Origin of the sequence: Streptacidiphilus pinicola, from assembly GCF_003258295.1 — a bacterium.
Classification (GTDB): domain Bacteria; phylum Actinomycetota; class Actinomycetes; order Streptomycetales; family Streptomycetaceae; genus Streptacidiphilus; species Streptacidiphilus pinicola.
Map to the genome: position 1 here is coordinate 56,972 of NZ_QKYN01000008.1, position 55,171 is coordinate 112,142.

Here is a 55,171-nt window from a genome sequence, read left to right on the forward strand (position 1 = left end):
CGACTTCCTCGACGCGTGCGTCGCGGCGACCGGCGACAAGGCGGAGCTCACCTACGTCGACGACGAGCTCTTCGTCGAGCACGAGGTCGAGCCCTGGACGGAGCTCCCGCTGTGGCTCCCGGCGGGCCGCGACGAGTTCGCCGCCACCTGGGACGCCTCCTGCGCCAAGGCCCTCGCGGCCGGCCTGCGCTGCCGCCCGGTCACCGACTCCGTCCGCGAGACCGCGGCGTGGCTCTTCGGCCCGGGCGGGGAGCAGGTCGCCTTCGAGGACTACCGCCAATTCGGCACCTGGACGCCGTTCTTGTCGGCGGAGAAGGAGCAGGCGATCCTGGCGGAGCACGACGCCCGTGGGCAGGCCTCGTGACGCTCCGAGCTCGGCGCGGACCTCGCCGCTGAGGTCCGCGGGCGGGGCTACGCGGTGAAGACGCCGGCCTTGGCCCGGTTCAGCTCGTTCGCTATCGCGACGAACGCCCGGCGTTCCGCGCGCGACAGCGAGACCTGCTCGGCCGGGTCGAGGCCCACCCCGCTGCCGCCGACCGCCCAGGGGCGGAAGGTGGCGAGCCAGACGGCGCGCACGCCCATCAAGGTCCACAGGCCCGCGAGGGCGAGCAGCGTGTACAGGGCGACCGCGTGGATGGGCGTCAGTTGCTGATGCATACCCGGGACCGTCCTAACGAAGCGGGACATGAGCGCGCTGGACACGCGCGTGACAGGGAGGGCTTGCCCGTGCTTCCGGCCTAGTTAACACCCCGTTCCGGGATCTTGGATACCGGGGTGGCACGTCAGGTCGCGATCAGGTCGCGCTCAGGTCCCGGTTCGGCGCGGCGCCGGTGTCCGTCGCGGTCCAGCTGGCCAGCAGCCGCAGGGCCTCCGCTGAGGGGGAGCCGGGCTCGGCGGCGTAGGTGACCAGCATCTGGTCGGCGTCGGCAGGCAGCATCAGCGACTCGAACGCGAGGCTGAGCCGGCCGACCACCGGGTGGTGCAGTTCCTTCGCGCACGGGCCGGTGCTGCGCACGTCGTGGGCGGCCCACCACTGGCGGAACTCGGGGCTCTTCACCGACAGCTCGCCGATCAGCGCGGCCAGCCGCGGGTCGTCGGGGGAGCGGCCGGCGTCCATCCGCAGGCCCGCCACCACGTCCTGGGCCTTGCCCTCCCAGTCGTCGTAGAGCTCGTGCGAGGCCGGGTCCATGAAGATGATCCAGGCCATGTTGCGCTGCTCCGGCGGACGCGCCCCGAAGTCACCGAGCAGCGCGCAGGCCATCCGGTTCCAGGCCAGCACGTCACAGCGGCGGCCGAGCACGTAGGCGGGGACGGAGTCCATCGCGTCCAGCAGGTGCTGCAGTTGCGGGCGCACCCGCTGCGGGCGCACGGCGGCCGTCCGGCCGCGGCGCGGGGCGGGCTTGGCGAGGTGCTCCAGGTGCTCGCGCTCCGCGCGGTTCAGCCGCAGCGCGTCGGCGATCGCCTCCAGCACGGCGGCCGACACGTTGTGCGCGTTGCCCTGCTCCAGCCGCGTGTAGTAGGCGACGCTGACCCCGGCCAGCTGCGCCAGCTCCTCGCGGCGCAGCCCCGGCACCCGCCGGCGCACGCCGAAGTACGGCAGACCCACGTCCTCCGGCTGCAGCCGCGCGCGCCGAGTCCGCAGGAACTCGCTCAGCTCGTTGCGCGGGTCGATCGGGGCGGGGACGTGCTGCGGGTCGGGGCTCATGCCAGCCAAGTATGACGGCGTTCCTTCGTACCAGGGTGATCCTGCCAGTGGTAGGAACCGCAGGCGTACGTTCGAGGAGGATCTGGCTGCACCCCCGCCGGCGCGGCAGGCTGGGCATCATGACTACGAGCACGATCCCCGCGTACGCCGCCCCGGCCGCCAAGGCGCCGCTGGAGCCCACCACCGTCCCGCGCCGCGAGCTCGGCCCGCACGACATCCTGATCGACATCGCCTACGCAGGTATCTGCCACTCGGACATCCACCAGGTCAACGAGGAGTGGGGCCCGGCCATCTTCCCGATGGTCCCCGGCCACGAGATCGCCGGCACCGTCGCCGCGGTCGGCTCTGCCGTCACCCGGCATGAGGTCGGCGACCGGGTCGGCGTCGGCTGCCTGGTCGACTCCTGTGGTGAGTGCGAGCAGTGCCAGGGGGGCTTCGAGCAGTTCTGCTCCGGCCCCGGCGGTGCCACCGGCACCTACAACGACACCGGCCGCGACGGCCTGCCCACCTACGGCGGGTACGCCAAGCAGGTCGTGGTCACCGAGCGTTTCGCGCTCAAGATCCCCGAGGGCATCCCGCTGGACGCGGCCGCGCCGCTGCTCTGCGCCGGCATCACCACCTACTCCCCGCTGGACCGCTTCGGCGCCGGCCCTGGCAAGAAGGTGGCCGTCGTCGGCCTCGGCGGCCTCGGGCACATGGGCGTCAAGATCGCCCACGCCAAGGGCGCCGAGGTGACGGTGCTCTCCCAGTCGCTGCGCAAGCGCGAGGAGGGCCTCAAGCTGGGCGCGGACCACTACTACGCCACCAGCGACCCGGCCACCTTCGAGGAGCTGGCCGGCAGCTTCGACCTGATCGTCAACACGGTCTCGGCCGAACTCGACCTCAACGCCTACCTCGCCCTGCTCAAGCCGAACGGCGCGATGGTCCAGGTCGGTGCGCCGCCGGTGCCCGTACCGGTCCAGGTCTTCTCCCTCATCGGCGGGAACAAGACCCTGGCGGGTTCCATGATCGGCGGAATCCCGCAGACCCAGGAGATGTTGGACTTCTGCGCGGAGCACGGCATCGGAGCGGAGGTCGAGGTGATCCGGGCGGACCAGATCAACGAGGCCTACGAGCGCGTCCTCAAGAGCGACGTACGCTACCGCTTCGTGATCGACACCGCGACGATCTGACGTTCCTTCACCCCTGGATCCTGGAGCACTGCCCCGATGAGCCTGCTGTTCGAGCCCCTCGCCCTGCGCGACGTCACCGCCCCCAACCGGATCTGGATGGCGCCGATGTGCCAGTACTCGGCCCCGGCCGAGGGGCCGAACAATGAAGGCGTGGGAGTGCCGGGGCCATGGCACTTCCAGCACCTCGCCTCCCGCGCGGTGGGCGGTACGGGCCTGATCCTCACCGAGGCGACGGCGGTGACCCCGGAGGGCCGGATCAGCCCGTGGGACCTGGGCATCTGGAACGACGACCAGGTCGCCGCGTTCCGCAGGATCACCGCGTTCCTGCGCGAGCTGGGTACCGTCCCCGGCATCCAGCTCGCGCACGCGGGCCGCAAGGCCTCGTCGGCGCGCCCGTGGGACACCCCGGGCGGCTCGCTCCCCGTCGGCCACGCGTTGGCGTGGCCGACGGTCGGGCCGAGCGACGTCGCCTTCGGCGCGATGACGGCTCCGGCGGAGCTGACGGTGGAGCAGATCGGGCTCGTGGTGCGCCGCTTCGCCGAGGCCGCGCAGCGGGCGCTGGCGGCGGGCTTCCAGGTCGCCGAGGTGCACGGCGCACACGGGTATCTCGTGCACGAGTTCCTCTCGCCCTACTCCAACCACCGCACCGACGCCTACGGCGGGCCGGTGCAGAACCGGATGCGCTTCGCGCTGGAGGTCACCGAGGCGGTCCGGGCGGTGTGGCCGGACGAACTGCCGGTCTTCTTCCGCGTCTCCGCGACGGACTGGCTGGACGTGGGCGGCTGGACGGCCGACGACTCGGTCCTGCTGGCCAAGGAGCTGGCGGCGCGCGGCGTCGACCTGGTGGACGTCTCGACGGGCGGCAACGTCCCGGACGCCCGGATCCCGGTCGGGCCCGACTACCAGGTCCCCTTCGCCGCCCGCATCCGCAACGAGGCGGGCCTCGCCTCCGCCGCGGTCGGCTTGATCACCGACCCCCACCAGGCGGAGTCCATCCTCGCCTCCGGCGACGCCGACGCCGTCCTGCTGGGCCGCGAACTCCTCCGCGACCCGTACTGGGCCCGCCACGCCGCGGCCACCCTCGGCCACGAGCTCCCGAAGCTGGACCAGTACGCGCGGGCCTGACCAAGGAAGGACGCCTGCCTGCGTAGATGTCCCGAATTGCGTGGCCGGCTGGGCAGGCTAGCCTGACAGCTGTTACTGCTCTCGGCTGAACGGGGGTGGTCGGATGGCCACCTTGGTGTCGGTGAACGTCGGCCTGCCCCAAGACGTGGCATGGCAGGGCAGGACCGTGCATACCGGTGTCTGGAAGCATCCCGTGGCCGGCCCTCGTCTGGTGCGCAGACTCAATATCGAGGGGGATGGACAGGGCGACCTGGCCGGACACGGAGGCGAGCAGCGGGCCGTGATGGTGTACCAGCTGGATTCCTACCGCTACTGGCAGGAGCAGCTGGGACGCGACGACTTCGTGATGGGTCAGTTCGGCGAGAACTTCACCGTGGACGGGCTCCCCGACGACGAGGTGTGCATCGGGGACCGGTACCGCATCGGTGGCGCGGTGTTCGAGGTCACGCAGCCGAGGGTCACCTGCTACCGCGTCGGGCTCCGGATGCAGGAGCCGCGCATGGCCGCACTGTTGGTGTCCCACGGCAGGCCCGGCTTCTATTTCCGAGTCCTGACCGAGGGCACCGTGCAGGCCGGGGACGAGATCGTCCGGCTCGGGACAGGGCCCGAGACGATGACCGTCGCGGAGATCGACGCCCTGCTCTACCTGCCCGGTCATCCCAAGGACCAGGTGGAGCGGGCGCTACGGATCGAGGCGCTCAGCCCCGGATGGAAAGGCTCGTTCGAGGCCCTGCTGGAGAGCGCTCAAAGCGCTGCAGGCGGCGGGAACGTAGGGCTCACGGCGGCCGCGGCCAGTCCAGCGCCGGCGTGGACCGGGTTCCAGCGATTGCGCGTCTCCCGGGTCCAGGCCGAGAGCGACACCGTGTCCTCGTACACGCTGCAGACGTTGGACGGTGCAGCGCTGCCCGCCGCGTTGGCCGGGCAGTTCATCACGCTGCGTCTTCCCCGGGAGGACGCGGACGGGCCCCTGATCCGGACCTATTCCCTCTCCGGCGCGCCCGGCTCCGCCGACTACCGCATCAGCGTGAAGCGGGAACCCCGGGGCGCGGCAAGTGGCTGGCTGCACCACCACGCGATCGCGGGTCTCGAACTGGAGGTCGCGGCGCCCCGAGGCGTGTTCACCTTGGCCGAGGGCCCCGGACCGGTGGTCCTGGTATCTGCCGGGGTGGGTATCACACCGGTCCTGGCGATGCTCCACCGACTTGCGGCGCTGCAGACGCAACGCCGCGTGTGGTGGCTGCACGGGGCGCGCAACAGCGACGACGTGCTGTTCGCCGGAGAGGTGCGGGATCTGCTGGGGACGCTCTCCGACGCCCGGGTCCGTGTCTGCTTCAGCCGGCCACTGCCCACCGACCGCATCGGCGAGGACTACACCGATGCGGGACGGCTGTCCGCGGACCTGATCAGGACGCTCGACCTACCCTCGGACGCCACCGCGTACGTGTGTGGGCCGGCGGCCTTCATGGACGACATGGTGCAGGTCCTGACGGACAGCGGCCTGGACGCGGCGCGTGTGCGCACGGAGGCCTTCGGTGCGGCCGCCGGCATGACTCCCGGTGTCGTGGCCGGTGGCTCGGAGCGCGCGCCGCACCTGCCCGACCGTCAGGGTGACGGTCCTGTGCGGGCAACGGTGTCGTTCAGCCGCAGCGGGCTGACCGTGCCGTGGAGGGCCGACGGGCCGACGTTGCTGGAGTTGGCCGAGGCCTGTGACGTTCCGGTGCGGTGGTCGTGCCGGACCGGGGTCTGCCACAACTGCGAGACGGCGACCCTGTCCGGCACGGTGGTCTACAGCCCGGAACCGGTGGAGGAACCGGCACCGGGCAACGTGCTGCTGTGCTGCTCGCGGCCGCGGACTGATGTGGTGCTGGACCTGTGAGGCGTCACAGCCGGTGCGGAAGATCCACGGCGCGACCGGCGGCGCGGGGGATTTCAAGTTAAGAACCTTGACCAGACCTCGAACTCATCCTATCTTCATGCCAGTTTCCTTGCGCCATCGGAGGGCAAAGCGGATCAAATCCAACTCGGGCATCCGATGAAACGGATGCCAAGGGGAGGCAGGCATCATGATCAGGCAAGTGTGCTCAAGGCCCAGGCTCTCGCTGGTACTCGCGGGTGGGACGGCCGCCCTGCTTGCCTCGGCGGGCACCGTGGCTGCGGCGCCGGGGCCGGGGCCGGGGTCGGCGTCGGCAAGGCCGTTAGCCGCGGCCGCGGCTGACCCGGTGTCACTCTCCGGCTGGAACCTGGCGGTTCCCGTCGACTCGTCGGGAGGGACGTCGGGCGACGCGATGACGATCTCGCCGGCCACCCTCTATCCGCCGTACCTGACGCAGGACAGCGGTGGCGCGCTGCACTTATGGGCGCCCGCGAACGGAGCCCGGCTCGGCATCTCGCTGCACGCCCGGACCGAACTGCGGGGCCCCGGCACCTTCGTCCTCGGCCAGGGCTCCGCGGGCCTCGAGGAGACGGCGGCCGTCACGCAACTGCCGGACAACAGCCACGACATCATCATCGGGCAGATGTTCCCCACGGGAACGACACCCTTCGCGATGCTCCACTACCAGTCGGGCAAGGTCTACGGATACATCCACGGCCAGTCCCAGGAGTACGTCCTGATGAGTGGCATCCCGCTGGGAGCCACCTTCCAGGACAGCATCGAGGCCAACGGCGACACGGTGACCTTCTCGGTCACCTACAACGGCCAGACCTCCAGCCTCGACGCCACGAACATCGACTCCTTCATCGGCGACACCATGCACTTCCAGGCGGGCGACTACCAGCAGGACCTCTCGGACAACCCCTCCACGGACGGCGGCGCGGTCACCTTCTCCGCGCTGGACCAGTATGGCGTCCCCGGCGGCTCCTCGGGACCGGGCGGTGGCGGCGGTGGCGGCGGCACCGGCTTCCCGACCGGCTACCACCAACTCGTGGTGCAGAACAGCGGCCTGTGCGCGGACGTGAACAACAACAGCACCGCGGACAACGCCGTGATCGACCAGTGGACGTGCAAGACCTCCGGCACGGCGAACCAGGAATTCCAGTTCGTCCCGGTCGCGAACGGCTACGGCGAGCTGCAGAACGAGAACAGCGGCTCGGACGTGGTGGTCCAGGGCGCATCCACGGCCCAGGGCGCGAAGGTCGTCCAGTACACCCAGAACGGCTCCGCCAACGGCCTGTGGCGGCCGATCCGACAGTCCGACGGCACCTGGCAGTTCCAGAACCAGAACAGCGGCCTGTGCCTGGACCAGGCCGGTGCCGTGAGCACCGTCGGGGTGCAGTTCGACCAGTGGCCGTGCAAGTCCGGAACCGGCGACAACCAGGACTTCGCCGCGCAGTGACCCCTCGCCGCCGAGAAGCGGGCCGGCAGCGGCGGGAACGGGGGTGGACACGCCGGCGTTCAGCGACTTCGACGCCACGAGGCGAGTTCCTCGACCGACAATGGGAGGCGGTTCGCCTCCTGCTCGCCCGCGAGGCGACCGGCGGTCATCATCTGGAAGAACCGGAACGGGATCCGCACGGTCTGCGGCACCACGACCAGGTCGCCCAGGTCGCGCTCACGGAAGCGGCGGACCAGCTGCCGGCCGCTCCAGTTGTTGCGGTGGCCGTCGGAGTAGCAGCGCATCAGGGCACGGGTGATCACCTGGTCCGCATGGTCCACGATGGTGGCGTCGAAGTCGAAGTCGAACGCGGCGATGCGCCCGCCCGTCCGGGTCACCCGCACCAGCTCGTCGATCGCGGTGTCGATTTCCTCGCAGTGCATCAGGACCATCTTGGCCCGTGCTCCGTCGAAGCTGTCGTCGGCGAAGGGGAGATGCGCCAGGTCGGCGTACCGGAACTCGATCCGGGCGGGCTCGCCGGGGCCGCGGCGGCGGGCCTCGTCGAGCATGGCGGCGCTCAGGTCGGTCGCCACCACCTTGCCGCTCTCGCCGACCAGTCCGGCCAGTTCGCGGGCGTCGTCCCCGGTGCCGCAACCCACCTCCAGCACGGATTTGCCGGCGAGGTCGCCGAGCGTGTGGGCCAGGGTGCGCCGGATCTCGTCGTAGCCCGGGACGGAGTTCGCCAGGTCCATGAAGTCGACGAACCAGCGGGCGTCCGGAGCCCCGTCCACGGTGGTGAAGTTGGCGATGTCCTTGACTGTCATGATGCCTCCGTTGAGGTGAAGATCCCGGCGCGCGGCGAGGCGACCCGCCCGGTCGCCGTCGCGGACCGCTTCTGTCTTCGGATCCCTGCCAACGTACGGGAGGCGACAGTTCCGGCTCCGCTCGTATGTCAGGTCGCGGGCCACGGCCCGGGACCGCGCCGGGACTCGGGCGAACGGGTGAGGTGAGAGGGGCGTGCGGCGGGGTAGCGATAGGGGGCATGGCAGACCTGTCGACATCCCCGGGCCCCTCCCGCCGCGCGCTCCTCTCGCTCGGCGGGATGACGCTGATCACCGTCCGTGCGGCAGCCCCCACCCAGGCCGAGGCCATGGGGCTGCGGGCCGCTCCGTCCTCGCGGCCGCCGGGTCCGGCTGTCTCGGCGGAGCGGCAGGGGGACTCCCACCCGGTCGGCGCGGCCCTGCCGGACGACGACGGGCCGAGCGACCGCGGCCCGCAGTTCTACGTCCACAAGGGACCGCACGCGATCGCGCTCACCATCGACGACGGCCCCGACCCCCGCTACACCCCGCAGGTCCTCGCGCTGCTGCACCGCTACGGGATCACTGCGACGTTCTGCCAGATCGGCGAGCAGATCGCACGCCATCCCGCGCTCGTGCGCGAGGTCGCCGCGCGCGGACATCTGCTGGCCAACCACACCTGGACCCACGCGGACCTCACCCGGGTGACCCCGAGCGCGGTCCGCGAGGAGATCGTGCGCACCAGCGAGATCCTCGACCGCGTCGCGGGCCACCAGCCCGTCTTCTTCCGTGCCCCCTACGGCGCCTGGTCACGCCGCGTGCTGACGGAGTGCCGCGCCCACGACCTGCGGCCGCTCGACTGGTCCGTCGACCCGCGGGACTGGTCCCGGCCGGGCGTGACGACCATCGTCCGCACGATCCTTCGCACGACCCGCACCGGCTCGATCATCCTGGAGCACGACGGCGGGGGAGACCGCTCCGAGACGGTCGCCGCGCTGCGGACAGTCCTGCCCCGGCTGCTCGACGCGGGCTACCACTTCGTCACGCCCTGACGGCCCAGTGAGGGGGTCGCCGACGGCACCACCCTCACCCACGGCGGCACCCCCGGCTCGCTGACGCTCGGTGCGGGTGAGTACGTGGCCCAGGCTCAGCTGTGCGAGGGGCGGCCGCGACGGCGGGGCGGTGGACACACCTCGTGGCGGCAGGCCCGTTTCCACCCCTTTAAGCACGTATCCGTAACTTGGGCGACCCCTATTGTTCGCGCGGGGGCGGGGACCGACCGTTGACGGTAGTGGCCGTATTCCCCCAGCTCAGGAGCCCGAATGGATGCCACACTCGTCGTCGGCCCCCGCCGCGCCTGCCGGAGGGGCGACTACCGGCACTCCACCGCCTGTGTGATGCCCGCCGTCGCCGCCTCCGTGCCCGCCCTGCGCCGGTTCGCGGTTCGTACCGCCAGGCGTTGCGGACTGCTCGACGACGTCGCCGAGGCACTGGCCCTGATCGTGACCGAACTCGTCACCAACGCGGTGCGGCACAGCGGAAGCCCCGACGTCACGCTGCTGCTCTGCGTCGCCGACGGAGATCTGACCGTGCAGGTCAGCGACACGGGCAGGTGGCGACGCCCGACGGCCCCGCCCGCTTCCGAGCCCGGTGCCCGCGAGCCCGGCCCGCTCTGCGGAGGACGCGGCCTCCTGCTGGTCGAGGCGTACGCCGCGAGCTGCGCCGTCCAGGTCTCGCGCAGCGGCACCACGGTGACGGCCGAGCTGCGCCTCCCGCCGAAGGCGGCCGCACACCCCCTGACCGACCCGCTCCAGCCACGGGTGCGGGTCTGTGCCGCGACGCCTTGACGCGTGCGCCGGGCACCCCCCGCGCCTTCCCCGCGAGCCGGTCCGTCCCGGCCCCGCCCCTCGTTTGCCGCCGACCCTGGGCCGATCTAGCGTGGGCAGCCAGGGAAGGTGATCGCGTGGCACGTGTGCTCGACCAGAGCGCCGCGGCCGGCGGCGGTGGCTTCGCGTTCGTGGGCCGGCAGCGTGAGCTGAGTCTGCTGCTGGCCGCGGCCCGCACCCCGCCCGCGGCGGTCCTGATCGAGGGCGAGGCCGGGATCGGCAAGTCCCGCCTGGCGCACGAGGCCGTCGCCGTGCTGGCCGCCGAGGGCCGGCCCGTCCTGACCGGGTTCTGCCACCCGCTGCGGGAGCCGTTCCCCTACGGCCCGCTCGTGGACGCCCTGCGCGGGGCGGGGCGATGGCTGCCCGCGGGCGGCGTGGCGCCGACGGCCGGCGCCCTGGCGCCGCTGCTGCCCGACCTGGCCCACCGGCTCCCGCCGCCACCGCCGCTGCCCGAGGGGGCCCAGGCCCGCAGGCACCAGCTGGTCCAGGGCGTGCACTCTTTCCTCACCGCTCTCGGGCCTGCGGTCCTCCTGGTCGAGGACCTGCACTGGGCCGACGAGGCCACCCGGGAACTGCTCCTGCTGCTCGCCCGCGACCTGCCCGCGGAGCTCAGCCTGGTCCTCACCTACCGGGCCGAGGACCTGCCGCCGGACACCGGCGCCCTGGGCGCCGCCTACCGCAGGCCGCCCGGCACGAACGGCACGGTCATCAGGCTCACCCGGCTGTCCCGGCACGACGTCCAGGAACTGGCCGTCGCGGCGCTCGGCGCGCAAGCCACGGCCGAACTGGGCGGAGCCCTGTACGAGCGCAGCGAGGGCCTGCCGCTGGTGGCCGAGGAGGACCTGCTCACCCTGCGCGAGCACGGCCGCCACCAGCCGCTCGGCGACGTCCGGGCGGAACTGGAGCGCGCGGGCGTGCCGCGTGGGCTGCGCGAGGCGGTCATCGAGCGCCTGGCGGCCCTGTCGCCACCCGCCACCGCGATCGTGGACGCGGCCGCGGTGCTCGCCGTCCCGGCCCAGGAGCCCCTGCTCACCCGGCTCGCGGGCCTGGACCCCGACGAAGGCGCCCGTGGGCTCGTCGAGGCCGTGCGGGCAGCGGTCCTCGGCGAGGCCGACGGCGGGCGCTACCTCTTCCGCCACGTCCTGGCGCAGCAGGTCGCCTACCGCCACGTCCCCGGCCCGCACCGCACCCGGCTGCACCAGCGGGCCATCGAGGAACTGGAGGGGCAGAACCCGGCCCCGCTCGTGCAGATCGCCCACCACACCCTCGCCCTGGGGGACCGCGAGGGCTGGTTCCGCCGCGCGGAGCGGGCCGTGGACCAGGCCATCGCCCTCGGCGACGCCGGCACCGCCGCCGGACTGCTCCACCGCATCCTGGAACAGCCGCACCTGGACGGCGACCTGCGCTCGCGCGCCGCACTCGCGCTCGGACGCATCGCCGTCAACGGCGCCGACCACACCCGCAACGCCACCGTCCTGCGCCGCATCCTCGCCGACCCGCAACTGCCCACCGCGACCCGCGGGGAGATCCGGCTCGCGCTCGGACTGCTGATGGTCAACCACGCGGGAGACCGCGCCGGCTACCGCGAACTCGAGGCCTGTGTGGAGGAGCTGGCGGCCGAGAAGCCGGAGCGCGCCGCCCGGGCAATGGTCGCCATGGCCATGAACGAGCGCGACGGCGCCGGGGCACGGGGCAGGGCCTGGCTGGATCGGGCCGAGCGGAGCGTCGCCGACAGCGGCAACGAGGCGATCAGGGCCACCGTGCGGGCGACGGGCCTGAGCCTGCTGGCCCGGGACGGAGACCCGGACGTCTGGGCGCAGTTGGACCGGCTGCCGCGCGAGGCCGCGGACGTCGAGGTCCTTCGGCAGACCACGCGCGCGCTCTACAACGTCGGCGAGATCGCTGTCGAACTCGGCCACGACCGGCGCGCCGCCCGACTGCTCGCGGAGAGCCGCGACCTGGCCCACCGCGCCTGGATCCCGCACCTGGAGTGCTACAGCCGGATCGCGCTGCTGCGCCTGGACGCGCTGGCGGGCCACTGGGACGGTCTCGCGGACCGCGTCGCCGAGCTCGGCGCGGAGTTCCCCGAGATCGCCATGTTCGACGAGGAACAAGCCCTGATGCTGGGGACGTTGGCCATCGCTCGCGGCCAGCGGACGCGCGCCTTGGAGCAGTTCACCGCCGCCGCGGCCTCCGGGGAACGCAGCTCGCAGGTGACCGTGGCGCTGCGGGCCGCCACGGGCCTGGCCGAACTGCGGTTGCTCCAGCGTGCGCCGCGGGACGCCTGGGCCGTCGCCTCCCCGGCGGTGGCCGTGCTGCGCGAGGCCGCGGCGTGGGCCAGGGCCACCGGTCTGGTCCCCGTCGCGGTCGAGGCCGCGCTCGGCTGCGACGAGGGCCGGGCCGCCCGGCAGCTGGTCGCGGACGCGGAGCGCGAACTCGCCCACCGGGACGCACCCGGCGCCCGTGCCGAACTCGCCTGCGCCCAAGGGATCCTGGCGCTCGTCAGCGGCTCGGCGCGGCCGGCCCGTGCGGCCGAGCACTTCGAGCGCGGCCGGCAGTCGTGGGAGGAGATCGGCCGACCCTACGACGCCGCGCGCGCCGCCGAACGCGGCGGACGCGCGCTCGGCGGCGACCGCCCCGAGGACGCCGCCGAGCGGCTCGGGCAGGCCCTGGACGCCTACCACGCGCTGCGCGCCACCGCGGACGCGGCACGATGCCAACAGGCCCTGCGCGACCTCGGCCTGGACCGCCCCGGCGCCCGCGGCCGCCGCGGCTACGGTGGCGAGCTGTCCCCGCGCGAACGACAGGTCGCCGAACTGCTCGCCACCGGAGCGACCAACCAGGACATCGCCGAGGCCCTGTTCGTCTCCCCCCGCACGGTCGAGCAGCATGTCGCCAGCGTCCTGAAGAAGCTCGGCACCACCCGCAGGGCTGTCGCCAGCGCCCTCACCAGCCCGGACGACTGAACCTGAGCCCGGTCCCGACCTAGCGCGCCGCGTAGTCGTTCACGACGGGCAGGGCTTTGTCGGAGAAGTCGAACATCGCCTGGTTCTCCCAGCCGTCGCCGGAGGACGCGTTCGTCGGGTCCCAGCCGTTGCCCGCCACGACGGTCCACGTCGGTTCCCAGTAGAACGCGCCCCAGCCCATCCCGTTCGGGACCGCCTGGACGACCGACTGGACGTCGCGGAAGTTCGCCGCCTGGCCGGCCGGGGTGGCCGCGTAGCCGGCGTCCAGGGTGGTGTTGGACGAGGTGACGGAGTTGGTCTCCGAGTCGCCGTTGGCCATCGTCCACGGGTACGCGGTCTCGGCCACGACCACCGGCTTCCTGAAGGTCGCCGCCAGGTCGTCCAGCGTGGTCTGCAGCTGGTCCAGCGGGCCGTGCCAGTAGTCGTAGTAGGACAGCCCGATCACGTCGAACGGCACGCCCTCGTTCACCGCGTTCTGGTACCACGCCTTGGCGGTCGCGTCAGCGGCGCCGTCGGCGATGTGCAGCATGATCTTTGTATTGGGGGCCGCCGCCTTCACGCCGCTGATGCCGGCCTTCAGCAGCGCGGCGAACTGGCCCCAGTTCGAGGTGGAGCCGAGCGACCAGAGCATGCCCGCGTTGATCTCGTTGCCGACCTGCACCATGTCCGGTGCGGTGCCCTGGGCGACGAGGTCGCCGACGACCTGCCGGGAGTAGGCGGTCACCTGCGTCTCCAGCTGCGAGAGGCTGTCGCCCGCCCATGCGGCGGGGACGGTCTGGTGGCCCGGGTCGGCCCAGGTGTCGGAGTAGTGCAGGTCCAGCAGCAGGCCCATGCCCTTGGCCTTGACCTGCCTGGCCATCGCCAGCAGCTCGGTCTCGTCGTCGAACCCGTCCGCCGGGTTCACCCAGACGCGCAGCCGGGCGTAGTTCATGCCCGCGTTGCCGAGCACCGTCAGCGCGGTCTGCTGGGTGCCGCTGCTGTCGTAGTAGACCCCGCCCTTCTCCTGGCCGCGTTCCAGGCTGGAGACGTCGCCGCCGCGGATCGGCAGCGAGGCGTAGCCGGAGGCAAGGCTGATGTCGTCGTAGTTGGTCCAGTTGCCGGCGTTGGCGTCCGAGTACAGACCGATGGTGCACTGGCCGTTGCTGACCGTCGTGGAGACGACGATCCGCACCCAGTTGCCGTCGGCGGTGGGCGGGACGGAAGTCTGCCTGTCACTGCCGCCGCAGCCGATCAGGCCGACGGTGTCGGTGTTCTGGCCGCCGCTGGAGCGGACCCAGGCGGTGAGCGTGTAGCTGCCGTTGGCCAGGCCCGTCAGCGTCTGAAAGGTGGTCACCTTGTAGGCGCTCGCGGACCAGTGGGTGAGGCGGTAGCTGCCGGAGTGGCCGCCGGACTCGGTGTAGGAGGCGGCCGAGGCCCCGCTCGTGCTCCAACCGGTCGGTGTGGCCGTGCCCTTGGCGTCCGCCTCGAACCCGCCGTTGGTGACGGTGCCCGCCGCGTGCGCGGCGGGTGCCGCGAGGAGCGCGGCGGAGGCGAGCAGCGAGACGGCGGCGGCGCGTGCGGTGGTGCGGGCCATCAGATGGCGCATCGTCAACGTCCTCTCTGACGTTGGGATGGGGTGGGATGGCCCCGGCGACGTGACCCTCAGCACGTCACCGGGGCAGCGGTGCGCCCGGGTCAACGGGGGTCCAGGCGCACCACGCGTACACCGCCCGCCGGGACGCCCAGGCGTCCGGCCACGCGCTCGTCGGTCAGCAGCTCGGTGCCGGGTCGGGAGAGCGGCACCTTGGCGTCGACGGGGTTGTGGTTCACGGCGAACAGGTACGCGGCTTCGGGGCCCTCCCGCAGCACCACCTCGACGTCGCGCGGATGCTCCGCGCGGTCGGGCAGGCGGGCGTCGGCGCAGGCCAGGGCGAGGACCTCGCCGAGCTGCGCGGGGGAGAGGCGGGTGGAGAGGTACCAGGCGGCGCCGGCGCCGCGCAGGTTGCGGGTGACGGCGGGTCCGCCCGCGGCCGGGCCGTCGGCGTAGTGCCAGACCGTCTCCGCGCCCTGCGTGACGACGGACTCGGCCCACACCTCACCGGTCAGCCGCGCGCCGCCGGTGCGTCCGGCGTCGCCGCCGAGCGTGACCGTCTCACCGGCGCGCAGCGGCAGGAACTCCTCGACGGTGAGGCCGAGGACGTCCCGCAGCACGCCGGGGTGCGGGCCGGGGTGGACGGTGTCGTGCTCGTCGACGATGCCGGAGAAGTAGGAGACGACCAGCGTGCCGCCGTTCTCCACGTAGCGGGTCAGGTTCGCTCCGGCCGCGGCGGTGGCCAGGTAGAGCGCGGGGACGACGACCAGCGGGTAGGCGGAGAGGTCGGCCTCGGGGTGGGCGAAGTCGACCGTCAGGTGTCGGTCGTACAGGGCCTCGTAGCAGGCGTCGGCGCGTTCGTCCGCGCGGTGGTCGACGCTCGGACGCCACTCCAGCGACTGCGCCCACCAGGACTGCCAGTCCCACAGCACGGCCACGTCGGCGACCGTGCGGGTGCCCGCGACCTCGCCGAGGCGGAGCAGGTCCGCGCCCAGCCGCTTGACCTCGCGCCAGATCCGGCTCTCCGTCCCGGCGTGCGGCAGCATCGAGGAGTGGAACTTCTCCGCGCCGTAGCGGGAGGCCCGCCACTGGAAGAACATCGCGCCGTCGGAGCCGCGCGCGACGTGGGCCAGGCTGTTGCGGCCCAGTTCGCCGGGCCGCTTGGCGACGTTGCGCGGCTGCCAGTTGACCGCCCCGGTCGAGTGCTCCAGCAGCAGCCAGGGCGCGCCGCCGGCCACGGAACGGGTGAGGTCCGCGGACATGGCCAGGTTGACGTGGGTGCGCGCGGCCTCGGCGACCAGGTAGTGGTCGTTGGTGACCAGATCGACCTCGCCGCCCCACTTCCAGTAGTCGACGCTGCTGCACTGGCTCAGCGCCGTCATGAAGTTGGTCGTGACGGGCGTGCCGGGGGAGAGACGGTGCAGGATGTCGCGCTCGGTGGTGAAGTTGGCGAGCATCGCGTCCGAGGAGAAGCGGGCGAAGTCCAGCTGCTGGCCCGGGTTCCCGGCGGTGGGGGTGCGCAGCGGCGCGCCGATCTGGGTCCAGTCGGTGTAGCGCTGGCCCCAGAAGGTGGTGCCCCAGGCCTCGTTGAGCCGGGCTAGCCCGTCCGCACCCTCGCCGTGGTGGGCGCGCAGCCAGCGGCGGAAGTCGGCTGCGGAGGTGTCGCAGTAGCAGGCGGAGACGGGCGCGCCGTACTCGTTGTGGACGTGCCACATCGCCAGCGCCGGATGGTCCGCGTAGCGCTGGGCGAGCGCCGTGGTGATGCCGGTGATCGCGGCGCGGTAGGCGGGGGAGCTGTGGCAGATCGCGGCCCGGCCGCCGAAGGCGAGGCGCTGTCCGTCGTTGGTGACCGGCAGCGCCTCGGGGTGGCGCTGGTAGAACCAGGCGGGCGGGACGACGGTCGGGGTGCCCAGGTCGGCGGCGATGCCGTGCTCGTGCAGCAGCGCCAGCAGCCGGTCCAGCCAGCCGAAGTCGTGCACGCCGGGCTCGGGCTCGAGCAGCGCCCAGGAGAAGATCCCGACGCTGACCATGGTGACGCCCGCCTCGCGCATGAGGTCCATGTCCTCGGCCCAGACGTGCTCGGGCCACTGCTCGGGGTTGTAGTCACCGCCGAACGCGAGGCGGGGGGCGGACGGCATCGGCGTCTCCTGCGTTGCGCTTCTGTGAACGTGCACACCGTAGTGGACCGAGATCGTGTTCTGGCAAGTGGGAAGTTGTTGGAATCTGCGCGACCTTACATCCTATTTGAGCTGGTATTTCATGGATATTCCGGCTGTGGGAGCCCACAGATAACCGCTCGGCAACAAGTCTTGACAGATGTCATGGCGGTTTCCGTACTGTGAACGTTCACAGCGACCGTGCTGTTCATCCGTGGGAGAACCCATGTTTTCCGATGCCCCCAGAGGCCTCCGCCTCGCCCTCGGCCTCACCTCCGCGGCCGTCGCCGCCATGCTCGTCGCCGGCTGCGGTAGCAGCGGATCCGCGAGCTCCGCGGCCTCTTCCTCCGGCCCGGTCCACCTGACCTACTGGGCCTGGGCGCCCGGACTCGACCAGGTCGTGTCCCTGTGGAACAAGTCCCACCCGAACATCCAGGTCACCGTCGAGAAGCAGGCCCAGGGCGACGACCTGCTCACCAAGGTCATCACCGCGTCGAAGGCGGGCAGCGCCCCCGACCTGGTCCAGGCCGAGTACCAGGCCCTGCCCACGCTGGTCAGCAACAACGTGCTCGCCGACATCTCGGCCCAGGACGGCTCAGCCGCGTCCACGTTCGCGTCGGGCATCTGGAAGCAGGTCACCCTCGGCACCAACGCCGTCTACGCGATCCCGCAGGACAGCGGGCCGCTGATGTTCTACTACCGCACCGACCTCTTCAAGAAGTACGGCCTGACCGTCCCCACCACCTGGGACCAGTTCAAGGCCGACGCCGAGAAGCTGCGCGCCGAGGACAGCAGTAAGTACCTGACCACCTTCTCCGCCAACGACGCCGGTCTCTTCGCCGGCCTCGCCCAGCAGGCCGGCGCGCAGTGGTGGACCACCTCCGGCAGCAGCTGGAAGGTCTCCCTCGACGACGCCGCCACGCAGAAGGTCGCGAGCTTCTGGGGCGGCCTGGTCAAGGAGGGCGCGATCGACAACCAGCCGATGTACACCCCCGCGTGGAGCAAGGCGCTGGACGACGGCACCCAGATCGCCTGGGTCAGCGCCGTCTGGGCGCCGGGCGTGCTGAGCAGCAGCGCCCCGTCGGGCAAGGGCAAGTGGGCGATGGCGCCGCTGCCGCAGTGGACCGCCGGCCAGAACGTCACCGGCAGTTGGGGCGGCTCCTCCACGGCGGTCAGCGCCGACTCGAAGAACAAGGCCGCCGCCGCGCAGTTCGCGCTCTGGCTCAACACCGACCCGCAGGCCGTCGCCGCGCTGGTCAAGGACTCCTACGTCTACCCGGCCGCGACCGACGCCCAGACGGGCGGCGCGCTGGCCACCGCGCCGGACTACCTCAGCAACCAGCCCGACTTCTACACCCAGGCCGCGAAGATCGCCGCGACCACCGCGCCCGCTGCGTGGGGTCCGAACGTCAACACCGCATACAGCGCCTTCAAGGACGCCTTCGGCAAGGCCGCACAGAACAGGACCGACTTCCTCACCGCGCTGAACACCGTCCAGCAGACCACCCTCGCCGACATGAAGACCCAGGGCTTCACCGTCTCCGGCTGACCGCTCGTCAGCACTCCTCGCCCCGGGCGCCCTGCGCCGCGCCCGGGGTTCGGCCCAGACCTGTAAACGGAGACCCGCATGGCCGCTCGCCGCGTCCGCAGCGCGCCCTATCTCTTCATCGCTCCCGCCGTCACCGCGTTCACGCTGCTGCTGGCGGTGCCCATCGGCTACGCCCTCTACCTCAGCCTGCGCGAGATGCGCATCACCGGCCTCGGACTCGGCCCCGGCGCGCGTGCCGAGCGCTGGGCGGGCCTGGCCAACTACAGCGCCGCGCTCCGCGACCACGAACTGCTGGCGGGGGCCGGCCGGGTCCTGGTCTACGGCGGCCTGCTGGTGCCGGTCATGCTCGGCCTGGCCCTCGTGTTCGGGCTGCTGCTGGACGCGGACCGGACGCGCCTGCGCGCGTTCTCCCGGATCGCGATCTTCCTGCCCTACGCCGTCCCCGGCGTGGTCGCCACGCTGCTGTGGGGCTTCCTCTACCTGCCGACCACCAGCCCCGGTTACTACGTGCTGCACCAACTGGGCATGAGCGGCCCGCAACTGCTCCAGGGCAACGGCATGTACGTGGCGCTGGCCAACATCGCCATCTGGGGCGGCACCGGCTTCAACATGATCGTCATCTATACCTCGCTGCGGTCCATCCCGGCCGAGCTCTACGAGGCCGCGCGCCTCGACGGCGCGAGCGAGTTCCAGATCGCGCTGCGGATCAAGATCCCGATGGTGCTGCCGTCGCTGGTGCTCACCTTCTTCTTCTCGCTCATCGCGACGCTCCAGGTGTTCGCCGAGCCGATGAACCTCAAGCCGCTGACCAACGGCATCTCCTCTACGTGGAGCCCGCTGATGAAGGTCTACCGCGACGCCTTCACGCGCGGCGACATCTACTCCGCGTCGGCGACCTCCGTGGTCATCGCCTTCGTCACCCTGGCCGTCTCCTTCGGCTTCCTGAAGCTCGCCGGCCGCCGTGCCTACGGGGAGGACAACTCGTGACCATCACCACCGCGGAGCGAACCCGCGCCGTCGCACCCGTCACCGCCGCGAAGCAGAGGCGCAAGGGCGGCTGGATCCCCACGCTCGGCCTGCTCGCCGGCGCCGTCTACACGCTCTTCCCGGTGCTGTGGGTGCTGATCGCCTCCACCAAGAGCATCGACCAGCTCTTCTCCACCTTCACGCTGCTGCCCGGCAGCGGGCTGTTCACCAACCTGCACCAGCTCTCCGCGTACCGCGGCGGCGAGTTCTGGCAGTGGATGCTCAACTCCGCCCTCTACGCCGGGGTCGGCGGCGCGCTGTCCGCGCTGCTCTCCGGCGTCACCGGCTACGCGCTGGCCAAGTACCGCTTCGCGGGCCGCGCCGCGATCTTCAACATCCTGCTCGCGGGCGTACTGATGCCGCCGGTCGTGCTGGCCGTGCCCCAGTACCTGCTCTTCGCCAAGGCCGGGCTGGCCGACTCCTACTGGTCGGTCCTGCTGCCCAGCGTCATCAGCCCCTACGGCATCTACCTCGCCCGCATCTACGCCGCCGGCGCCATCCCCGACGACGTGCTGGAGGCGGGCCGGATGGACGGCACCTCCGAGTGGCGGCTGTTCCGCTCGGTCGCGCTGCCCATGATGGCGCCGGGCCTGATCACCGTCTTCCTCTTCCAGTTCGTGGCCATCTGGAACAACTTCCTGCTGCCCTTCGTGATGCTCGGCGACGACCACAAGTTCCCGGTCACCGTCGGCCTCTACACGCTGCTGCTGCAGGGCGCGAACGCGCCCGCGCTGTACACGCTGGTCATCACGGGCGCGCTGCTGTCGGTGCTGCCGCTGATCGCGCTGTTCCTCTCGCTCCAGCGGTTCTGGCGCCTCGATCTGCTCTCGGGGGCCGTAAAGTCCTGAGCAGCGCTCCCGCCGCCACGTCCGACCTCTCGTCAGAAAGCCGTCCATGAGTGATCCCGAGGCCAGCTCCGGCCGCCGCCGCCCGCCGACGATCCACGACGTCGCGCGCGAGGCGGGGATATCGCGCGGCACGGTCTCCCGCGTGCTCCAGGGCGGCCACAACGTCAGCCCCGAGGCGCTGAAGGCGGTCAACGCGGCGATCAAGAAGACTGGTTACGTCGTCAACCGGCACGCCCGCAGCCTGGTCACCCAGCGCTCGGACTCGGTGGCCTTCCTGCTGACGGAGCCGCAGGACCGGTTCTTCGAGGACCCGAACTTCGGCCACCTGCTGCGCGGCTGCACCGCCGCGCTGGCGGAGCACGACATCCCGCTGCTGCTGATGATCGCGGGGACCGAGGAGGAGCGGCGTCGGATAGGGCGCTACATCACCTCCGGCCACGTCGACGGGGTGCTGCTGGTCTCCTCCCACTCGGGCAACCCGATGGTCGAGCTGCTGCAGGAGGCCCGGATGCCCGTCGTCGCCTGCGGCAAGCCGCTGGGCCACGCGACGGCCACCCCGTACGTCGCGGCCGACGACCGCGAGGGCGCGCGGCAGCTCGTACGTCACCTGGTGGCGACCGGGCGGCGCCGGATCGCCACCATCACCGGCCCGCTGGACACCCCCGGCGGCGTGGACCGCCTCTCCGGCTACCGCGAGATGCTGGCCGAGGCGAGCCTCGGCTACGACCCGGCCCTGGTGGTCGAGGGCGACTACAGCCGCGCGAGCGGATCGGCGGGCATGGTCGCGCTGTTGGACCGGGCCCCCGATCTGGACGCGGTCTTCGTCGCCTCCGACCTGATGGCCGACGGCGCCCTCGCCGCCCTGGACCACGCGGGCCGCCGCGTTCCGCAGGACGTCGCAGTCGGCGGCTTCGACGACTCGACGGTCGCCGCGTCCACGCGTCCCGCGCTGACGACGGTCCGTCAGCCGTGGGAACGCATCAGCGGCGAGATGGTCCGGGTCCTGCTGGACCTGATCGCGGGCCGCCCCCCGGCTTCGGTGATCCTGCCGACGGAGCTGGTCCGGCGCGAGTCGGCGTAGGGGACGCGGCGACGTCCGGTCGGCGCCGACGGCCGACCGGACCGGAGCAGGCGCTTCGCCGGATGAGGCGTCAGGCCTTCATGTACATCTTGTCCATGAACTCCAGGATCTGCTGATCGGTCAGGCGCTGACCCTCCCGGTGGCCGGTCGCCAGGTCGACCTCGCTGATCACGCCGACCAGACGCTCGCCGTCGATCACCGGGATGCGGCGGATCTGGTGTTGCTCCATCTTGCGCAGCACGGTGTCCATGTCGTCGTCCGCCCGCACGCAGTGCAGGTGCCCGGCGAGTTCGTGCGCCTTCATCGAGCCGGGGTCCTTGCCCTCGGCCAGACACCGCACCACGATGTCGCGGTCGGTGATGATGCCCTTGAGCTTCTGGTCCTGTCCGCAGATCGGGAGTGCGCCCACACCGTGGTCGCGCATCATGCGCGCCGCGTCGAGCAGGGACTCGTTCTCACCGACGCAGAACGCGCCCGCGTGCATCACATCGCGTGCCGTGGTCATCCAAGCCCTCCAAAGGCCGGCTCGCCGAACCGTTCCACCGCTCGGGTGCGGTCGAATCGTCCGGTCCGGTGCCCGCGGTCTCACCCTAGGAAGCCTCGCGTCCACCCGCCCGTCGAGGACGGGCCGTCGGATGCGGTGGAGCTGGTCGTTCCGGCGCTGCCCCGGCGGGAGCTGCTCGCCCGTTCGGGTGGCGCAGCGTCAGTGCAGCCCGGAACCGCGGAGCAGCAGGAACGTGAGGTCGAGGGCGCTGAGGGCGAGGGTGAGCAGGAACGGAAGCCTGCTGTCGGGGCGCTGGGCGCGGGGGAGAGCGGCGGCAGCGGCCAGGACCGCCGCGGCCGTCAGGCCGATCCAGCCGAGCGGTCCGGGGCCGCCCGGCGGTCCGACGACGAGGACGACGGAGGCGGCGAGCAGGGCCAGGACGGCGAGCGCGCGGCTTCGGGCGCGGCCGAGGCGCTGGGGCAGGCCGTGCACTCCGGCGGCCAGGTCGGCGTCGATGTCCGGCAGCACGTTGGTCAGGTGTGCGCCCATCCCCAGCAGCGCCCCCGCCGTCGTCAGCCACCACGGGGGCCAGGGGCGGTCCGGCAGGCCGAGGGTGACGAACGCGGGCAGGAGGCCGAAGGCCAGTCCGTAGGGGAGCCAGGACCAGCGAGTCCGCTTGAGCACGGCGTTGTAGGCCAGGCCCGCTCCGACACCGGTCAGATGTGCCGCCCCGGCGGCGAGACCGCAGGCCAGGGAGAGCGGGACACAGAGGGCGCCCGCGGCCGAGGCGGCGGCAACGGCGTGGGTCGGCGCCAGAGTGCCGACCGCCAGGGGCTTGTCACGGCGCGCCGCCCGGATGTCCCGTCGCATGTCGATGACGTCGTTGGACCAGCCGATGCACAACTGACCGCTCAGCACGGCGGCGCCCACCAGCACGCACCCGGCCGGTGTCCGACCTGCCGCCGAGCCCAGGGCGGTCGCCATGCCGGTGACGGCGAAGGCCGGAGCGGGGTGGGCGGCGAGGAGCAGGCGCAGCGGCGAGCCGGCCGCCGGTCGGGTTGCTGCGACTGGGGAGGGCGTGGCCGCCGGGGGCGGCGCCGCGTCGAAGCGCACAGGGCCGATACTACGTCGCGCCTACCTGATCGCCTGTCAGCCACGCGCGGTGAGACGGCCTCCCGGGATCCGGGGCGGGAGACCCCTACGATGACCGAATGACCCGGATTATAGCGGTTCATGGCGTGCTGCCGCCGCGCCGGTACGCGCAGCAGGAGATCACCCGCGCGGTGGCGGCAACCTGCCGACTGCCGCGCGACGACCGGCGTCTGCTGGAACGGGTCCACGCCTCCGCCGGCGTGAACAGCCGTCATCTGATCGTGCCGCTGGAGGACTGCGCCCGCATGGAGGGCTTCGGGGCGCGCAACGACGCCTACCTGCGCGGCGCTCTCGACCTGGGGTACGAGGCCGTGAAGGGCGCCCTCGACCGGGCAGGGGTCGCTCCCGACGAGGTCGATCTGGTGGTCTCCAGCTCCGTCACCGGCATCGCGGCTCCCTCGATGGAGGCCCGCCTCGCGGCGGGACTGGGCCTGCGCCCGGACGTCAAGCGGCTGCCGCTGTTCGGTCTGGGCTGCGCCGGGGGTGCGGCGGGCCTGGCCCGACTGCACGACTACCTGATCGGACACCCCGACCACACCGCCGTGCTGCTCTCCGTCGAGCTGTGCTCACTCACGCTCCAACAGGCCGACGCGTCCTTGCAGAACCTCGTGGCGGGTGCCCTGTTCGGGGACGGAGCGGCCGCGGTCGTCGCCGTCGGCGCTCGGCGCGCGGCCGGCGGGCACGCGGGCACGACCGCCGGGGAGGGCCCCGAGGTGGTGGCCGCCCGCAGTCACCTGTTCCCCGGCACCGAGAACCTGCTCGGCTGGACCATCCGCGACACCGGCTTCCACATCATGCTCGGCGCCGACCTGCCCGACCTGGTGCGGCGTCACCTCGGTGACACCGTCCAGCGCTTCCTGGCCGACCACGACGTGAAGACCGAGGACGTCACCGCCTGGGTGTGCCACCCGGGCGGCCCCAAGGTTCTGGACGCGGTGCGCGACGCCCTGGGCCTCCCGGCGCGTGCCCTGGAGTCCTCCTGGCGCTCCCTGGCCGCGGTGGGCAATCTCTCCTCCGCCTCCGTCCTGCACATCCTGCGCGACACCCTCGACGGCCACCCGCCGCCGGGCTCGCCCGGGCTGCTGCTCGCCATGGGCCCCGGCTTCGCCGTCGAACTCGTCCTCCTGCGTTGGTAGCCGCCATGTCCCCCTACACCCTGCTGATCGCAGTGGTCGCCGTGGAACGCGTGGCCGAGCTGGTCACCGCGCGACGCCACGCCGCCTGGAGCCGCGCCCGTGGCGGCATCGAGTCCGGCGCGGGCCACTACCCCGTGATGGTGGCCCTTCACACGGGCCTGCTCGTCGGATGCCTCGCGGAGACCGGCCTGCTGCACCGCCCCTTCGTACCGGTGCTCGGCTGGCCCGCCTTCGCCGCCGCCCTGCTGGCCCAGGCACTGCGCTGGTGGTGCATCACCACCCTCGGACCGCGCTGGAACACCCGCGTCATCGTGGTCCCCGGCCTGCCCCTGGTCCGCACCGGTCCGTACCGGTGGCTGCACCACCCCAACTACCTCGCCGTGGTCCTCGAAGGACTGGCCCTGCCGCTGGTCCACAGCAACTGGATCACTGCCACGGTGTTCACCGCCCTCAACGCCCCGCTGCTCGCCACCCGGCTGCGCTGCGAGAAGGCCGCCCTCTCGACGGTGGGGGCGGCGGCCTGCGCTCCGGACCCGGCATGATCGACCTGCTGGTCGCCGGCGGCGGGCCCGCCGGACTCGCGACCGCCATCCACGCGGCGCAGTCCGGGCTCGACGTCGCCGTCGTCGAACCGCGCCCCACCCCGATCGACAAGGCCTGCGGCGAGGGCCTGATGCCGCACGGCGCCCGAGCCCTCGCCGCGCTCGGCGTCCAGCTCGCCGGTCACCCCCTGCTCGGCATCCGCTACCTCGACCACCAGCGACAGGCCGAGGCCCGCTTCCGGGGAGGTCCTGGTCTCGGTGTGCGCCGGACCCTGCTGCACAGCGCGCTCGCCGGCCGAGTGCGGCAACTCGGGATCCCGGTGCTCCCCCGCCGAGTCGAGGACGTCCACCAGGACGGCGAACGGGTGTACGCGGCAGGCCTCCAGGCCCGCTACCTCGCCGCGGCCGACGGCCTGCACTCACCCATCCGCCGACAGCTGAAGCTGAGCCAGGGCGGTGTCGACCCCTGGCCCGCCCGGTACGGGCTGCGCCGCCACTACGACACCGCACCCTGGTCGGCGTTCGTCGAGGTCCACTGGTCCGAGCGCGCCGAGGCCTACGTGACACCGCTGTCCCCGCACCGGGTCGGCGTCGCCGTCCTGACCGGCGCACGGGCTCCCTTCGCCGACCTTCTCGCCGACTTCCCGGCACTGCGGGACCGACTGCCCGTCGACGCGGCAGGACCGGTACGGGGGGCAGGGCCCATGCGGCAGCGCGTTCGCACTCGGGTGGCGGGCCGGGTCCTGCTGGTCGGTGACGCCGCCGGATACGTCGACGCCCTCACCGGAGAGGGGCTCTCGCTCGCTCTCACGCAAGGGGCCGCCCTGGTGCACTGCATCCGGGCCGGGCGCCCCGACGCGTACGAGCGCGCCTGGCACCGCGTCACCCGCCGCCACCGGCTGCTGACCCAGGCTCTGCTCTGGGCCCGCCATCAGCCCGGGCTCGCGCCCTGGCTCGTCCCTGCCGCGGTCCGCCTGCCCTGGCTGTTCTCCGTGCTGGTCAACCAGCTCGCCTGAGTGTGCCGATCACGCCATGCTCTCCGGACTGCCGGCGTAGCTGACGAGTGCCCACACGATGAAGACGTCGATGGCGATGATCGCCAAGCTCCAGGCCGGTAGGTAGATCAGGAACAGGAAGCTGGCGATCATGCTCAGGCTCGCCAGCCAGATGCCGAGCGTCCTGCCCCAGGTGGTGTCCCTCAGGACCCCCCAACCGGCCAGCACCGACAGGACCCCCAGCACCATGTGGATCCAGCCCCACGCGGTGAGGTTGAACTTGAAGGCGTACTTCCCGACGCTGGCGTAGATCGAGTCGCCGGCGACCGCTGCGATGCCCTGAAGCACACCCAGGACACCGACGACCAGCAGGAGCACCGCCGCGAACCGCATCCCGCCGTGGACGGGGGAGGCGGACGCGGAGCGGGCCGACGTGGACGGCACAGCCATGACATGCTCGCTTTCGTGGCGGGGTGGCTCGCCTGCGGCCATCCGTTGAGCCACACGCTAGATACCAGCCGTCGGCTCAGCGCGCCGGGGGGCCCGACCGGGCGAATCCGGCCGCCCTCGGCGCGCCGACACCAGGACGGACGTGACGCGCACTACGCTCAGGGCGTGCGACATGGGCGCCTGATGCGCACCCTCACCTTCTGGCTGAGGCCGGCGTTCGCCCTGCGTGTCGTCAGCCGCTTCCAGCGGATCGCGGGCTTCGACCGCTCCATGGCGCTGGCTTCCAGCGCCCTCACCGCACTGGTCCCGATGGCGCTCCTGGTGGCCTCGATCGCGGCACGGTTCGTCCCGAAGGATCTCGCGGACCGCATCGTGAGCCGCTACGACCTCACCGGGGGAGGGGCGGACGCCGTGCGGTCGATGTTCTCCTACACCCAGGGCCCCGGCGGCAGCCTCAGCGTGTTCGGTTCGCTCTTCCTGATCATCTCGGCGCTGAGCTTCGCCCGCGCCTCACAGCGCCTGTTCGAGCAGACCTGGGAGCTGTCGCCGTTGAGCGTGCGCAACAGCTTGAACGGCCTGCTCTGGTTGCTCGCGCTCGTCGTCTACGGCGCCGCTGTCGGCTGGCTCGACGCCGCGCTCGGCGGGCGGCTGGCCCTGGCGGCGAGAGCCTGCGAGGTGCCGCTGACGGCGGCGTTCCTGGTCTGGAGCGGGTGGATCCTCACCGCCCGGCGCCTGCCCTGGCCGGATCTGATCCCCTTCGGGGTCAGCGCCGCCCTCCTGTCCGCGCTCTACTCCTTCGCCTCGGCGGTCTACCTGCCCCGCCTGTTCAGCTCCTACGCCACGCGGTACGGGTCCCTGGGTGCCGTCTTCGCGCTGATCACGGCCCTCTTCGGGGCGATGCTGACGCTCGTGGCGGCCTCAGCCCTGGGCCGGGAGGTGCATGACGAGCTCGACCGGATCGGGCGCGGCGAGGCCCCGCCCGACGGTGAGATCCGGCAGGAGTGGGCCACCGTGGTCGGTCTCGCACGCGAGCGTTGGGAGACCGCCCGGGAGGATCTGGCGCGTCGGCGGGGGACCCGGCGGTCTCACCGCGGGTGAGGGGCGGTCACCGCGGCTCCGTTGTCAGCCTGGCGGGCCCGACGGTGGTCCGGTGCGGCGTCGCGTCACCCGCACCACGATCGCCATCAGGACGTCGAGGACACCGATCAGGATCAGCCAGACGCCCAGCAGCCGGGTCAGCGTCACCGCGCTCTGGACGGGTGAGCTGAGCAGGACCACGCCCGCGGCGACACCGAGGGCCCCGAGGCCGAATATCCAGCCGCGGTGAGGGATCGGACGATCGATGGCGAGGTAGAGGGTGACGATCCCGGCGACCAGCCAGTACAGGGCGACCAGGATGGTGATGAAGCCGACGGTCTGCAGTTGGTGCCGTAGCACCAGGACGCCCGCGAGCACGGCCAGGAGAGCCAGCAGGACCTGGAGCGCGCGACTGCTGTCCGCGGGATCGCGCTGTCCGAACGCGCGGACGAAGCGGATGACGCCGGACAGCAACAACTGGAGGCCGATGACGATGGCGACGACACGCACCGTGGCGTGGGGCCAGCTCAGCAGGATGATGCCGGCGACGAGAGTGAGGAGTCCGCTGACGAGCCACCACACCCAGGAGCGGCCGACGTCGCCGAGCAGGTCGCCGGGGTCCTTCTCCGATGGCGGCACGGAGGCCGATCCCACGTCCATGACGCCCTCCACGAAGGTCGTGCCGGTGTGTGTCGGGGGTTGGCTGCCTGTGGTTCCAACGTACCGCCGGTGTCCGGGGACCGCCCGCGCGGAACAGGAGGCCGGCGTCGGACAGCACCGGCGAGGACCGTGACGCTGCGAGCCAGGGGCGCCGACACGTAGCCTGGATTTCTGATGCGTATTCGCCGTCCGGCGTCCCCAGGGATCGTGCTGCCGTCGGTGCTGGCAGTTCTGGTCCTGGTGAACCTTGCGGAGAACGGGCGCCTGCCCTCCCTCGGCCTGGCCGACGCCGTCGTGGCGATCGTGCTGCTGAGCGTCGTGGTGTGGTGGGCCGGTGGGACCCGGGACGACGTGGGCCTGGGGGCGGGGACGTTCGGGCGCGGTGCCCGGTGGGCCTTGGCTCTCATCGGCATCGTGGCGTCGGTGTACCTGGTCGGGGCGCTGCTGCCCTTCATCCGGGAGCTGTTCTCCGATGCGCGGACCGGGCATCTCCAGGGCGGTGAGGTCGCCCTGCGCATGTTCGTGTATGTGCCCCTGGGCACCGTGCTGCTGGAGGAGTACGCCTTCCGGGGCGTGTTGTACGGGCTGGTCCGGCGCTACCGCGGCGTCAGGGCCGCGACCGCCGTCTCGTCCTTGCTGTTCGGGCTCTGGCACGTGCTTCCCTCTCTTCACCTGGCCACGCAGAAGCCCGCGCTCACGGCGGTCTTCGGCCACACCCCCATCGGCGCCGTCGTCGCCGACCTCGGCGCCGTCCTGTTCACCTCGGCCGCCGGAGTCGTCTTCTGCGAGCTGCGCCGCCGCAGCGACAGCCTGCTGGCCCCGATCGGACTGCACTGGTCGACCAACGCGCTCGGCTACCTGGCCGCCTACGTGCTGGCCCGGGCCCGGTAGCCGCCGGACCGCTGGCAGCGCTCAGGCTCCCGGGCGACCATGGAAGAGGCCCATCTCCGCGGGCCGCCGACGCGCCGCCCGGGACCGCACACACGGCCGCGGCCGGCTTGCCTCCCGACCTGGAGGTTCGCCGTTGTGAACACGCTCGACGGGGCCGCACACGCGGGCGAGGAACGGCCGGGGAAACACCGGCTTCTCCGGTATCCCCGGTCGCTGACCCTCCCCGGCCTCTGGGGAGCGTCGGTGGGCTCGTGCCTGTCCTTCACGCCGTCACTGCTGCCGCGGGGCGGGATCATCCAGGGCGTGGTGTGGGGCATCAGCGCGATCATCGGCTACGGCGTCGGGGTGCTGCTGGCCTCCATCTGGCGGGCTTTCGCCGACCGGGACCCGCGCCCGCCCCGCCCCTGGGCCTGGCGCGCGTGGTGGATCAGCTCCGCAGTGCTGCTCGTGGTGTTCTTCGGGCTCGGGCAGTACTGGCAGTACCTGATCCGGCACATGATGGGGGTGAGCGAGTACGACGTCTGGCTGGTCGTGCTGTCGCCGCTGGTCGCGGTCGCCGTGTTCTGGCTCGTCCTGCTGATCGGACGCGGGATCCGGGCCGTCTTCCGCTGGACCGCGGAGCGGCTGGACCGCAGGATCGGGCACCGCGCGGCCAGGACGGTCGGCTGGCTGCTCGTGGCCGGCGTGACCTACCTCGTCATCACGGGCCTGCTGCTGCAGGGACTTGTCGGCCTGGCCAACGACATCTTCTCGGTCCGCGACGGCGCCACACCCGAGGGCGTGCACCAGCCGACCAGCTCCCTGCGCTCGGGCGGGCCCGGCTCGCTCGTCCCGTGGGACACGCTGGGACGGCAGGGACGCGGCTTCGTCGGCACCGGCCCCACGCCGCAGGCCATCACGGCGTTCGACCATCACCCCGCGATGGAGCCGATCCGGGCCTACGCCGGTCTCGGGTCGGCGGACGACACCGAGGCCCGTGCCCAGCTGGCCGTCGCGGACCTGGAGCGGGCCGGCGCGTTCCACCGGAAGAACCTGCTGGTGGTGACCACGACCGGGAGCGGCTGGGTGGATCCGGCGGCGGTGGACTCCTTCGAGTACCTGTCCGGCGGCGACTCCGCGACCGTGGCGATCCAGTACTCCTACCTCCCGTCCTGGATCTCCTACCTGGTCGACCAGTCCAAGGCCAGGGAGGCCGGCCGCGACCTGTTCGACGCGATCTACGGCGTGTGGTCGCGCCTGCCCCAGGCAGACCGGCCCCATCTGTACGTCGCCGGTGAGAGCCTGGGTTCCTTCGGCGGCGAGACGGCGTTCAGCGGCGAGAACGACCTGGCCAACCGCACGGCCGGCACGCTGTTCGTCGGTCCGCCCAACTTCAACACCCTGTTCCGCGAGTTCAGCGACCATCGGGACCCGGGCAGCCCGGAGATCCAGCCGGTCTACAAGGACGGGCGGACCGTCCGCTTCACGAGCGACCCGGCCGCTGCGATCCCGCCCTCCGGGAAGCCCTGGAGCGGCACCCGGGTCCTGTACCTGATGCACCCCTCCGATCCGATCGTCTGGTGGAGCCCGCACCTGGTGTTCAGCGAACCGGACTGGATCGCCGAGACGCCCGGACAGGATGTGCTCAAGGGCACGGTCTGGATCCCGTTCGTGACCTTCTGGCAGGTCACCGCGGATCTCCCGTTCTCCACCGGGGTACCGGCCGGCCACGGCCACACGTACACGGCCGAGTACGTCGACGGCTGGAACACGGTCCTGCAGCCGTCCGGCATCTCCGCTCAGGACCTGGACCGGCTCAAGACGATCATCGCGAGCGAGTGACGACCGTCTGAAGGTGACGGCCGACCAGCGCACCGCCGTAGATGACGAAGCCGACGCCGATCAGCCAGGACTCCACCACCAGCACCACCCCGACCGCTCCGTAGGACTCCGCGTTGCTGGTGATCAGTGGATCGAACACCAGCGCCGAGAACACGCGCAGTCCGCCCAGGCCCACGATCGTGGCCAACGCGCCGGGCAACAGGGCCGACCAGCCGACACGCCCGCCGAGGAGGAAGTGCTGACCCCACCAGAAGTACAGCAGTCCCGCCGCTCCCAGCAGGGCGATCCGCTCGGCCGACGCCCACATGCCGCCCCGCAGCAGGGATCTGCTCTCCGCCTGGAGCGCGACGAACACGCAGAGCGTGCCCAGGAAGACCGCCTGGCGCCACCACTGCCGCCAGGACTGGGCCGGCAGCCGCCAGACCTTCTCGTAGACGAGCTGGACCTGGGACGAGAAGGCCAGCCCGAATGCCGCCAGCAGGGCGAGACTGAGCACGCCGGCCGCTCGCGCGGCCTGCGGCTCGGTGGCGAACAACCGCAGAACCGGCAACGCGGTGTTCGCGGGCAAGCCCATCGCGTCCGCCACCCACTCGGGGAATCCCCGCTGCCGGAACGGATCGATGGCCGCCAGCACGATCAGCAGCGGCGCCAGCGTCACCAGGCCCTGGGCCGCGAATCCCATGGAGCGCCCCAGCAGCTCCAACTCCACGGCGTCGTGCCAGATCTGGCGCAGGCGGCGAGAGGGCCCCGAGTTCCCCGGTACCCCGCCATCCGGCACACTCCCGCCCTTCTGTCGCTGTCCTCACGGAGACGCACTTCGCCTGGCAGGGTACGTGGGCAAGGCGGTTGGCACCGCCGTACACGCCAGGCGTGTACTGCGTTCGTGTGAGCGGGGAAGAACCTCAAGCGCGAGACCCCGGTGCATCCGGCTGGACAGACGCTGCGGGACTGTGGGCGGGGGCGGCGCCACGGGGAAGGAAGAGGGCGGCAGCGAGTCCGACCAGTCCGAATCCGGCAAGCGCGATCATGGCCGCGGCGTAGCCGTTGTTGGTGAGTTCGGAGACCAGGATCGTGCCGGCGACGGCTGTTCCCAGTGAGGATCCGAGATTGGAGATGCAGCGGGACAGCCCGGAGATCTCGCCCTGCAGGTTGTCGGGGAACACGGACTGCACGATGTTGACCGAGGGCGTCAGCATCGTCCCGACGCCGAGTCCGATCAGCAGGAGACCGGGGGTGAACGCCCACACGTCGTCGAACGCGCGGACGAGGGCGAGCAGCAGGACGATGCCGGTCACGGTGACGGCGAAGCCCGTGACGATGAGCGTGCGCTGGGCGTGGCGCTTGGCGAGGCGTTCGGCCGCGAGCGACGAGGTGAGCAGGCCGACGGTGGCCGCGGTGAAGACGCCGCCGGTGGCGATGGCACTGTAGCCGCGGACGACCTGCAGGTAGGCGCCCACGGTGAAGGAGGCTCCCATGAGCATCAGCCACTGGGCGTTCTGCGTCACCAGGCCCAGGTTGGAGACGCGGTCTCGGAAGAGGGCCAAGGGGAGGAGGGGTTCGCGGCCCGAGTGCTCCCGGTGTCGCAGCCAGGCGAAGAACGCGGCGATGACCGCGGCACCGGCGAGGAGGAGCGCGAGCATCAGCCAGCTGTTGTTGTCGGCGGCGAGAATGCCGGTCACCAGCAGGACCAGTCCGGCCGCGGAGAGGACCGCCCCGACGGTGTCGAACGGCTGGGACGGGTCGGGGGCCAGCGGGTCCTTCAGTTTCCGGGTCAGCACCAGGATCAGCACGATGACGATGACCTGGAAGCCGAAGTTGGCCCGCCAGCTGATCGCAGAGGTCAGCAGCCCGCCGATGAGCGGTCCGGCGGCCGCGCCGATCCCGCCGAGCGCCATGATGGCGCCGAACGCCCGGGCTCGTGTGGTGGTTCCGGTGAACAGCAGGGTGGTCAGGATGTAGACCGGGGGGATCAGCAGGGCGGTTCCGATTCCCTCCAGAATCGAGTTGCCCAGGATGAGCACACCGAGCCCCGGCGCGGCTGCGCTGAGCACGGCCCCCACGCCGTAGACGGCCAGACCGACCATCAGGCAGCGTTTGCGGCCGTAGCGGTTGGTGAGCTTGCCGCCGGGGATCATCAGTGCGGCCATGACCAGCAGGAAGACGGTGATGGCGACCTGGACGCCCTGGGCGCTCGTGTGGAGGTCCCTGCTGATGTCGTTGATCATCACGTTCATGCTGGAGCCGGCGAAACTGCAGATGAACTGAGCCAGGGCCAGGGGCACCAGGACGCGCCGTCCGGCGGCCGTGGGGAGGGTGAGGGTGCTGGTCATCTGCGCTCTCCAGTCGATGCCATCACGGTGCCTCCCTCGTCAGCGGGACGGACCCGGGCGCCTCCGGTCGAGCTCCTCGTCCAGGGCCAGGGCCGCGTCGATCAGTGCCAGATGGGTGAAGGCCTCCCGTTCGGCACTCCAGCCGCGTTCGACGACCTGCCGCAGGATCGCGTCGCGAGCGTCCTCCCAGGGGTCCGATGCCGTGCTCCGCAATCGGGGGACAGAGCTCGGGGGAGGCGCTCATGGGGCACTCCAGTGGAAGCCGGAGGAACAGACTGCCCTGTCACGGTAGGTGGCGGGGTCGAGTGGGCGGATCACCCGGCGTGGGTGACGCGGCCGGCCGGGTGGAGGCGTCAGGGTCGAAGGCAGGCGCGGGCCCTTGGGAAGGAGCACGCCGTGAACGTCCCAGAACCACGTCGGACTCCTCTGCCGGATCCCCCCGAGAACGCCCGGACGCCGGTCCGCGCCCATCGCACGGACTACGCGGGTGCGGTCTACGGGTCCCTGCTGGCGGCGTCGGTGATCGCCGCCAGCGACCTGCACGGGGCGCATCCGCGGCTCTCGCTCATCATCCTGCTGGAGGTCACCGGGATCGTCTTCTGGATGGCGCACGTCTACGCGCATCTGGCCGGGGAACGGGAGGCCGGGAAGGCGGTCAGCTGGCGTGAGGCGCGCCGGGTCGGGCGGCACGAGTGGTCCATCGTCGAAGCCGCGACCCTGCCCGCTCTGGCCGTGCTGGTCAGCCCGTGGCTCGGCACGGGTGACAACGCCTGGCTGGCGATCGGCGTCGCCGTCGCCCAGCAGGTCACCTGGGCCGCCCTCGGGGCGCTGCGGGCCGGGGCGACGAACCGGCAGGTCGCCGTCGAAGCCGCGGTCAATCTCGTCCTCGGACTGCTGATCGTGGTGGCCAAGGTCGCCGTGGGGCACTGAATCACCCCTGCCGGGTGGTGCGGCCGACGCCGGATTCGACTGGAGTGGTGAGGTGGCCGGCGGCAGAGCCGGCAGCTCGCCGCCCGGACAGCCCGGTGGGCGACCGTACCGACGCTCGAGGTGGAGGTAACCGTGACCACCGCAGCCCACCACGGATCACATTTCACGCGCACCGAGGCCGCCGGGGCCCGCGCCGCCCGCCCGGGGCTGATGACCTTCGCCGGTGTGCTGCTGGCGCTTCTGGGCTTCCTCAACGGCCTGGACGGCATCGCCGCCATCGCCAACTCGCACGTCTTCGTCGGCAACGCGCACTACGTCTTCGGCGACCTGCGCGCCTGGGGCTGGGTGATGCTGGCTCTGGCCGTGGTCCAGATCGCTGCCGCCTACGGAGTTCTCGTGGCGCGCGCGGACTGGGCCCGTTGGACCGGCGTGGTCGTGCTGGGGCTCAACGCCTTCGCTCAGATGGCCTTTCTCCCGTCGTACCCGTTGTGGTCGCTGACGATCATCGCGGTCGACGTGGTCGCCATCTACGGACTGACCGCCTCCGCCGCCACCGACCGCTCCGAGTCCGCGCCCGAGGCGACCTTCGCCGCGGAGGACGCGGGGCGGGGAACCGTGCCGAGGCCTCCGGCCTGAGGCCGACGCCCGGCGAAGAACCAGCAGCGGGCCGGCAGACCCGCAGGATTCGGAAAGGGCCGGTGCGGGCCGTGTCGGACAAGAAGAGGGCCAAGCGCATCGCGGAGTTCATCGAGCCCCTGCGGGTGGAACCCGGGGACCGGGTCCGACTCGCGAAGGACTTCGACCCCGGCTTCAGGGGCGGGATGAAGAAGCGCGAAGGAGTCGAACTGTTGAAGACCGGCGTGGAGCTGCTGGCCGAGTACCAGGCCCGGCTGGCCGCGCAGGACACGCACGGGGTGCTGCTGTGCCTCCAGTCGCTCGACGCCGGGGGCAAGGACGGGACCATCCGCCACGTCATGAGCGGAGTGAACCCGCAGGGCGTCCACGTCAGCAGTTTCAAGGTGCCCTCGAGCGAGGAGCTCGACCACGACTACCTGTGGCGTTACGCCGCCAGGTTGCCGGCCAGAGGGGACATCGCGATCTTCAACCGGTCCCACTACGAGGAGGTCCTCGTGGTGCGGGTCCATCCGGAGAACCTCGACCGCCAGAAGCTGCCGCCCGAGACCCGCGGACCCGACCTGTGGGAGCAGCGCTACCGGGCGATCAACGACTGGGAACGTCACCTGGCCGAGAACGGCTTCCGGTTGGTGAAGATCTTCCTGAACCTCTCCAAGGAGGAACAGCGCCGTCGCTTCCTCAGACGGATCGACCGGCCGGAGAAGAACTGGAAGTTCTCGGCGGCCGACATCAGGGAGCGCGCGTACTGGCACGACTACCAGAAGGCTTTCTCCGAGATGCTCTCGGCGACCAGCACCCCCTGGGCGCCCTGGTACGTCGTGCCGGCGGACCACAAGTGGTTCGCCCGCATCTGCGCCGCCGCGCTGCTCGCGCACACCCTGATGGAGATCGACCCGCAGTACCCCGAGGTCGGCAAGAAGACCCGGAAGGCCCTGCTCGCCGCCAAGCTCGATCTGGAGGACGAGGCCCCTGAAGGCGCCGACCGGGACCCCTACGCGAAGAAGCGGTGACCGCGATGACCGACCTGCTCGGCCACACACCGGATGTCGACGCCGCACCGTGGTACGTCCGCACTCCACAGGAGGTCGTGACCCGGCTCGGAGTGGACCCGTCGACGGGGCTCTCCGGCCCCCGGGCGGCGGAACTGCTCACCGCGAACGGGCCGAACGCGCTTCCCGAGGAGACGCCGAGACCCGGTTGGCTGCGCTTCCTCGACCAGTACCGCAGCTACATGCAGATCATCCTGGTGGCCGCGGCGGTGGTCTCCTTCGCGATCAAGGAGTGGGGCACCGGGGTCCTGCTGGTCGCCCTGACCCTGTTCAACGCGGTCGTTGGCCTGCGTCAACAGGGCAAGGCCGAAAGCGCCATGAACGCGCTCAAGTCCATGATGCAGGCCACGGCACGGGTCCGACGGGAGGGGGCCGAGACGGAGATCCCGGCCGAGCAGTTGGTCGTGGGCGACGTCGTACTGATCTCGGCCGGCGACGAGGTCCCGGCGGACGGGCGCATCATCGAGGCCAGCGCGTTGCAGATCGACGAGTCCGCGCTGACCGGCGAGAGTGTGCCCGCGGCGAAGGACGCCGGCACGCTGACGGGCACACAGCTCTCCCCGGGCGACCAGACGAACATGGCGTTCATGAACACCCCGGTCACCCACGGCAGCGGTCTGCTCGTGGTGACCGGGACCGGCACCGGCACCGAGCTGGGCAAGATCTCCGGGATGCTGTCGGCCACCGAGACCGAGCAGTCGCCGCTCACCCGGGAGCTCGACACCCTGACGCTGTGGATCGCCGCGGCGGCCGGACTCACCATGATCGTGATGTTCGCCCTCGGCCGCAGCCGGGACCAGGCCTGGGACGCCCTGTTCGTCAGCGCGGTGTCGCTGGCCATCGCCGCCATCCCCGAAGCGCTGCCCACGGTCAGCCAGGTCATCCTCTCCGTCGGCAGCCTCAACCTGGCCCGACGCCACGCGATCGTGAAGGAGCTGCCGTCCGTCGAGACCCTCGGCTTCACCTCCGCCATCAACTCCGACAAGACCGGCACGCTGACGATGAACCAGATGACGGTGGTCGAGGTGCTCAGCCCCACCGACCGCTACACGGTGTCGGGCACCGGCTACCGCCTGGACGGCCGGGTCCACCACGCGGCCGGAGCGGCCGGGGACATCGAGGACGCCGTCCTGCCCTACCTCGTCGCCAACGACGCGACGCTGTCGGAGGACGGCCAGGTCGTGGGCGACCCGACCGAGGGCGCCCTGCTCGTCCTCGCGCACAAGGCCGGCCTCGACATCGAGGCCACCCGGGACCGGCACCCGCGGCTGGCCACCCTGCCGTTCGACCCGGGCTACAAGCTGATGGCCAGTTTCAACGAGGCCACGGACGCGGACGGCCGCCCGGTCGTGCGCTGCTTCGTCAAGGGAGCCGCACCCGCCGTGATGTCGAGGACCACCACGGCGCTGTCCGCCGGGACGGGGGTCCCCTGGGACGCGGACCTGAGCGGACGTGCGCAGGCGCAGACCGAGCGGATGGGCGGTGAGGGACTGCGGGTGATGGCCGCGGCCGTCCGCGACCTGGATCCGGCGGACTTCGATCCGGACGGCGACCTGCTGGCGCTCGTCACCGACCTGCGGATCACCAGCCTGGTGGGCATGGTCGACCCGCCGCGCGAGGAGTCCAAGGCCGCGGTCGCGAGCGCGAAGGCCGCGCACATCCGCGTCCGCATGGTCACCGGCGACGACGTGACGACCGGTCAGGCCATCGCCCGCTGGCTCGGCATCGAGGGGGAGGCCCTCCTCGGCGCCGACTTCGCCGCACTGTCCGAGTCGGAGCGGCTGGCCCGGATCGACGACATCGGGGTCGTCGGTCGGGTCGCGCCCGAGCACAAGGTCCTGCTCGCCACCACGCTCAAGAAGAAGGGCGACGTCGTCGCGATGACCGGCGACGGGGTGAACGACGCCCCGGCCATCAAAGCCGCCGACATCGGCATCGCCATGGGGAGCGGAACCGACGTGGCCAAGAACGCCGGCCGCATGGTCCTCGCCGACGACAACTTCGCCACCATCGTCTACGCCGTGGAGGAGGGCCGGAAACTCTACGACAACCTCACCAAGTACATCCGGTTCGTCCTGGTGCTGTTGGTGACGTTCGTCCTGACCTTCCTCGGCGCCACCGTCTTCAACATCGCCGCGGGTGAGCCCTTCACCCCGGCGCAGGTCCTGTGGATCCACTTCGTCGTCAACGCACCGTTCGGCTTCGCGCTGGGCTTCGACCAGGAGAGCGCCGGACTGATGCGGCGCACCCCACGCCCGCGCGGCGAGTCGGTGCTCACACGGTCCGTGGTGGTCACCGTCGGACTCGCCGGGCTGGCGATCACGGTCCTGCTGCTCTCGCTCATCAAGCTCGGCGAGGCGCACTACGGCAGCGGCCAGGTCGGCAACTCGATGGCGTTCACGGCATTCGCGTTGTGCCTGATCGTGGCGGCCTACGAGTGCCGCAGCGAACGCGAGTCGGTCCTGAGGGTCGGGACCTTCGACAGCAAGCAGATGAACCTGGCCGCGCTGGGCGAGCTCGTGCTCGCGGTCCTGGCCACCCAGATGGACGCCTTCCACCGCATCCTTGGGACCACCGACCTCACCGCCCGGCAGTTCGGCTGGGCCGTGCTGGCGGCGGTGGCGCTGCTGCTGGCCTGGGAGACCGGTAAGTTCCTGGCCCGTCGGACCCACGGGGCAGGTGCGCGATGACAGCGATCTCCGTCGACGGCGCGGACGAGGACCAGGAACGGTCGGCCCTGCAGGCGGTGCTCGCACGGCTCCACCACGACTTCGACCACGTCGTGGGCTCCGCGCGGGTGGAACACGCCTGGGAGGCGGCCTGCCACCGGTTCGCCGGCAGCCGGATCCGGGCCTTCGTGCCGATCCTCGCCGAACGCCGGGCCGTGAAGGAACTCAGGACCGCCTCCGCGCCCGGCCAGCCGCCCGACCCGGTGGAGGAGGGCCCATGACGAGGCCGCGCGCGCCGGCGGCGCACCGCGGGTCACGTGGACGAGGCGTCGTCCTCGGACCCCGCGTCAGCGATCCCCTCCTCACGCGCCCAGGCGCGGTACCCCGCCAGCGCGGTGGGCAAGGTGGGGAAGATCCGCTCGTTGCCGACGGACTCGGTCAGACCGTAGGCGTCGAGATCGTCGCGCAGATCCTGCTTGACCCGGGCCAGCGCGAACACGATCCCGCGCTCCTGCAGTTCCTGCCGCAGCGCGTCCACGGAGTCCAGTGCGGTGATGTCCACCTCGACATTCGACTCGGTGTTGAGGACGAACCACCTGACCGGCCCGGGCTGGTCCTCCAGTGCCCCGAGCGCGCGGCGGCGGAAGTCCTCCGCGTTGGCGAAGAACAACGGCGAGTCGTAGCGGTAGACCAGCAGCCCGGGAACGGTCCGCGCCTCCGGGTAGTCGTCGACGTCGTGCATCCCGGCCATGCCCGGAACCCGGCCGAGCACCGCGTCGTGCGGCCGCGCGACTCGGCTGAGCAGCTCCACGACCGACAGCCCCACGGCGACCAGCACGCCGTAGAGGATGTCCAGGGCCAGCACGCCGACGAGACACGCGAGCGCCAGCAGCAGTTCCCCGCGGCGGAACGAGGAGAGCTTGCGGAAACCGGCGACGTCGATCATCCGGATCGCCGCGAACACCACCAGCGCGCCCAGCACGGCGTCAGGGGTGTCGTGCAGGAGCGGGCTGAGGAACAGCAGCACGGCGAGCACGCCGACGCCGGCGGCCAGCGTGTAGACCTGGCTCTTGGCGCCCGTGGATTCGCCGATGGCGGTGCGGCTGGCGCTGCTGCTGACGGGGAAGCCCTGGAAGAAGCCCGCCCCGATGTTGACGGCGCCGAGCGCCAGCAGCTCCTGGTTCGCGTCGAGCTGCGGCTTGTCTCCGCGCTTGGCGAAGGCTCGTCCGGTGAGGATGAAGTCGGTGTAGCCGACCAGCAGGATGCCCATCGCGGGAAGGGCGAGCTGGTGGAACTCGCCGAGCTGTGGGAGCTTGGGGCGCGGCAGCCCAGCGGGGATGTCGCCGATCACCGCGATGCCGTGGTCCTTGAGGGAGAAGGCGGCGGAGACGGCGGTGCCCAGCACGACGGCCAGCAGTGGGCCGGGCAGCTTCGGCAGGAACGTGGCCACCAGCAGCAGGAAGAGCAGCGTGCCCAGGCTGAAGAGCACCGTGGGCAGATGGGCCTCGGTGATGTCCGAGGCGAACGACTTCAGCTGCGGGAAGAAGCCCTCCCCGCGCACGTCGACACCCGTGAGCTTGGACAACTGGTCCACCATCATGATCAGCGCGACACCGGCCAGGTAGCCGATCAGCACCGGGCGGGACAACAGGTCCGCCACGAAGCCCAGCCGGGCCAGCCAGGCCACCACGCACAGCAGGCCGACCACGACGGCGAGCGTCGCGGCCAGGACCGCGTAGCGGCCGGCGTCCCCGCCCGCCAGCGGACCGACCACCGTCGCCGTCATCAGGGCGGTCGTCGACTCGGGGCCGACCGACAGCAGGCGCGACGAGCCGACGACGGCGTACAGCACGATCGCCGGCAGGATGGCCCACAGCCCGGTGACCGGCTGCAGCCCCGCCACGCTGCCGTACGCCATCACCTGGGGCACCAGATAGGCCGCCACCGTGGCACCGGCCAGCAGGTCCCCCCTCAGCCAGTCGCGCTGGTAGCGACGCAGCACCGTGATTCCCGGCAGGGCCGGAACGACGCGGCGCCACCCCTGACCGGGAGCGTCGGCAGCCATGGCTCTCCTTTCGTCGTGCCTCCTCAGCATGACTCCGGGCAGCCCCGTCAGCGCTTCGGCCGGGCCGGGGGCGCCGACGCCATCACCGGTCTGGTGGCGCCGGCGCGGCCGGCCCCGAGGCCGACATCGCGGGGGGCAGCGAGAGAGGAGTCGGGATGGTCTCGACCGGTTCCCGCGCGCGCCTGCTGGCCTGGCTCGCCCTGATCGGCAGCCTGGCGGCGGTGATCGTGCTCGTGTCCGCGTCCGGGCGCGGCGGCCTGCTGGTCCTTTTGCTCGGGTCGGCCGGCGTCGTGGCCGTGGCGGTGGGTCTGTGGCTGACGGTGGCACACCGGGGAGTGGTGCGCTGGTTCGGCGTCCTGCTGGTGCTGTGCGCCCTGACGGTGGTTCTGATCAGCTATACCGTCAAGGGGGTGTGGCCAGAGGCGGTGGCCGCGGTTCTCCTGTGGTGCGTCGCGGCCGTCTGCGCCCGGTCGGCCCTGCGGACGGTGCGCCCGTCGGACGGCATGCACGCGATCCGCCACGCACCGCCAACCCGTCCCGTGCTGATCATGAACCCGCGCTCGGGCGGGGGCAAGGTCGGACGGTTCGGCCTGATCGCGAAGGCCGAGGCGCTGGGAGCGCGCGTGGAGTTGCTGGACGCCGCCCAGGGACACGTCGACGTCACGGAGCTCGCCCGACGCGCCGTGGCCGCCGGCGCCGACCTGCTCGGCGTCGCCGGCGGCGACGGGACCCAGGCGCTGGTGGCCGCCGTCGCCGCGGAGCACCGGCTGCCCTTCCTCGTGCTGCCCGCCGGCACCCGGAACCACTTCGCCATGGATCTGGGACTGGACCGCGCCGACCCCTCCCTCGCCCTCGCCGCGCTCACCGACGGCGAGGAACTGCTCGTCGACCTGGGCACGGTGAACGGCCGACCGTTCGTCAACACCGTCTCGTTCGGGGTGTACGCGCAGATCGTGCAGAGCCCCGAGTACCGTGACGCCAAGACCGGCACGGCCCTCGAAGCCCTGCCCGACCTGCTGCTCGGCTACTCGGGCGAGCAGATGCACGCCGTGATCGACGGCGCCGCACTGCAAGCCCCCCAGGCCCTCCTGGTGAGCAACAACGCCTACGCAGGTGCCCAGCCGCTCGGAGCCGCGCGGCGGCCCCGACTCGACGGCGGCGTGCTGGGCGTCGTCGGGGTGCGGGTGGAGAACGCCGCCCAGGCCGCCGAGGTCGCGATGCTCGGTCGCCGTGCGGCCGGCCTCACCGCGACCACGGCGCGCGAGGTCACTGTCCACTCCCGGGCACCGAGCGTCCCGGTCGGGGTGGACGGCGAGGCCCTCAGCCTGAGCACCCCGGTCACCTGCACGGTCCACCCGGGCGCGCTCAGAGTCCTCGTCCCCCGGCAACGCCCCGGAGTACCGGCGCCCAGAGGGGCGCTGGAGGTACGGCGGCTGCTCGGCCTGGCTCTCGGCAGTGCGTTGCCGGCCGACCATGCGCAGACCGACCGCTGAGGCGGGCCCGCCGCCCCGCGACACCGTGGCGTCGGCGGCCGCCGACGACAGGGCCCGCTCCCTGCTGCGGCGGCTCCGGTCGCACCCGGCGCGGATGCCCGAGGAGCTCGCCGCGTTCGCCGTGCGAGAGATGGGTCCTCGCGCCTACGCGGAGGTGGAGCGACTGCGGCAACGCCTCCCGCAGGCCGGTGACGAACGTATCCGTGCCCACGCGGCCGCTCGCGGGGTGCGCACGACCGTGGCGGAGGGCTCCTTCGTCGGCGGACCGTTCCTGGTCCTGATCCCGGTGGCGTTCTGCCGGGCCCTGCTGGCCCAGGTGCAGATGGTGCTGGAAATGGCGGCCCTGGCCGGGAGGGACCCACGGAAGGCCGAGCGTGCCGCGGAGCTCCTGGTGCTGCAAGGAGCCCATCAGGATGTCGAGACCGCTGCCGCGGCTCTCGCGCAGAGCGACACGGTCGCCTCGCGCACCGACCGACGGCCGGCCGGGCTGTGGCGGGTGACCATGCGGATGGCGAGCATCCTGGGGCTGCGCGACGTCGGCGGGACACGCCGGTCCGAGGCGAGGTTCGTCCGGCTCGGCCGGCGCGTGCTGCTCGGCGTCGTGATCATGCTGGGGACCGTTGCCCCGCTGGTGTGGCTGCCGTACATGTCCGTCGCCTACCGGCGCGCAGGCCGGGCGATGGCCGAGAGAGCCGCTGAATTCTACTTCGGCGCGCAGGCCGGGTTGCCGGCCGACGCGGAACCCGACTCGGGCTTCTCCGGGACGGTCCTGCGTGCCCTGGCGTCGGTGGCGCTCGTCGTGGTGCCCCTGCTGCTGATCCTGCTGACGGGTGCCCAACTGGCCGACCGGGAGTGGCCGCTGGTCGTGCTGGTGCTCGTGGGGAGCTCGCTCGGCGTTGGTGCCTGGTGGCAGTCGCGTCATCGGGCGCAGCGCCGACGGGGCGACAGTTCCGGCCTCTGAGCCGGTCCGAGGGACCGCTACCGGGCGATTTCGCGGGCGAGGTGCTTGACCTCTGCCGCCGCGCGGCGGACGAAGTGCACGCCGTAGATCGACGCGGCGATCAGGAACAGGCCGGCGACCTCGCGCGGAGCACTTTCGGCGTGCATCCGAGCGGCCGTCTCCTCAGAGCCGTCACGCCCGTAGGCGCCGACACCGAGCACCTCCCGACCCATGTCGACGACGCCTTCGGCAGCTCGCACCACCCCCATGGCGACCAGGCCCGCGACCATCCAGGCGACGGGCGGGATCCCCGAGCCCGGCCCGGCACCTGGTGTGGTCGGTGAATACGTGGTGAGGGACATGGGGCTTCCCTCCTTCCGAGGTGTCGTCTCACACCCTAGGCAAGGGCCATCGGGAAGGTCCTGGGCCGGTCGGCCCGCCAATGGTCCCGAAAGCGGCGTCAAGTCCGGCCTCTGCCTCGACCTCACCGGCGCGCCGAGGTGCCCCGGGCGGCGGCAGGACGTCGGGAGGAGGTCAGCCGAGAGCGCTGCCGGCGGCCGTGCGCGGCGTGGGGGCGCCTTCAGGGCCGTAGCCGAGGCGGATCAGCATCTGGACGTGCTCCGGCCCGTTGCGTGGATCGCGCAGCATCCAGCGGAGTTCGGGCCATTCGACCGCCTGGTGCAGCAGTGAGGTCCGCACCTGGTCCCGGGTGGCCAGCAGCAGGACGTGCTGCAGGGCGAGCCCGGCACGGAGCCAGTCCGCGGGCCGGTCGTTGTCGGTGGCGAGCACGCCCAACTGCGGGTGCTGCTCGAAGAGCTGGGCCGGCATACGGGTCGGCGGGCGCAGCCCGGAGAAGTCCCGCATCGGGAGGTGGCCGGACGCGTCCTGCGGACCCAGAGCCTCGGGCGGGATGCCGAAGTCCGTCGCCGCGCTGGAGCGGACCCAGCTGCGGCTCTCCTCGCGGCGCTCGCGGTCGGTGATCGTGCGGGCCTCGGCCTCGTAGGTCAGCGCCATCAGTCGACGCGTCTCGTCCGTGTCGGGCAGGTGCAGGCGTGCTCCCTCGACGCGGGCCGCGTCGACCAGTCCGGTGCGCAGCCGCTCCGGCAGGAGTTGGGCCGAGAACGGGTGGCGGCTGGAGTGACGGCGCCAGATCTGCTCGTACAGGTCCGGCTCCGCCGTGGTGTCGCCGTGCGGGCGGCCGGCCAGGCGGACGGAGGCGAGCAGTTGCGGCTCGTGGCGGTCGGGCAGCAGCCGTAGGACGGGTTCCCAGCCGTGGTGGGCGACAGCGAGCCGAAGGTTGAACGCGGCGGCGCCGACCGAGACGTGCAGGCCGCGGCCGTCCGGATCCTCGAGCCGCAGCTCGCGGTCGAGCGTGGCGCGGATCTCGACGGTGTGTGTCTCCGGGCGCAGCCGGAAGCGCCAGGGCTGGGTGTTGTGCATGGACGGGGCGGCCACGGCGGCGGAGACGAGCTCCTCCAGGACGGTGGCGTCCAGGGTCCCGGTCGTCATGGCGGCCTCCTTCACAACGGCGCTGCCGTCGCGCCTGCTGTTCCGAGACTGCGCCGGTGCCGCGGAGCAGGAGCAGGGCCGCTCGGGGCCTTGCGGTCCGCCGATGGGCCCTGGTCGCTGCGTCCGGTGGTGCCCACGCGCGCGATGGGGACGTTCGGCCGCCCGGGAGGGGCCCGGCCGGTCCTGCCCGGCCGCGGCCGGGAGGACGAGGCTGATGGCAGCGGTGAAGTCCGCCGTGCCGGCCGAGGCCGTACGCACCGATGGAGGGCAGTCCGATGGGCACCCCTGCTGCAGCTCCCCGTCCGTCCGTCCCCGCTCCGAGACGTTCCCGCCTCGCCCTGGCCCGGGCCCGTCGCCGCAGCGCCCTGTGGCGGCGCAGCGACCGGTGGCGCGCGGCACTGGTGGAGATCCAGGTGCTGGCCCTCGTCGCGTCCGCCGTGCTGTGCGCGCTGCTGGGGCTGTCGGTCTATCAGCACGCCCGTGCCCACGCCCTTCAGGTCGAGCGTGGTCTGCGCCCCACGCAGGCACGCGTCCTCCAGCCGCCCTACTCCTCCGGGTCCAGCGGCGAGCAGGCCCAGGTGAGCTGGACCGCTCCCGACGGCTCGTCACGCCAGGGGATCGCCGGGGTTTCGGGGACCGTCCAGGTGGGTTCCCGGGTGCAGATCTGGATCGACGGGAATGGCAACGCCGCCACCGGGCCCGCCACGACCAGCAACATCGTCGGCACCGCGATCCTGACGGGTCTGCTCGTCATGATCGGTGCGGACGTCGCGCTGGTCTCGGCCGGCGCCATGGCGCGTTCGCGCCTCAACCGCCGTGACGAGACGGCGTGGGACAAGGAGTGGCTGGTCTACGAGCCGGTCTGGTCACGCCGCGCCTGAGCCGGCATCCGCGAGCACCGACCGAAGGAAGGCCCCGATGAGTACCGCCGACACCACCTCCCGCTCGCCGAGGCGCATCCTCGTCGCCTACGCCGGCCGTGCCGGCGCGACCGCCGAGATCGCCGAATGGCTGGGCGAACGCCTGCGCCACCAGGCCGAACCCTTCGAGGTCACCGTGGCCGAGGCGTCCGACGACCTGGACCCGACCGGCTACGACGCCGTCGTCCTCGGCTCCGCCCTCTACGAAGGCCACTGGCTGCGCCCGGCGCGGCACTTCGCCCGCCGCCACCGCCACGATCTGGCCGACGTGTGGGTCTGGACCTTCAGCAGCGGCCCGCTGGACGACTCGGCCACCACCCGCGAGATCACCGTCACCCACAGCGCCGAGCGGGCCTCGCACCGGCTCGGCGCCCGCGACCACCTCACCTTCGGCGGCCGCCTGGCACCCGACGCGCAGGGCTGGCTCGCCCACACCATGGTCGAGAGCGGCCACGGCGGCGACTTCCGTGACCGCGACCAGATCGACGGCTACGCCGACCAGATCGGTGGTGAACTGTCCGTCCTGCCGAGGCGGCACCGTCACCGCGCCGCCTGAGGCGTCGTCAGCACGCTGCTCGCCGCCGAGCCTCAGCGGCGGGCGGACCGTGCCGAGCCGCCCGGGCCGGCGGCGTGCTCGGCGGCCTGGGAGGCGATGACGGCGGCCTGGACCCGGCGTTCCACGCCGAGCTTCGCGAGCATCCGCGAGATGTGGTTCTTCACCGTCTTCTCGGCGAGGTACAGCCGTTGGCCGATCTCGCGGTTGGTCAGTCCGTCGCCGATGAGGGCCAGGATGTCGCGCTCGCGGTCCGTCAGTTCCGCCAGCGCGTCCGGCTGTTGTGGGGCCGCGGTGCCCTGCCCGCGCAGGCGGGCCATGAGCCGGGTGGCGGCGCCGGGGTCGAGCATCGACTGGCCGGAGCCGACCGTGCGGACGGCCGAGATCAGGTCCGTGCCGCTGATCTGCTTGAGCACGTAGCCCGAGGCGCCGGCCATGATCGCGTCCAGCAGGGCGTCCTCGTCGTCGAACGACGTCAGCATGAGGCAGGCGAGGTCCGGCAGCTGGGAGCGCAGCTCGCGGCAGACGGTGATGCCGTCGCCGTCGGGCAGCCGCACGTCCAGGACCGCGACGTCGGGGCGCAGGGCCGGGACCCGGGCCAGGGCCTGCGCGCAGGTCGCGGCCTCGCCGACGACCTCGAGGCCCGGTTCGGCGTCGAGCATGTCGTGCACGCCGCGGCGGACCACCTCGTGGTCGTCCAGCAGGAAGACCCGGACGGTGCCGGTGGGCGGAGCGCCGGAGGTGTCGGTGGTCATCCGTTACCCCATCTCTTCTGTGCGCCTCTTCTGTGCGCCGCGAGCGGCTGATCCACAGGATCCTCCCGTCCGGGCCGGGACTCCCGATAGGGCCGAACGGTCCCATCGTCTCGCGATCGTCATGAGCAGGCGGGCTCAGTGGGGGACCACCGCCACCGGCGCGTGGGCGAGGTGCAGCACGCGGTGCGGCACCCGGCCGATCGGCAGGCTGAAGTGCTGGGTGTGCTTGCGGTGCGCACCCACCACCACCAGGCAGGCGTCCTTGGACGCGTTCACGATCTCCTCCTCGGCGAGCCCCAGGCCCACCTGGAGGACGACCTCGACACCGGGGTGCGCGGCACGTGACGGGGCCAGCAGCTGCTCCAGCTCCAGGGTCTCGTCCGCGTTGCGCTGCGCCTGGTCCTGCGGCGGGACCACCACGTGGCCGGGGAACACCTGCGGATACATCCAGGAACGGATCACCCGCAGCGGGACGCCGCGTCGCTCGGCCTCGGCGAAGGCGAAGTCCACCGGCTCGGGCTCTCCGGGAGCCACACCGACCACGACCGGGCCGCCCTGGTCGGGCGCGCCCTCGACGGGGACCAGGACGGCCGGTACGGGCGTGTGCGCGGCCACACCCTCGCTGACCGATCCGAGCAGGAAGGTCAGGAAGGCGTTCTGCCCGCGGCGGCCGGTGACGAGCAGGCTCGCGCCGGACGACGCCATCCGCAGCAGTCCCTCGACCGCGGCCTCGTCGATCAGCTCGGGCTCGACCTTCAGATCCCGGTGGCGCCGGCGCATGTCCCGCGCGGCGCTCTCGAGGAGGTCCCACGCGGCCTTGCGGACGTCCTCGACCATGTCCGGCTTGTAGGCCTCCGGCAGGCGGTAGGCCTGCATGCTCCAGGCGTGCCCGATGCGCAGCACGGTGCCGCGCAGGTGGGCTTCGTCGGAGGCCCATTCCAGGGCCACGCGGGCGTTGTCGGAGGTGTCGAGGCCGACCACCACGGCCTCGGTCGGCGAACTGTTCATCAGTGCCTCCTGCTCGGGGGTCGGCGGAGCCGCCGGGCCGCGTCGACGCTGGCGACTTCGGCGTGTGACTTCAGCGTGGCACCGCAGCGGCCCGCGGACGAGGGCTGACCGGGCCCGCGCGTTGGGCCGCCAGGCCCGGGTTCCGCCCTGGACGCGACTGGAAGCGGATCTGGTGCGTCTGGTCTCCGGGCTCGGTAACGTGACCTTGACCGGGAATTCCGGCCGACACGCCACGGGGGGTGGAGGGACCGGTGCCCGAGGAAGCCTCGCCGGAGACCGACAAGGGAGCGTTGGGGCTTCCGGACCTGCGCCTGGACCAGCTCCTGGAGGAGCTGCAGACCCGGCTGGACGCCGCCCGCGGCACCCGCGACCGGGTGCACGCGCTGCTGGAGGCCGTGCTCACCGTCGGCCGCGAGCTCGACCTCGACCAGGTCCTGCAGCAGATCGTCGAGACCGCCGCGACCCTGGTCGACGCCCGTTACGCCGCCCTCGGCGTCATCGGTGACGACGGGATGCTGGCCAAGTTCCTCACCACCGGTCTGACGCCCGAGCAGGTCAGGGGGATCGGGCCGTTCCCCACCGGGCACGGGATCCTCGGCGAGCTGATCCGCCACCCGGAGCCGCTGCGCCTGCGCGACATCGCCGAGCACGAGGCCTCCGTCGGCTTCCCCGCCAACCACCCGCCGATGCACAGCTTCCTCGGCGTGCCGATCCGGGTGCGCGGAGAGGTCTTCGGCAACCTCTACCTCACCGAGAAGCGTGACGGCGGCCAGTTCGACGCCGAGGACGAGTCGGTGCTGCAGACCCTCGCCGTCGCCGCCGGCGTGGCCATCGACAACGCCCGCCTGTACCGCGAGGCCCGGCTGCGCGAGCGGTGGCTGCTGGCCAGCGGCGAGATCACCAGCCGGCTCCTCTCCGGCGCCTCCGAGCAGGACGTGCTCGCCGAGCTGGTCCAGGCGTCGGTGGAGATCCTGGAGGCGGACCTCGGCGTCATCGCCCTCACGCTGCAGACCACCGGCGGAACCGGTCTCGCGGTCCAGCTGGCGGAGGGACTGGACGCGGAGCTGCACCGGGGCCTGCTGCTGCCCCTGGAGGGCTCCTTCATGGGCACGGCCTTCTCCTCCGCCGAACCGATCACCAGCAACGACATCGCCCACGACCCGCGTGTCACCGCGGGACCACCGCGCTGGCAGGGGCTCGGAGCCGCCGTGGCCGTGCCGCTGGGCCGCGGCGCCAACGGGCCGCGCGGAGTGCTGATGCTGGCCCGCAGGACCGGGCTGTACCCGTTCACGTCGGTGGACGTCGCACCGCTCAAGGCCTTCGCGAACCAGGCCGCCCTGGCCCTGGAGCTCGCCGCCCACCGCAGCGACGCCGAGCAGCTCGCTCTGCTGGAGGACCACGACCGGATCGCCCGGGACCTGCACGACCTCGCCATCCAGCGGATCTTCGCGACCGGCATGACGCTGCAGAGCGCGCAGCGCTTCATCGACCACCCGCAGGCAGCCGAACGGGTCGGCCGGGCGGTGGAGGACCTCGACGAGACGGTGAAGATCATCCGCACGTCGATCTTCGGCCTCCGCTCGCGGAACTCGGCCCAGGAGTCGACGGGACTGCGCGCCCGGCTCGTGGACGTCGTCTCCCGGTTCGTGCCCACCCTCGGCTTCACCCCGTCGCTCCGGCTCGAGGGCCTGCTCGACACCGACGTCCCCGCCGACACGGCCGACGACGTCCTGGCGGTGCTGCAGGAGGCGCTCAGCAACGCCTCACGGCACGCGGGAGCGAAACGCATCGAGGTCTTGGCCAGGGTGACCGGGGGCAGCACGTCCGAGGTGCTGCTGAGCGTCGCCGACAACGGCGTCGGCCTGTCGGAGGGCGGCCGTCGCAGCGGACTGGTCAACCTCGAGGAGCGGGCCGCCAAGCACGGGGGCGTGCTCCACCTGGAGCCGAACCCGGGCGGTGGCACCCGTCTGGTCTGGCGGGTGCCCGTGCGGCCGGAGGACTGAGCGACTGACGCTCCGTGCTGAGGGCCTGTCGGCCCCCTCCTGCGGCCCCGCCTGGACCTGCGGCGACGGCCGTCCCGAGGGCACAGAGGGGACCGGTCGGCCCTGTCCGCCGCCACGGCCGCGGCGAACGCTGAGAGGTGAGCCACCCCGTCGTACCGCACTGGTGGGAGTGATCCGATCATGTTCGCAGCAGCCTCAGCCACCGCGAGGCCGGCCGCCGAGCCGAGCGAGGCCGCCCGTCACGGCCGCCCCGGCGACCCGGGCCGTCGCATCACCCGCCGCCGCCGCGAACTCGGGCTCAGCGTCGCGGAAGTGGCGCAGCGAGCCGGGATGACCCCGGGGTTCCTCGACTGGGTCGAGACCCGTCCGGCCGAGCTCGCTCCTGGAGAGCTCGCCCGCTTGGCCGCCGCGCTGGGGACCACCCGGAGGGAACTGCTCGGCGGAGACCGAGCACCACGCTGAACCGCAGGACACGAAGCAGACCCAGGAGGCGGTGGCCATGAAAGACGACTCCGACACCAGCCGCGCGTCCGACGCCCTGACGCCGGACCGGTTCGCCTTCCTGGCGGCTGCCGGGGGCGCCGCGCCCTCCCTGCACAACAGCCAGCCCTGGCGCTTCCGCGCCTCGGACGACGGCCTCGGCCTGCTGGTCTACCGCGACCCGTCGCGTGCCATCCCCGTCACCGACCCGATGGGGCGGGCGCTGCACGTCTCGATCGGCGCCGCGCTGCTCAACGTCCGCGTCGCCGCCGCGTCGCTCGGCCTGGAGACCCGGCTGCGCCTGCTCCCCGATCCCGGCCAACCGGACCTGATCGCGGCACTGGGCTTCGACCAGCCACTGCCGGGCTCGCGTCCCGGCTCCGACGCCGAGCTCTACCCCGCCATCGCCGCACGCCACAGCAGCCGGCAGCCGTTCACCAACCGCGACGTGCCCGAGCGGCTCGTCGGGGAGCTGATGGTGGCGGCCGACCAGGAGGGTGCGGTGCTCACGATGCTGGAGGAGTCCGAGACCCGGCGCGTGCTCGCCCTCACCGCCGACGCCGAGCGCCGCACCGCCGCCGACGTGGCACGTGAGGCGGAGACGCGGAGCTGGGTCCGGTTGGAGGCTCCCGCGGCCGACGGTATCCCGGCCGAGGCACTCGGCCCCCTCGACCGTGACGCGCGCGTCCCCATGCGCAGCTTCACCGGGCACCCTCCCGTGGGCGTCCCGGCGTCGGCGCGCTTCGAGCCGCTGCCGCAGCTCGCCACCTTCACCACGGCCCACGACGACCACAGCGCCTGGGTGCGCACCGGTATGGCCCTGGAACGGGTCTGGCTGATCGCGACGGTGAACGACCTCCGCGGCTCGGTGCTGCACCAGGCCGTGGAGTGGCCCGACACCCGCTGGCAGCTCCGTGACCCGGAGACCGGCCCCGGCTACGTCCAGATCATCCTGCGCCTCGGCTACGGACCGCCCGGTGCCGCGAGCCCGCGCCGCCCGGTCACCGACATCCTGCAGCTTCCCTGATCGCCCAGGTGGTCGCGGTGGGACGCGAGACGGACGCATGGGTCGTGGAACGGCCGGGCCGCATGGTCACCCGTCCGCTGCGGCTCGTCCGCAGGGCCGTACCGGATCCGGGGCCGGACGAACTGCTGATCGAGGTCGACGTGTGCGGGGTGTGCCGAACGGACCTGCATCTGGCGGAGGGCGATCTGGCACCCCGCGTGCCCGGCCGCACGCCCGGGCACGAGGCCGTCGGCCGCGTCGTCGCCGTCGGCTCGGGCGTGCTCGGCCTCGAAGCCGGCGACCGGGTCGGCGCCGCCTGGCTCGCGGGCACCTGCGGGGTCTGCCGCTACTGCCGGGCGGGCCGGGAGAACCTCTGCCCCGGTTCCCGCTACACCGGTTGGGACCGCGACGGCGGCTTCGCCCGCTACCTGCTCGCCGACGCCCGTTACGTCTACCCGCTGCCTCAGGACGGGCGCGACGACGCTGAGCTGGCGCCCCTGCTGTGCGCGGGCATCATCGGCTACCGCGCCCTGGAGCGCGCCGACCTGCCGTCGGGCGGGCGCCTGGGGCTCTACGGCTTCGGCGCCTCTGCCCACCTGACCGCCCAGCTGGCGCTGGCCCGGGGCGCCACCGTCCACGTGCTCACCCGCGCCGAGGAGGCGCGACGGCTGGCCCTGGAGCTGGGTGCGGCCTCGGCCGGCGGCGCCTACGACGCCCCGCCCGAACCGCTGGACGCGGCGATCCTGTTCGCGCCCGTCGGCGACCTGGTCCCGGTCGCCCTCGCCGCCCTCGACCGGGGAGGCACGCTGGCGGTGGCCGGGATCCACCTCAGCGACATCCCCGTGCTGAACTACGCCGACCACCTGTTCCAGGAGCGGAACCTGCGCAGCGTCACCGCCAACACCCGCGCGGACGGCCGGGCCTACCTCGCCGAGGTGGCGGGCCTTCCGCTGCGCGTGCACACCGTGTCCTACGCCTTCGCCGACGCGGACCGCGCCCTCGCCGATCTGGCCGCCGACCGGGTGACCGGCGTCGCGGTGCTGGACCTGCGGGAGTGATCACAGGCCGAGCAGCGGCAGGAGTTCGTCGAGCCCGTCGACCACGACGTCGGCGCCGTGCGCGAGCAGGTGCTCCGTACCCGCACCCCGGTCCACCCCGACCACCGGCGAGAAGCCGCCCCGCCCTCCGGCCTCGACCCCGACCAGCGCGTCCTCGACCACCATCGTCCGTTCGGGTGCGGTGCCCAGGCGACGGGCGGCTTCCAGGAAGAGCCCCGGGTCCGGTTTGCCCGCCAGGTGCAGCCGGGCGGCGTCCAGCCCGTCCACGCGGATGTCGAACAGCTCCGTCAGGCCTGCGGCGGCCACCACCAGCGCACAGTGCCGGCTCGCCGACACCGCCGCCGTCGTCACGCCCTCGCCGCGCAGCGCGACCAGCAGGTCCACCGCGCCCGGCCGGGGCACCACCCCCTGGTGACGGAGCAGAGCGAGGTAGATCCGGTCCTTGCGCAGGGCGAGCCGGACCGTGGCCTCGGGGTCCAGGCCCTGGAGTCCGCGCGACGCCAGGAAGGCACGGATTCCGTCCTCGCGGGAGCGGCCGTCGACGTGACGTGGATAGTCCGACGCCATGTCGAAGGGTGCCCGAGCGTCCGGTGGGGTTTCCTGCGGCAGGGCGCGCAGCAGGTCGTCGAAGGCCGCCTTCCACGCCATGGCGTGCAGGGCCGCGGTGTCGGTCAGCACGCCGTCCGTGTCGAAGAGGGCCCCGGCGAGACCGTCGATCCCGATCACACCGCCAGTACAGCACCCACGGCCCGGCGGCGCGGCCGGACCAGGGCCGGTCGGCGGGCCACGGCTCGCCCGCCCGCATGCCGGCCGTGGTCCTCAGCCCGGCTCGGGTCCGGTTCCGGGTTCCGTCCTCCGTCGCTCCGTCGGAGCCCGCCCACCCAGCAGATCGGCCAGTTCGCGCCGTCGTCGCAGGCGACGGCGTGGTCGCCAGCCGCCGCCGAGCTCGCGGGCGGCCTGGGGGACAGGGACGACCAGCACCGGGCAGACGGCGCACCGGAGGCAGCGCCGGGGGAGCGAGCCGCCCTGCCGACACCACCAACGCGAGCGCCGTGACGCCGCGACGACCAGGATGTCGTCCTCCCGGTGGGCGACCGCCGGCAGCGCCCGGCACAGCGGGACGTCATCAGGCTCGACGCGGACCACGACGTCCCGCGGCACACCGCCCATCGCGAGTTCGAAGGCCCGCACCACCGCCGTCGTCGCGTCCCTCCTGAGCATCTCCCGCAGATCGTCGTCGGCCGGGAACGAGTGGGGGCCCAACGGCGGGTACCACCACAGGCCGCCCGGTTCCTGCGGGGTCTGGTAGCTGCGGACCGCCCGCACCTCCATGCCGTGGCCCCGCGCCAGCTCGACCGCCTCGCGCAGCGCCCGCAGCCCGGCGAGCGTGTCCTCCACGCCCACGACCACCCGTCCGACATCGCGCTCCCGCATGGCCGTTCACCGTCCTCGCATCGACCGGCGGTTACCGGCGGTGGGGGGCGGTCGCCCGTCCCGGACGCCACGGAACCGCTCGTTCTCAGCCTGACCCCGGAAGACCACGGCTGATGAGGGGCGTCCGGTCCATGCGACCGGGACCGGAGGTCCCGGGTACGGCGTGAGCCGCGCGGCGGCCCGGCACGAACCCCGGCCAAGGGGCTGAGCTCAGGTGGCCAGACCGGCTCAGGTGGCGAGACCGGCGGTCACCAGCACGACCGCGACGACCGTGACGAGGGCCGCGAGAGCGATCCACGCACTCAGTCTCCCCGGGCTGCCGGGAGTCTCGTCGCCGACCTCCTCCGGCACCAGGGACGTGTACCGGCTCGCATGGCAGGCCGGGCAGGGACGGACCGGGAACGGGACGCGGACGTTGAGGCTGCTCAGCCCGATCGCGGGGAAGGTCGCCCGGACACCGGGGGAGGTGGGGGTCAGGCCGTGCAGGTAGATCGCGGTGCGTCGCGGGTCGAGGATCGCCGCACGGTCGTCTGCGGGGTGAGCCAGCGCCGTCACCACCTGGGCCGTGGCCAGGGCGACGAGCTGGATGTCGACGCGGGCGCCCCGTGCGGCCTGGGTGTCGGCCACACCGCGCCGAAACGCCACCGCGCACTCGTAGCAGGGAGTGCGCCGCGTGGGATCCGTCCAGAGGATCTCGCCGACCTCGGCGTCGCGGATCCGGGGGTCCACCCAGACCGCCGGGAAGACCGCCGGCCTGCCGACCTCGAGAGCGACGGCGTTGACCTGCCGCTGGCACGCGGCCGAGTCCGTCGCGGCCACCACCACGTCGGCCTCGCGCACCAGCGCCCGCTGCTCGTCCGCGGGCAGCAGCGTGAAGTCGGCCTGACGGCCGACAGCGTCGCAGGGCGGGAAGGCGGTGCGGATCTGCCCGGCCAGGGCCGTGGCCTTGGGCGCGCCCACGTGCGGGGCGCCCAGCGGGTGGCGCACCAGGTTCTCCACCGCCAGCACCTTGGGATCGACCAGCCGGACGGGGCTGAAGCCGACCCGCGCCAACTCCTCCGCCAGGAAGCCGCCGACCGCTCCCGCGCCGACGACCAGGACCGTACCGGTCAACCGGCGGTGGCGCGCCCAGATCCGGTCCTCGGCGGGCTCGCCCGCCTCGGTCAATCGAACGTCCAGCGGGCCACGCGGACCGCCCTGGGCAGGTCCCTCGGATCACCGTCGGCAGGCTCCTCCGGCCTGAGGTCGCCGCTCTCGGCGTCGAGGAACCACTCCTGCTCGCTCTCCAGCGCCTCCTGCGGCGTCAGTTCCGCCTGCTGGAGGACCTCCGGTGCGGCGCCCATGTGAATCCCACCTTCCAGCGAGCCACTGACTCAACGCTACGCCGCCGGCCCGACTCGGCATCCTGAGCAGCCAAGTCGCCCGGCAGCGACCGGGCGTACAGGCCGGCGGCCTGACCGGGCAGGTCGTCAGGCGACGGCCGGGAGGGCGAAGCGGCGTCCGTGGACCGACTCGGGCAGGATCCGGATCTCCACCGTGCCGGTCGCCGGGTCCTCGGCGCCGACCATCGCGCGGCCGAGCAGGGTGACGCACCAGCCCGTGCCGTCGGAGCGTCCGACGTCGTCCGCTTCGAAGGCGACGAGGGTCCCGCCGATGGCCTGGGCGAGCCCCGAGTCCGCGGGGGTCTGCAGCAGCACGTCGCCGCCCGCGGCCACGTGGAAACGGGAGGGCCAGACGGCGGGCATGGCGGCGACCGTGTAGATGACGCGACCGGTCCTGGCGAAGGCCAGAAGGTCCAGCGCGCTGCCGCGGTCGAGGTGCTCTGCTCGCAACGTCATGTCTTCGATCGTCGTCGCGCGCCCCGGGGCCGGGGAGGGGCCAACGGCCCGCACAGGCCCGCCGACCGGCCCAGAAATGCCCGTGCTGA

53 protein-coding genes (1 of these 53 only partly in view) are annotated in these 55,171 nt (G+C 72.4%); 31 read left to right on the plus strand and 22 right to left on the minus strand.

Annotation, left to right across the window (positions count from 1 at the left end; translation table 11 throughout):
- Positions 1-364 carry the final stretch of an NAD-dependent epimerase/dehydratase family protein gene (locus tag DN069_RS01705; RefSeq protein WP_111498888.1) on the plus strand. Its footprint begins 683 nt before the window's first position, so only the last 364 of its 1,047 coding nucleotides appear in the window; the start codon falls outside the window, past its left edge; it ends in the stop codon at positions 362-364.
- 47 nt (positions 365-411) lie between these two features.
- Here the strand turns inward: DN069_RS01705 and DN069_RS01710 are convergent, their stop codons facing one another.
- Complete coding sequence (locus DN069_RS01710; protein ID WP_111498889.1) at positions 412-657, minus strand: hypothetical protein; 246 nt, start codon at positions 655-657, stop codon at positions 412-414.
- A gap of 136 nt (positions 658-793) precedes the next feature.
- Positions 794-1,705 carry a helix-turn-helix transcriptional regulator gene (locus DN069_RS01715; RefSeq protein WP_111498890.1) on the minus strand — a complete coding sequence of 304 codons (912 nt, stop codon included), beginning with the start codon at positions 1,703-1,705 and terminating at the stop codon, positions 794-796.
- 119 nt (positions 1,706-1,824) lie between these two features.
- Here DN069_RS01715 and DN069_RS01720 point away from each other — a divergent pair, with 119 nt between their 5' ends.
- The 4 genes from DN069_RS01720 to DN069_RS40820 all read left to right on the plus strand — a co-directional run bounded on the left by DN069_RS01720 (position 1,825) and on the right by DN069_RS40820 (position 7,337).
- Positions 1,825-2,877 carry an NAD(P)-dependent alcohol dehydrogenase gene (locus DN069_RS01720; protein WP_111498891.1) on the plus strand — a complete coding sequence of 351 codons (1,053 nt, stop codon included), beginning with the start codon at positions 1,825-1,827 and terminating at the stop codon, positions 2,875-2,877.
- Between the two features lie 36 nt (positions 2,878-2,913).
- Complete coding sequence (locus DN069_RS01725) at positions 2,914-4,002, plus strand: NADH:flavin oxidoreductase/NADH oxidase (RefSeq protein WP_111498892.1); 1,089 nt, start codon at positions 2,914-2,916, stop codon at positions 4,000-4,002.
- A 193-nt stretch (positions 4,003-4,195) separates the two neighbouring features.
- Positions 4,196-5,878, plus strand: coding sequence for an MOSC domain-containing protein (locus DN069_RS01730; RefSeq protein WP_341538429.1), 1,683 nt, complete (start codon positions 4,196-4,198; stop codon positions 5,876-5,878).
- A 187-nt stretch (positions 5,879-6,065) separates the two neighbouring features.
- A complete protein-coding gene (locus DN069_RS40820; RefSeq protein ID WP_111498894.1) occupies positions 6,066-7,337 on the plus strand; it encodes an RICIN domain-containing protein in 1,272 nt (423 codons plus the stop codon).
- 59 nt (positions 7,338-7,396) lie between these two features.
- Here the strand turns inward: DN069_RS40820 and DN069_RS01740 are convergent, their stop codons facing one another.
- Positions 7,397-8,140 carry a methyltransferase domain-containing protein gene (locus tag DN069_RS01740; RefSeq protein ID WP_207892018.1) on the minus strand — a complete coding sequence of 248 codons (744 nt, stop codon included), beginning with the start codon at positions 8,138-8,140 and terminating at the stop codon, positions 7,397-7,399.
- Between the two features lie 218 nt (positions 8,141-8,358).
- Between DN069_RS01740 and DN069_RS01745 the strand changes: the two genes are divergently transcribed.
- From DN069_RS01745 to DN069_RS01755, 3 genes are all read left to right on the plus strand, one after another.
- Entirely contained in the window at positions 8,359-9,168 is an 810-nt protein-coding gene (locus DN069_RS01745) for a polysaccharide deacetylase family protein (RefSeq protein ID WP_165845334.1), read from the plus strand.
- Between the two features lie 270 nt (positions 9,169-9,438).
- A complete protein-coding gene (locus DN069_RS01750; RefSeq protein WP_111498895.1) occupies positions 9,439-9,963 on the plus strand; it encodes an ATP-binding protein in 525 nt (174 codons plus the stop codon).
- Positions 9,964-10,079: 116 nt separating this feature from the next.
- Positions 10,080-12,968 carry a helix-turn-helix transcriptional regulator gene (locus tag DN069_RS01755; RefSeq protein ID WP_243638832.1) on the plus strand — a complete coding sequence of 963 codons (2,889 nt, stop codon included), beginning with the start codon at positions 10,080-10,082 and terminating at the stop codon, positions 12,966-12,968.
- 19 nt (positions 12,969-12,987) lie between these two features.
- Here the strand turns inward: DN069_RS01755 and DN069_RS01760 are convergent, their stop codons facing one another.
- Positions 12,988-14,553 carry a glycosyl hydrolase 53 family protein gene (locus DN069_RS01760; protein WP_111498897.1) on the minus strand — a complete coding sequence of 522 codons (1,566 nt, stop codon included), beginning with the start codon at positions 14,551-14,553 and terminating at the stop codon, positions 12,988-12,990.
- 89 nt (positions 14,554-14,642) lie between these two features.
- Positions 14,643-16,676, minus strand: a complete 2,034-nt coding sequence (locus tag DN069_RS01765) for a beta-galactosidase (RefSeq protein WP_111498898.1) — start codon at positions 16,674-16,676, stop codon at positions 14,643-14,645.
- Positions 16,677-16,920: 244 nt separating this feature from the next.
- Between DN069_RS01765 and DN069_RS01770 the strand changes: the two genes are divergently transcribed.
- The 4 genes from DN069_RS01770 to DN069_RS01785 all read left to right on the plus strand — a co-directional run bounded on the left by DN069_RS01770 (position 16,921) and on the right by DN069_RS01785 (position 21,198).
- The gene (locus DN069_RS01770) at positions 16,921-18,243 is read left to right on the plus strand and encodes an ABC transporter substrate-binding protein (RefSeq protein ID WP_424556233.1); all 1,323 of its coding nucleotides are present in this window, start codon (positions 16,921-16,923) and stop codon (positions 18,241-18,243) included.
- Between the two features lie 78 nt (positions 18,244-18,321).
- Positions 18,322-19,230, plus strand: a complete 909-nt coding sequence (locus tag DN069_RS01775; protein WP_111498899.1) for a carbohydrate ABC transporter permease — start codon at positions 18,322-18,324, stop codon at positions 19,228-19,230.
- Positions 19,231-19,304: 74 nt separating this feature from the next.
- A complete protein-coding gene (locus tag DN069_RS01780; RefSeq protein WP_424556238.1) occupies positions 19,305-20,117 on the plus strand; it encodes a carbohydrate ABC transporter permease in 813 nt (270 codons plus the stop codon).
- Between the two features lie 46 nt (positions 20,118-20,163).
- Entirely contained in the window at positions 20,164-21,198 is a 1,035-nt protein-coding gene (locus DN069_RS01785) for a LacI family DNA-binding transcriptional regulator (RefSeq protein ID WP_111498901.1), read from the plus strand.
- Between the two features lie 70 nt (positions 21,199-21,268).
- Here the strand turns inward: DN069_RS01785 and DN069_RS01790 are convergent, their stop codons facing one another.
- The gene (locus tag DN069_RS01790; RefSeq protein ID WP_111498902.1) at positions 21,269-21,703 is read right to left on the minus strand and encodes a CBS domain-containing protein; all 435 of its coding nucleotides are present in this window, start codon (positions 21,701-21,703) and stop codon (positions 21,269-21,271) included.
- A gap of 198 nt (positions 21,704-21,901) precedes the next feature.
- Positions 21,902-22,795 (minus strand): UbiA family prenyltransferase, encoded by an 894-nt coding sequence (locus DN069_RS01795; protein ID WP_243638833.1) that lies wholly within the window; start codon positions 22,793-22,795, stop codon positions 21,902-21,904.
- 98 nt (positions 22,796-22,893) lie between these two features.
- Between DN069_RS01795 and DN069_RS01800 the strand changes: the two genes are divergently transcribed.
- The 3 genes from DN069_RS01800 to DN069_RS01810 are packed head-to-tail and all read left to right on the plus strand — an operon-like array spanning position 22,894 to position 25,528.
- Positions 22,894-23,970 carry a type III polyketide synthase gene (locus DN069_RS01800; protein WP_111498903.1) on the plus strand — a complete coding sequence of 359 codons (1,077 nt, stop codon included), beginning with the start codon at positions 22,894-22,896 and terminating at the stop codon, positions 23,968-23,970.
- Positions 23,971-23,975: 5 nt separating this feature from the next.
- Positions 23,976-24,512: an isoprenylcysteine carboxyl methyltransferase family protein gene (locus tag DN069_RS01805; RefSeq protein ID WP_111498904.1), complete on the plus strand. Its 537-nt coding sequence runs from the start codon at positions 23,976-23,978 to the stop codon at positions 24,510-24,512.
- A complete protein-coding gene (locus DN069_RS01810; protein ID WP_111498905.1) occupies positions 24,509-25,528 on the plus strand; it encodes an NAD(P)/FAD-dependent oxidoreductase in 1,020 nt (339 codons plus the stop codon). The genes DN069_RS01805 and DN069_RS01810 overlap by 4 nt, the downstream gene beginning before the upstream one ends.
- A 9-nt stretch (positions 25,529-25,537) precedes the next feature.
- Here DN069_RS01810 and DN069_RS01815 read toward each other — a convergent pair whose 3' ends face one another.
- The gene (locus DN069_RS01815; RefSeq protein ID WP_111498906.1) at positions 25,538-25,957 is read right to left on the minus strand and encodes a DUF7144 family membrane protein; all 420 of its coding nucleotides are present in this window, start codon (positions 25,955-25,957) and stop codon (positions 25,538-25,540) included.
- A 165-nt stretch (positions 25,958-26,122) separates the two neighbouring features.
- On the opposite strand from DN069_RS01815, the gene DN069_RS01820 reads away from it, so the two are divergent.
- Entirely contained in the window at positions 26,123-27,055 is a 933-nt protein-coding gene (locus DN069_RS01820) for a hypothetical protein (protein WP_243638834.1), read from the plus strand.
- Positions 27,056-27,079: 24 nt separating this feature from the next.
- Here DN069_RS01820 and DN069_RS01825 read toward each other — a convergent pair whose 3' ends face one another.
- On the minus strand, positions 27,080-27,694 hold the full coding sequence (locus DN069_RS01825) for an HdeD family acid-resistance protein (RefSeq protein WP_111498907.1): 615 nt from the start codon (positions 27,692-27,694) through the stop codon (positions 27,080-27,082).
- 174 nt (positions 27,695-27,868) lie between these two features.
- Here DN069_RS01825 and DN069_RS01830 point away from each other — a divergent pair, with 174 nt between their 5' ends.
- On the plus strand, positions 27,869-28,585 hold the full coding sequence (locus DN069_RS01830; protein WP_111498908.1) for a CPBP family intramembrane glutamic endopeptidase: 717 nt from the start codon (positions 27,869-27,871) through the stop codon (positions 28,583-28,585).
- Between the two features lie 243 nt (positions 28,586-28,828).
- Positions 28,829-30,406 carry an alpha/beta hydrolase gene (locus tag DN069_RS01835; protein ID WP_243638835.1) on the plus strand — a complete coding sequence of 526 codons (1,578 nt, stop codon included), beginning with the start codon at positions 28,829-28,831 and terminating at the stop codon, positions 30,404-30,406.
- On the opposite strand, the gene DN069_RS01840 is transcribed toward DN069_RS01835, so the two are convergent.
- The 3 genes from DN069_RS01840 to DN069_RS39775 form a co-directional block, all read right to left on the minus strand.
- Positions 30,390-31,115, minus strand: a complete 726-nt coding sequence (locus DN069_RS01840) for a ribonuclease BN (RefSeq protein WP_243638836.1) — start codon at positions 31,113-31,115, stop codon at positions 30,390-30,392. The genes DN069_RS01835 and DN069_RS01840 overlap by 17 nt on opposite strands.
- Positions 31,116-31,308: 193 nt before the next feature.
- Positions 31,309-32,736 (minus strand): MFS transporter, encoded by a 1,428-nt coding sequence (locus tag DN069_RS01845; protein ID WP_111498910.1) that lies wholly within the window; start codon positions 32,734-32,736, stop codon positions 31,309-31,311.
- Between the two features lie 39 nt (positions 32,737-32,775).
- Entirely contained in the window at positions 32,776-32,949 is a 174-nt protein-coding gene (locus DN069_RS39775) for a hypothetical protein (protein ID WP_165845335.1), read from the minus strand.
- Positions 32,950-33,132: 183 nt separating this feature from the next.
- Between DN069_RS39775 and DN069_RS01850 the strand changes: the two genes are divergently transcribed.
- From DN069_RS01850 to DN069_RS01870, 5 genes are all read left to right on the plus strand, one after another.
- On the plus strand, positions 33,133-33,666 hold the full coding sequence (locus DN069_RS01850; RefSeq protein ID WP_243638837.1) for a hypothetical protein: 534 nt from the start codon (positions 33,133-33,135) through the stop codon (positions 33,664-33,666).
- A 132-nt stretch (positions 33,667-33,798) separates the two neighbouring features.
- Positions 33,799-34,302, plus strand: coding sequence for a DUF7144 family membrane protein (locus tag DN069_RS01855; RefSeq protein WP_111498911.1), 504 nt, complete (start codon positions 33,799-33,801; stop codon positions 34,300-34,302).
- Between the two features lie 71 nt (positions 34,303-34,373).
- Positions 34,374-35,312: a PPK2 family polyphosphate kinase gene (locus DN069_RS01860; protein WP_111499020.1), complete on the plus strand. Its 939-nt coding sequence runs from the start codon at positions 34,374-34,376 to the stop codon at positions 35,310-35,312.
- A gap of 5 nt (positions 35,313-35,317) precedes the next feature.
- Positions 35,318-38,041 (plus strand): cation-translocating P-type ATPase, encoded by a 2,724-nt coding sequence (locus DN069_RS01865; RefSeq protein ID WP_111499022.1) that lies wholly within the window; start codon positions 35,318-35,320, stop codon positions 38,039-38,041.
- Positions 38,038-38,301, plus strand: coding sequence for a three-helix bundle dimerization domain-containing protein (locus DN069_RS01870; protein WP_111498912.1), 264 nt, complete (start codon positions 38,038-38,040; stop codon positions 38,299-38,301). Before DN069_RS01865 ends, DN069_RS01870 begins: the two co-directional genes overlap by 4 nt.
- Positions 38,302-38,333: 32 nt before the next feature.
- Here the strand turns inward: DN069_RS01870 and DN069_RS01875 are convergent, their stop codons facing one another.
- Positions 38,334-40,085 carry a SulP family inorganic anion transporter gene (locus DN069_RS01875; RefSeq protein ID WP_111498913.1) on the minus strand — a complete coding sequence of 584 codons (1,752 nt, stop codon included), beginning with the start codon at positions 40,083-40,085 and terminating at the stop codon, positions 38,334-38,336.
- A 155-nt stretch (positions 40,086-40,240) separates the two neighbouring features.
- Here DN069_RS01875 and DN069_RS01880 point away from each other — a divergent pair, with 155 nt between their 5' ends.
- Positions 40,241-41,578, plus strand: a complete 1,338-nt coding sequence (locus DN069_RS01880) for a diacylglycerol/lipid kinase family protein (RefSeq protein WP_111498914.1) — start codon at positions 40,241-40,243, stop codon at positions 41,576-41,578.
- Entirely contained in the window at positions 41,559-42,539 is a 981-nt protein-coding gene (locus DN069_RS01885; protein ID WP_133259802.1) for a hypothetical protein, read from the plus strand. The genes DN069_RS01880 and DN069_RS01885 overlap by 20 nt, the downstream gene beginning before the upstream one ends.
- A 17-nt stretch (positions 42,540-42,556) precedes the next feature.
- Here DN069_RS01885 and DN069_RS01890 read toward each other — a convergent pair whose 3' ends face one another.
- Positions 42,557-42,880, minus strand: coding sequence for a hypothetical protein (locus DN069_RS01890; protein ID WP_133259803.1), 324 nt, complete (start codon positions 42,878-42,880; stop codon positions 42,557-42,559).
- A 172-nt stretch (positions 42,881-43,052) separates the two neighbouring features.
- Entirely contained in the window at positions 43,053-44,027 is a 975-nt protein-coding gene (locus tag DN069_RS01895; protein WP_111498917.1) for an Acg family FMN-binding oxidoreductase, read from the minus strand.
- A 275-nt stretch (positions 44,028-44,302) separates the two neighbouring features.
- On the opposite strand from DN069_RS01895, the gene DN069_RS01900 reads away from it, so the two are divergent.
- Positions 44,303-44,908, plus strand: coding sequence for an Rv1733c family protein (locus DN069_RS01900; protein ID WP_133259804.1), 606 nt, complete (start codon positions 44,303-44,305; stop codon positions 44,906-44,908).
- Between the two features lie 37 nt (positions 44,909-44,945).
- Positions 44,946-45,503: a flavodoxin domain-containing protein gene (locus tag DN069_RS01905; RefSeq protein ID WP_111498919.1), complete on the plus strand. Its 558-nt coding sequence runs from the start codon at positions 44,946-44,948 to the stop codon at positions 45,501-45,503.
- A gap of 32 nt (positions 45,504-45,535) precedes the next feature.
- Here the strand turns inward: DN069_RS01905 and DN069_RS01910 are convergent, their stop codons facing one another.
- On the minus strand, positions 45,536-46,255 hold the full coding sequence (locus DN069_RS01910) for a response regulator (RefSeq protein WP_111498920.1): 720 nt from the start codon (positions 46,253-46,255) through the stop codon (positions 45,536-45,538).
- Between the two features lie 135 nt (positions 46,256-46,390).
- The gene (locus DN069_RS01915; RefSeq protein ID WP_111498921.1) at positions 46,391-47,263 is read right to left on the minus strand and encodes a universal stress protein; all 873 of its coding nucleotides are present in this window, start codon (positions 47,261-47,263) and stop codon (positions 46,391-46,393) included.
- Between the two features lie 251 nt (positions 47,264-47,514).
- On the opposite strand from DN069_RS01915, the gene DN069_RS01920 reads away from it, so the two are divergent.
- The 4 genes from DN069_RS01920 to DN069_RS01935 all read left to right on the plus strand — a co-directional run bounded on the left by DN069_RS01920 (position 47,515) and on the right by DN069_RS01935 (position 51,810).
- Complete coding sequence (locus DN069_RS01920) at positions 47,515-49,266, plus strand: sensor histidine kinase (protein ID WP_243638838.1); 1,752 nt, start codon at positions 47,515-47,517, stop codon at positions 49,264-49,266.
- Between the two features lie 180 nt (positions 49,267-49,446).
- Complete coding sequence (locus DN069_RS01925; RefSeq protein ID WP_111498922.1) at positions 49,447-49,728, plus strand: helix-turn-helix domain-containing protein; 282 nt, start codon at positions 49,447-49,449, stop codon at positions 49,726-49,728.
- A gap of 37 nt (positions 49,729-49,765) precedes the next feature.
- Complete coding sequence (locus DN069_RS01930) at positions 49,766-50,773, plus strand: Acg family FMN-binding oxidoreductase (RefSeq protein WP_243638839.1); 1,008 nt, start codon at positions 49,766-49,768, stop codon at positions 50,771-50,773.
- A 62-nt stretch (positions 50,774-50,835) separates the two neighbouring features.
- Complete coding sequence (locus DN069_RS01935) at positions 50,836-51,810, plus strand: zinc-binding alcohol dehydrogenase family protein (protein ID WP_111499026.1); 975 nt, start codon at positions 50,836-50,838, stop codon at positions 51,808-51,810.
- Here DN069_RS01935 and DN069_RS01940 read toward each other — a convergent pair whose 3' ends face one another.
- The 5 genes from DN069_RS01940 to DN069_RS01960 all read right to left on the minus strand — a co-directional run bounded on the left by DN069_RS01940 (position 51,811) and on the right by DN069_RS01960 (position 55,082).
- Positions 51,811-52,536, minus strand: a complete 726-nt coding sequence (locus tag DN069_RS01940) for an HAD family hydrolase (RefSeq protein WP_111498923.1) — start codon at positions 52,534-52,536, stop codon at positions 51,811-51,813.
- A 93-nt stretch (positions 52,537-52,629) separates the two neighbouring features.
- Entirely contained in the window at positions 52,630-53,244 is a 615-nt protein-coding gene (locus DN069_RS01945) for a universal stress protein (protein WP_111498924.1), read from the minus strand.
- 228 nt (positions 53,245-53,472) lie between these two features.
- Positions 53,473-54,411 carry a ThiF family adenylyltransferase gene (locus DN069_RS01950; RefSeq protein WP_165845336.1) on the minus strand — a complete coding sequence of 313 codons (939 nt, stop codon included), beginning with the start codon at positions 54,409-54,411 and terminating at the stop codon, positions 53,473-53,475.
- A complete protein-coding gene (locus DN069_RS01955; RefSeq protein WP_111498926.1) occupies positions 54,408-54,587 on the minus strand; it encodes a hypothetical protein in 180 nt (59 codons plus the stop codon). Before DN069_RS01955 ends, DN069_RS01950 begins: the two co-directional genes overlap by 4 nt.
- Before the next feature lie 126 nt (positions 54,588-54,713).
- On the minus strand, positions 54,714-55,082 hold the full coding sequence (locus tag DN069_RS01960) for a pyridoxamine 5'-phosphate oxidase family protein (RefSeq protein ID WP_111498927.1): 369 nt from the start codon (positions 55,080-55,082) through the stop codon (positions 54,714-54,716).
- Positions 55,083-55,171: the final 89 nt, after the last annotated feature.

Bases quoted from the DNA above. Each gene is read 5' to 3' on its own strand.
- DN069_RS01710 (WP_111498889.1), bottom strand. From the start codon at position 657: ATGCATCAGCAACTGACGCCCATCCACGCGGTCGCCCTGTACACGCTG.
- DN069_RS01715 (WP_111498890.1), bottom strand. From the start codon at position 1,705: ATGAGCCCCGACCCGCAGCACGTCCCCGCCCCGATCGACCCGCGCAAC.
- DN069_RS01720 (WP_111498891.1), top strand. From the start codon at position 1,825: ATGACTACGAGCACGATCCCCGCGTACGCCGCCCCGGCCGCCAAGGCG.
- DN069_RS01725 (WP_111498892.1), top strand. From the start codon at position 2,914: ATGAGCCTGCTGTTCGAGCCCCTCGCCCTGCGCGACGTCACCGCCCCC.
- DN069_RS40820 (WP_111498894.1), top strand. From the start codon at position 6,066: ATGATCAGGCAAGTGTGCTCAAGGCCCAGGCTCTCGCTGGTACTCGCG.
- DN069_RS01740 (WP_207892018.1), bottom strand. From the start codon at position 8,140: ATGACAGTCAAGGACATCGCCAACTTCACCACCGTGGACGGGGCTCCG.
- DN069_RS01745 (WP_165845334.1), top strand. From the start codon at position 8,359: ATGGCAGACCTGTCGACATCCCCGGGCCCCTCCCGCCGCGCGCTCCTC.
- DN069_RS01750 (WP_111498895.1), top strand. From the start codon at position 9,439: ATGGATGCCACACTCGTCGTCGGCCCCCGCCGCGCCTGCCGGAGGGGC.
- DN069_RS01760 (WP_111498897.1), bottom strand. From the start codon at position 14,553: ATGCGCCATCTGATGGCCCGCACCACCGCACGCGCCGCCGCCGTCTCG.
- DN069_RS01765 (WP_111498898.1), bottom strand. From the start codon at position 16,676: ATGCCGTCCGCCCCCCGCCTCGCGTTCGGCGGTGACTACAACCCCGAG.
- DN069_RS01770 (WP_424556233.1), top strand. From the start codon at position 16,921: ATGTTTTCCGATGCCCCCAGAGGCCTCCGCCTCGCCCTCGGCCTCACC.
- DN069_RS01775 (WP_111498899.1), top strand. From the start codon at position 18,322: ATGGCCGCTCGCCGCGTCCGCAGCGCGCCCTATCTCTTCATCGCTCCC.
- DN069_RS01785 (WP_111498901.1), top strand. From the start codon at position 20,164: ATGAGTGATCCCGAGGCCAGCTCCGGCCGCCGCCGCCCGCCGACGATC.
- DN069_RS01790 (WP_111498902.1), bottom strand. From the start codon at position 21,703: ATGACCACGGCACGCGATGTGATGCACGCGGGCGCGTTCTGCGTCGGT.
- DN069_RS01800 (WP_111498903.1), top strand. From the start codon at position 22,894: ATGACCCGGATTATAGCGGTTCATGGCGTGCTGCCGCCGCGCCGGTAC.
- DN069_RS01805 (WP_111498904.1), top strand. From the start codon at position 23,976: ATGTCCCCCTACACCCTGCTGATCGCAGTGGTCGCCGTGGAACGCGTG.
- DN069_RS01810 (WP_111498905.1), top strand. From the start codon at position 24,509: ATGATCGACCTGCTGGTCGCCGGCGGCGGGCCCGCCGGACTCGCGACC.
- DN069_RS01815 (WP_111498906.1), bottom strand. From the start codon at position 25,957: ATGGCTGTGCCGTCCACGTCGGCCCGCTCCGCGTCCGCCTCCCCCGTC.
- DN069_RS01825 (WP_111498907.1), bottom strand. From the start codon at position 27,694: ATGGACGTGGGATCGGCCTCCGTGCCGCCATCGGAGAAGGACCCCGGC.
- DN069_RS01830 (WP_111498908.1), top strand. From the start codon at position 27,869: ATGCGTATTCGCCGTCCGGCGTCCCCAGGGATCGTGCTGCCGTCGGTG.
- DN069_RS01845 (WP_111498910.1), bottom strand. From the start codon at position 32,736: ATGACCAGCACCCTCACCCTCCCCACGGCCGCCGGACGGCGCGTCCTG.
- DN069_RS01865 (WP_111499022.1), top strand. From the start codon at position 35,318: ATGACCGACCTGCTCGGCCACACACCGGATGTCGACGCCGCACCGTGG.
- DN069_RS01870 (WP_111498912.1), top strand. From the start codon at position 38,038: ATGACAGCGATCTCCGTCGACGGCGCGGACGAGGACCAGGAACGGTCG.
- DN069_RS01875 (WP_111498913.1), bottom strand. From the start codon at position 40,085: ATGGCTGCCGACGCTCCCGGTCAGGGGTGGCGCCGCGTCGTTCCGGCC.
- DN069_RS01880 (WP_111498914.1), top strand. From the start codon at position 40,241: ATGGTCTCGACCGGTTCCCGCGCGCGCCTGCTGGCCTGGCTCGCCCTG.
- DN069_RS01885 (WP_133259802.1), top strand. From the start codon at position 41,559: ATGCGCAGACCGACCGCTGAGGCGGGCCCGCCGCCCCGCGACACCGTG.
- DN069_RS01890 (WP_133259803.1), bottom strand. From the start codon at position 42,880: ATGTCCCTCACCACGTATTCACCGACCACACCAGGTGCCGGGCCGGGC.
- DN069_RS01895 (WP_111498917.1), bottom strand. From the start codon at position 44,027: ATGACGACCGGGACCCTGGACGCCACCGTCCTGGAGGAGCTCGTCTCC.
- DN069_RS01900 (WP_133259804.1), top strand. From the start codon at position 44,303: ATGGGCACCCCTGCTGCAGCTCCCCGTCCGTCCGTCCCCGCTCCGAGA.
- DN069_RS01905 (WP_111498919.1), top strand. From the start codon at position 44,946: ATGAGTACCGCCGACACCACCTCCCGCTCGCCGAGGCGCATCCTCGTC.
- DN069_RS01910 (WP_111498920.1), bottom strand. From the start codon at position 46,255: ATGACCACCGACACCTCCGGCGCTCCGCCCACCGGCACCGTCCGGGTC.
- DN069_RS01915 (WP_111498921.1), bottom strand. From the start codon at position 47,263: ATGAACAGTTCGCCGACCGAGGCCGTGGTGGTCGGCCTCGACACCTCC.
- DN069_RS01925 (WP_111498922.1), top strand. From the start codon at position 49,447: ATGTTCGCAGCAGCCTCAGCCACCGCGAGGCCGGCCGCCGAGCCGAGC.
- DN069_RS01930 (WP_243638839.1), top strand. From the start codon at position 49,766: ATGAAAGACGACTCCGACACCAGCCGCGCGTCCGACGCCCTGACGCCG.
- DN069_RS01935 (WP_111499026.1), top strand. From the start codon at position 50,836: ATGGTCACCCGTCCGCTGCGGCTCGTCCGCAGGGCCGTACCGGATCCG.
- DN069_RS01945 (WP_111498924.1), bottom strand. From the start codon at position 53,244: ATGCGGGAGCGCGATGTCGGACGGGTGGTCGTGGGCGTGGAGGACACG.
- DN069_RS01955 (WP_111498926.1), bottom strand. From the start codon at position 54,587: ATGGGCGCCGCACCGGAGGTCCTCCAGCAGGCGGAACTGACGCCGCAG.
- DN069_RS01960 (WP_111498927.1), bottom strand. From the start codon at position 55,082: ATGACGTTGCGAGCAGAGCACCTCGACCGCGGCAGCGCGCTGGACCTT.